Source organism: Azospirillum agricola, assembly GCF_020005195.1.
GTDB lineage: Bacteria > Pseudomonadota > Alphaproteobacteria > Azospirillales > Azospirillaceae > Azospirillum > Azospirillum agricola.
Window position 1 is genome coordinate 675,452 of sequence record NZ_JAIFZR010000002.1, and the last position, 57,671, is coordinate 733,122.

Annotated in this window: 52 protein-coding genes (2 of these 52 running past the window's edge); 30 read left to right on the plus strand and 22 right to left on the minus strand. The window is 67.0% G+C overall.

The features are described 5' to 3' along the window. On the minus strand, positions 1–1,526 hold the 5' portion of the coding sequence (locus tag JN22_RS05945) for a DUF1302 domain-containing protein (RefSeq protein ID WP_179166049.1). The gene continues 127 nt to the left of window position 1, outside the view; 1,526 of the gene's 1,653 nt are visible here — the first part of the coding sequence; it begins with the start codon at positions 1,524–1,526; its stop codon lies beyond the left edge, outside the window. Between the two features lie 170 nt (positions 1,527–1,696). Then, positions 1,697–3,151 (minus strand): DUF1329 domain-containing protein, encoded by a 1,455-nt coding sequence (locus JN22_RS05950; protein WP_211099576.1) that lies wholly within the window; start codon positions 3,149–3,151, stop codon positions 1,697–1,699. 175 nt (positions 3,152–3,326) lie between these two features. Between JN22_RS05950 and JN22_RS05955 the strand changes: the two genes are divergently transcribed. The 5 genes from JN22_RS05955 (at position 3,327) to JN22_RS05975 (ending at position 7,957) form a co-directional block, all read left to right on the plus strand. Beyond that, a complete protein-coding gene (locus JN22_RS05955) occupies positions 3,327–4,211 on the plus strand; it encodes an SDR family NAD(P)-dependent oxidoreductase (protein WP_211099577.1) in 885 nt (294 codons plus the stop codon). Between the two features lie 265 nt (positions 4,212–4,476). Further along, entirely contained in the window at positions 4,477–5,160 is a 684-nt protein-coding gene (locus JN22_RS05960) for a hypothetical protein (RefSeq protein ID WP_085553032.1), read from the plus strand. A gap of 45 nt (positions 5,161–5,205) precedes the next feature. Further along, on the plus strand, positions 5,206–6,150 hold the full coding sequence (locus tag JN22_RS05965) for an alpha/beta hydrolase (RefSeq protein WP_085553033.1): 945 nt from the start codon (positions 5,206–5,208) through the stop codon (positions 6,148–6,150). A gap of 55 nt (positions 6,151–6,205) precedes the next feature. Then, positions 6,206–7,066 carry an SDR family NAD(P)-dependent oxidoreductase gene (locus tag JN22_RS05970; RefSeq protein ID WP_085553034.1) on the plus strand — a complete coding sequence of 287 codons (861 nt, stop codon included), beginning with the start codon at positions 6,206–6,208 and terminating at the stop codon, positions 7,064–7,066. A 138-nt stretch (positions 7,067–7,204) separates the two neighbouring features. Beyond that, the gene (locus JN22_RS05975) at positions 7,205–7,957 is read left to right on the plus strand and encodes a TetR/AcrR family transcriptional regulator (protein WP_085553035.1); all 753 of its coding nucleotides are present in this window, start codon (positions 7,205–7,207) and stop codon (positions 7,955–7,957) included. Between the two features lie 134 nt (positions 7,958–8,091). On the opposite strand, the gene dmpG is transcribed toward JN22_RS05975, so the two are convergent. From dmpG to JN22_RS06005, 6 genes are all read right to left on the minus strand, one after another. After that, positions 8,092–9,114 (minus strand): 4-hydroxy-2-oxovalerate aldolase, encoded by a 1,023-nt coding sequence (gene dmpG / locus JN22_RS05980; protein WP_085553036.1) that lies wholly within the window; start codon positions 9,112–9,114, stop codon positions 8,092–8,094. Positions 9,115–9,128: 14 nt separating this feature from the next. Next, entirely contained in the window at positions 9,129–10,052 is a 924-nt protein-coding gene (locus JN22_RS05985; RefSeq protein ID WP_449658092.1) for an acetaldehyde dehydrogenase (acetylating), read from the minus strand. A gap of 434 nt (positions 10,053–10,486) precedes the next feature. Continuing rightward, positions 10,487–12,391, minus strand: a complete 1,905-nt coding sequence (locus JN22_RS05990; RefSeq protein WP_085553037.1) for a flavin-containing monooxygenase — start codon at positions 12,389–12,391, stop codon at positions 10,487–10,489. Between the two features lie 195 nt (positions 12,392–12,586). Further along, the gene (locus JN22_RS05995) at positions 12,587–12,772 is read right to left on the minus strand and encodes a hypothetical protein (protein ID WP_085553038.1); all 186 of its coding nucleotides are present in this window, start codon (positions 12,770–12,772) and stop codon (positions 12,587–12,589) included. Positions 12,773–12,823: 51 nt separating this feature from the next. Further along, positions 12,824–13,798 carry an aldo/keto reductase gene (locus JN22_RS06000; RefSeq protein WP_085553039.1) on the minus strand — a complete coding sequence of 325 codons (975 nt, stop codon included), beginning with the start codon at positions 13,796–13,798 and terminating at the stop codon, positions 12,824–12,826. 121 nt (positions 13,799–13,919) lie between these two features. Next, a complete protein-coding gene (locus JN22_RS06005; protein WP_085553040.1) occupies positions 13,920–14,984 on the minus strand; it encodes a Rieske 2Fe-2S domain-containing protein in 1,065 nt (354 codons plus the stop codon). A 209-nt stretch (positions 14,985–15,193) separates the two neighbouring features. Here JN22_RS06005 and JN22_RS06010 point away from each other — a divergent pair, with 209 nt between their 5' ends. Genes JN22_RS06010 through JN22_RS06025 form a run of 4 tightly spaced genes read left to right on the plus strand, consistent with a single transcriptional unit; the run spans position 15,194 to position 21,246 of the window. Continuing rightward, the gene (locus tag JN22_RS06010; RefSeq protein ID WP_085553041.1) at positions 15,194–16,930 is read left to right on the plus strand and encodes an FAD-dependent oxidoreductase; all 1,737 of its coding nucleotides are present in this window, start codon (positions 15,194–15,196) and stop codon (positions 16,928–16,930) included. A gap of 52 nt (positions 16,931–16,982) precedes the next feature. Further along, positions 16,983–18,722 (plus strand): FAD-binding protein, encoded by a 1,740-nt coding sequence (locus JN22_RS06015; protein WP_085553042.1) that lies wholly within the window; start codon positions 16,983–16,985, stop codon positions 18,720–18,722. After that, positions 18,719–20,431: an FAD-binding protein gene (locus tag JN22_RS06020; RefSeq protein WP_085553043.1), complete on the plus strand. Its 1,713-nt coding sequence runs from the start codon at positions 18,719–18,721 to the stop codon at positions 20,429–20,431. The genes JN22_RS06015 and JN22_RS06020 overlap by 4 nt, the downstream gene beginning before the upstream one ends. After that, complete coding sequence (locus tag JN22_RS06025; protein WP_085553044.1) at positions 20,422–21,246, plus strand: universal stress protein; 825 nt, start codon at positions 20,422–20,424, stop codon at positions 21,244–21,246. The genes JN22_RS06020 and JN22_RS06025 overlap by 10 nt, the downstream gene beginning before the upstream one ends. A gap of 149 nt (positions 21,247–21,395) precedes the next feature. On the opposite strand, the gene JN22_RS35160 is transcribed toward JN22_RS06025, so the two are convergent. The 13 genes from JN22_RS35160 to JN22_RS35165 all read right to left on the minus strand — a co-directional run bounded on the left by JN22_RS35160 (position 21,396) and on the right by JN22_RS35165 (position 35,254). Further along, on the minus strand, positions 21,396–23,096 hold the full coding sequence (locus JN22_RS35160; protein WP_223677593.1) for a methyl-accepting chemotaxis protein: 1,701 nt from the start codon (positions 23,094–23,096) through the stop codon (positions 21,396–21,398). 51 nt (positions 23,097–23,147) lie between these two features. Next, on the minus strand, positions 23,148–23,468 hold the full coding sequence (locus JN22_RS06035) for a 2Fe-2S iron-sulfur cluster-binding protein (RefSeq protein WP_085553046.1): 321 nt from the start codon (positions 23,466–23,468) through the stop codon (positions 23,148–23,150). Positions 23,469–23,506: 38 nt separating this feature from the next. After that, entirely contained in the window at positions 23,507–24,715 is a 1,209-nt protein-coding gene (locus JN22_RS06040; RefSeq protein ID WP_247877485.1) for an NAD(P)/FAD-dependent oxidoreductase, read from the minus strand. Positions 24,716–24,787: 72 nt separating this feature from the next. Beyond that, positions 24,788–25,879, minus strand: coding sequence for a hypothetical protein (locus JN22_RS06045; RefSeq protein ID WP_085553048.1), 1,092 nt, complete (start codon positions 25,877–25,879; stop codon positions 24,788–24,790). Between the two features lie 395 nt (positions 25,880–26,274). After that, complete coding sequence (locus JN22_RS06050; protein ID WP_179166053.1) at positions 26,275–26,748, minus strand: nuclear transport factor 2 family protein; 474 nt, start codon at positions 26,746–26,748, stop codon at positions 26,275–26,277. Between the two features lie 65 nt (positions 26,749–26,813). After that, entirely contained in the window at positions 26,814–27,899 is a 1,086-nt protein-coding gene (locus JN22_RS06055; RefSeq protein WP_085553050.1) for an alkene reductase, read from the minus strand. Between the two features lie 221 nt (positions 27,900–28,120). Continuing rightward, complete coding sequence (locus tag JN22_RS06060; RefSeq protein WP_085553051.1) at positions 28,121–30,049, minus strand: flavin-containing monooxygenase; 1,929 nt, start codon at positions 30,047–30,049, stop codon at positions 28,121–28,123. A gap of 430 nt (positions 30,050–30,479) precedes the next feature. After that, positions 30,480–30,974, minus strand: a complete 495-nt coding sequence (locus tag JN22_RS06065) for an Lrp/AsnC family transcriptional regulator (protein WP_085553052.1) — start codon at positions 30,972–30,974, stop codon at positions 30,480–30,482. Then, complete coding sequence (locus JN22_RS06070) at positions 30,971–31,453, minus strand: Lrp/AsnC family transcriptional regulator (protein ID WP_085553053.1); 483 nt, start codon at positions 31,451–31,453, stop codon at positions 30,971–30,973. Before JN22_RS06070 ends, JN22_RS06065 begins: the two co-directional genes overlap by 4 nt. A gap of 99 nt (positions 31,454–31,552) precedes the next feature. Then, a complete protein-coding gene (locus JN22_RS06075) occupies positions 31,553–32,383 on the minus strand; it encodes a sugar phosphate isomerase/epimerase family protein (protein ID WP_085553054.1) in 831 nt (276 codons plus the stop codon). A gap of 9 nt (positions 32,384–32,392) precedes the next feature. Next, positions 32,393–33,163, minus strand: a complete 771-nt coding sequence (locus tag JN22_RS06080) for a fumarylacetoacetate hydrolase family protein (RefSeq protein ID WP_085553055.1) — start codon at positions 33,161–33,163, stop codon at positions 32,393–32,395. Next, on the minus strand, positions 33,156–33,986 hold the full coding sequence (locus tag JN22_RS06085; RefSeq protein ID WP_085553056.1) for an alpha/beta fold hydrolase: 831 nt from the start codon (positions 33,984–33,986) through the stop codon (positions 33,156–33,158). The genes JN22_RS06080 and JN22_RS06085 overlap by 8 nt, the downstream gene beginning before the upstream one ends. Positions 33,987–34,021: 35 nt before the next feature. Further along, positions 34,022–35,254, minus strand: a complete 1,233-nt coding sequence (locus tag JN22_RS35165) for an acyl-CoA dehydrogenase family protein (protein WP_211099578.1) — start codon at positions 35,252–35,254, stop codon at positions 34,022–34,024. Positions 35,255–35,426: 172 nt separating this feature from the next. Between JN22_RS35165 and JN22_RS06095 the strand changes: the two genes are divergently transcribed. The 21 genes from JN22_RS06095 to JN22_RS06195 all read left to right on the plus strand — a co-directional run bounded on the left by JN22_RS06095 (position 35,427) and on the right by JN22_RS06195 (position 55,596). Next, positions 35,427–36,221 (plus strand): SDR family oxidoreductase, encoded by a 795-nt coding sequence (locus tag JN22_RS06095; RefSeq protein ID WP_085553058.1) that lies wholly within the window; start codon positions 35,427–35,429, stop codon positions 36,219–36,221. Positions 36,222–36,378: 157 nt separating this feature from the next. Further along, positions 36,379–37,296 (plus strand): VOC family protein, encoded by a 918-nt coding sequence (locus JN22_RS06100; protein ID WP_179166054.1) that lies wholly within the window; start codon positions 36,379–36,381, stop codon positions 37,294–37,296. A gap of 2 nt (positions 37,297–37,298) precedes the next feature. After that, positions 37,299–38,174 carry a CoA transferase subunit A gene (locus JN22_RS06105; RefSeq protein ID WP_211099579.1) on the plus strand — a complete coding sequence of 292 codons (876 nt, stop codon included), beginning with the start codon at positions 37,299–37,301 and terminating at the stop codon, positions 38,172–38,174. Positions 38,175–38,185: 11 nt separating this feature from the next. Next, on the plus strand, positions 38,186–38,983 hold the full coding sequence (locus JN22_RS06110) for a CoA-transferase subunit beta (protein WP_085553451.1): 798 nt from the start codon (positions 38,186–38,188) through the stop codon (positions 38,981–38,983). Positions 38,984–38,992: 9 nt separating this feature from the next. After that, positions 38,993–39,904, plus strand: coding sequence for an enoyl-CoA hydratase (locus tag JN22_RS06115; protein WP_085553060.1), 912 nt, complete (start codon positions 38,993–38,995; stop codon positions 39,902–39,904). A gap of 3 nt (positions 39,905–39,907) precedes the next feature. Continuing rightward, positions 39,908–41,020 carry an NAD(P)H-dependent flavin oxidoreductase gene (locus JN22_RS06120; RefSeq protein WP_085553061.1) on the plus strand — a complete coding sequence of 371 codons (1,113 nt, stop codon included), beginning with the start codon at positions 39,908–39,910 and terminating at the stop codon, positions 41,018–41,020. Beyond that, positions 41,004–41,756 (plus strand): enoyl-CoA hydratase family protein, encoded by a 753-nt coding sequence (locus JN22_RS06125; RefSeq protein ID WP_085553062.1) that lies wholly within the window; start codon positions 41,004–41,006, stop codon positions 41,754–41,756. The genes JN22_RS06120 and JN22_RS06125 overlap by 17 nt, the downstream gene beginning before the upstream one ends. A 9-nt stretch (positions 41,757–41,765) precedes the next feature. Continuing rightward, a complete protein-coding gene (locus tag JN22_RS06130) occupies positions 41,766–42,926 on the plus strand; it encodes an acyl-CoA dehydrogenase family protein (protein WP_085553063.1) in 1,161 nt (386 codons plus the stop codon). An 11-nt stretch (positions 42,927–42,937) separates the two neighbouring features. Continuing rightward, positions 42,938–43,993, plus strand: coding sequence for an acyl-CoA dehydrogenase family protein (locus JN22_RS06135; RefSeq protein ID WP_085553064.1), 1,056 nt, complete (start codon positions 42,938–42,940; stop codon positions 43,991–43,993). After that, positions 43,986–45,137 carry an acetyl-CoA C-acetyltransferase gene (locus JN22_RS06140; protein WP_085553065.1) on the plus strand — a complete coding sequence of 384 codons (1,152 nt, stop codon included), beginning with the start codon at positions 43,986–43,988 and terminating at the stop codon, positions 45,135–45,137. Before JN22_RS06135 ends, JN22_RS06140 begins: the two co-directional genes overlap by 8 nt. A gap of 4 nt (positions 45,138–45,141) precedes the next feature. Beyond that, positions 45,142–45,843 (plus strand): gamma carbonic anhydrase family protein, encoded by a 702-nt coding sequence (locus tag JN22_RS06145; RefSeq protein ID WP_085553066.1) that lies wholly within the window; start codon positions 45,142–45,144, stop codon positions 45,841–45,843. Continuing rightward, positions 45,840–46,754, plus strand: a complete 915-nt coding sequence (locus tag JN22_RS06150) for an SDR family oxidoreductase (RefSeq protein ID WP_211099580.1) — start codon at positions 45,840–45,842, stop codon at positions 46,752–46,754. Before JN22_RS06145 ends, JN22_RS06150 begins: the two co-directional genes overlap by 4 nt. 13 nt (positions 46,755–46,767) lie before the next feature. After that, a complete protein-coding gene (locus JN22_RS06155; protein WP_085553068.1) occupies positions 46,768–47,934 on the plus strand; it encodes an acyl-CoA dehydrogenase family protein in 1,167 nt (388 codons plus the stop codon). Next, positions 47,931–48,719, plus strand: a complete 789-nt coding sequence (locus JN22_RS06160) for an SDR family oxidoreductase (protein WP_085553069.1) — start codon at positions 47,931–47,933, stop codon at positions 48,717–48,719. The genes JN22_RS06155 and JN22_RS06160 overlap by 4 nt, the downstream gene beginning before the upstream one ends. Before the next feature lie 2 nt (positions 48,720–48,721). Then, on the plus strand, positions 48,722–49,189 hold the full coding sequence (locus JN22_RS06165; RefSeq protein WP_085553070.1) for a MaoC family dehydratase: 468 nt from the start codon (positions 48,722–48,724) through the stop codon (positions 49,187–49,189). An 11-nt stretch (positions 49,190–49,200) separates the two neighbouring features. Then, entirely contained in the window at positions 49,201–50,403 is a 1,203-nt protein-coding gene (locus JN22_RS06170; protein ID WP_085553071.1) for an acetyl-CoA C-acyltransferase, read from the plus strand. Positions 50,404–50,411: 8 nt separating this feature from the next. After that, complete coding sequence (locus JN22_RS06175; protein WP_085553072.1) at positions 50,412–51,584, plus strand: acyl-CoA dehydrogenase family protein; 1,173 nt, start codon at positions 50,412–50,414, stop codon at positions 51,582–51,584. After that, a complete protein-coding gene (locus JN22_RS06180) occupies positions 51,581–53,212 on the plus strand; it encodes a FadD3 family acyl-CoA ligase (protein ID WP_223677594.1) in 1,632 nt (543 codons plus the stop codon). The genes JN22_RS06175 and JN22_RS06180 overlap by 4 nt, the downstream gene beginning before the upstream one ends. Positions 53,213–53,219: 7 nt before the next feature. Beyond that, the gene (locus JN22_RS06185; RefSeq protein ID WP_085553073.1) at positions 53,220–53,651 is read left to right on the plus strand and encodes a nuclear transport factor 2 family protein; all 432 of its coding nucleotides are present in this window, start codon (positions 53,220–53,222) and stop codon (positions 53,649–53,651) included. A gap of 198 nt (positions 53,652–53,849) precedes the next feature. Further along, positions 53,850–54,251 (plus strand): VOC family protein, encoded by a 402-nt coding sequence (locus JN22_RS06190; RefSeq protein WP_085553074.1) that lies wholly within the window; start codon positions 53,850–53,852, stop codon positions 54,249–54,251. A gap of 112 nt (positions 54,252–54,363) precedes the next feature. After that, complete coding sequence (locus tag JN22_RS06195; protein ID WP_085553075.1) at positions 54,364–55,596, plus strand: NADH:flavin oxidoreductase; 1,233 nt, start codon at positions 54,364–54,366, stop codon at positions 55,594–55,596. A gap of 124 nt (positions 55,597–55,720) precedes the next feature. Here JN22_RS06195 and JN22_RS06200 read toward each other — a convergent pair whose 3' ends face one another. Next, positions 55,721–57,671 carry the 3' portion of a multidrug efflux RND transporter permease subunit gene (locus JN22_RS06200; RefSeq protein ID WP_085553076.1) on the minus strand. Its footprint extends 1,124 nt past the window's final position, so only the last 1,951 of its 3,075 coding nucleotides appear in the window; the start codon falls outside the window, past its right edge; the stop codon is at positions 55,721–55,723.

Genomic DNA, 57,671 nt, shown 5'->3' on the forward strand with positions numbered 1-57,671 from the left:
GCCAACGAGACGGTGCCGGACTTCCGGCTCATGCCGGGATCGATCAGCGAATCGCCGAACAGGCCGAAACGCACGTTCGGGCCGACGCTCACATCGAGACCGGGCATCACCTGGTAATAGTCGAACATCACGCCGACCTGCAGAGCGGCTGCGGAGCGGCTTTTGGCCGGGTCCAACAGGCTGACGGCGCTGTTGTTGTTGTGGGTGTTGACGACGTGGTTGAACGCCAGTTCGCCGGTGACCGTGCCGCCGTCCCACAGGCCGGCATCCGAGCGCGGCAGCGCGTAGAGGCCGGAGAACTGGGCATGCAGCGTGTCGCCGGTCGGGTACCAGCGATTGTCCTTGCCGTCGCCCTGCTGTCCGGGAAACAGCACCAGACCGACATTCGGGTCGTAGGCGAGCGGCTGGTTGCGCCGGAAGCTGACTTCGCCGCCGACGTTCGCGTCGCCGATGTTGGTGGTGTAGCTGGCGCCGTACAGCTCGATCCCCTCGGGGAAGGCCAGATAATATTCCGGCGTGAAGGCGCGGGTCAGGGGGGTGTAGACGACCGGGTCCTTCGCGTTGAAACGCAAGGCGTAGAGGCCGACCGAGTAATCGCCATCGTCCGGGGTGTATTTCACCGAGGCGCCATACTGGCCCGACGCCCCCTTCGGCTTGCGGTCGCTCTGCCGGGGGCCGACGCAGGTGCGGTCGGGGACCGCCATGCCGAACAGACAGCTGCCACCGTAATCGACGAAATCGACCGGACTGAAGAAGCTGCCGACGCCGGCGTTGCGGTTCCGGCGCCATTCGAGCTGATAGTAGGCGGCCAGCGAGACGTTCGGCGTGACCTGCAACTGGCCGCCCACCTGGGCGACCGGCATGATCAGTTCCTTGACCTGCGATCCCGGAACGCTGAGCGCCTTGATGGTATCGAGCGGCGCCATACCGGCGGCGATGCCGTTGTTGCCGAAATACAGGCTCTCACCCCACAGCTGGGCGTAACGGCCGAGGCGCAGATTGATCGGCATGTCGGCGATCTCGCTGCGACCGTAGGCGAAGGCATCGAGAAGCTCGATGTTGCGGCCATGGAGCTGGCGCGTCTTCGACGGGAAGTCCCGATTGGAGATCGTGCCCGGCTGGTTGTAGGTGCCGTTGGAGTTGTTGTCGGTCGCGCTGTTGTAGACGGTGTCGTACCAGGCCGCGGCGCTGGCCCGGAACCCATAGGTCTTCTGATAGTTGACGTCGAATTCCGACAGCAGGTCGACACGGTTGGAGATCGGCCCCTTGCGGAAGTTCCGGTCGCCGTCGTCGCGTTGCGCGGCCGTCAATCCGTTGACGACCGGACCGTTGATGACCTGGTCGGACGGGTTCTTGGTGCGGAAGGCGGCCGAATATTTCAGGGTGTTGTCCCACGAGATCTGCCAGCCATCGTCGTCCAGCAACGACGCCGCGCCGACCGGAGCGGCCATCAGCGTCGCGCCGGCCGCCAGGGCGGACAGGACACCGATCCTCCCGCCGGCGAGCCGGTCACGAAAGCTGGGCAAGGACGCGGCCTCTCGTTGGGTCTTGCGTCCGGAAATAGCGTTGAGCATGGTCCCCCCCATGGAATAGCGAATGTTCTGGTCGCGCTTTGGCTCGCCATCGGGCGGTGCGCCGTCATGGCCCGGGCAGCCCAACGCGGCCGGGATTGGCTGTCAGCATCCCCAATGCCGGGTCAGCGCACCCCGGCGGCGGCAAGCGCATCGGGCGTGTAGTAGGAGGCCGGGCTGCGCGGCACCGCGTTGAGAGGCTTGGGCGAACCCGCGATGTCGGCTTCGTAGAGGTAGGTGCCGTTCTGAAGGTTCACGCCGAAGGCACCGGTGTATCCCACCGCCAGTTCGTCGGAGCAGACATACTGCGGCATATAGGTGATTTTCCAAGGCTTCCCGTCCGCCGAGAAGGAGTCGACAACGGCGAAGTTCCAGGTGTCCTCGTCGATGTAGGCGATGCGATGGGGCACCGTGTTGCGCTGTCCGTCCTTGATGGTCAGTTCGACCGCCCAGACGCGGTGCAGCTCCCAACGGACCGTGTCCGGGTTGGGATAGTTCGCCCTGACGATCTGGTCGGACGACATCAGCACCATGTTGTTGTTGTTGTAGGGAATGAACATCTCCCGCTTGCCCAGCAGCTTGACGTCGAAGCGGTCGAGCGGCCCGGCAATGCCATAGGATTCATCGACGTTGGACATCCCCGACGTGTTGGGATTGGGCGCGTCGTAGTTCAGATTCGGCGCCTTGCGCAGACGACGCTGGCCCGCCAGATACTGCCAAATGTCATTCTTGTACTTGAAGGTGTCGGCCGGCACCCGGATCAGCTGCATCTCTCCGTTCTTGACCGGCGGTCCAGTGAATTCCGAACGGCCGACGCTGAAGAAGCTGGAGTTCTTCTGGTACTCGTCCAACGTCAGCTTCGGATCGAACATCGGCGAATACCAACGCTGGTTCACTTCGGAGAGCAGAATTTTCTCACCGCTCGCCGTCACCGCCCAGTTCTTCGCGAGATACTCGAATTCCGGCATGGTGAAACGCATTTGAGCATTCCAAACCACTTCGCGGCCGGTCTTGGGGATCGGGAAAGGCGGGCCGCCAAACGCGCCTTCGACGGTCAGGCCGTCGTTGGTGGTGGTGGCACGGGTCGCGTTCAGAAACGTCTGCTCATAGGCCCACTGCGGGAAAGCGGCGGTACGGCGGCTTGGATAGACGTCGATGCGGAAATCAGGGTATTTGGCCATCAGCACCATGAGGTTGGCCGATAGCTTGTCTTTGTATTTGTCCATGTTCTTCGAATTGATCGAAAACTGGACCTTGTCCTCGGGGTGGATCGCCGGACGCGGGTCTCCCGGCTTGTAGCCGGGGGGCGCCTTGGTCAGACCGCCGGTCCAGGCGGGAATCGTTCCCTCCTTGTTGCCCGCGCGCTCCGCACCCCACGGCGTCAATTCCCCTTTCAGTTTCTGGGCCTCTTGCGGGGAAACCCCGGCCTGCGCCGTGTGCGCGACGAGCAACGCCAGCGCGCTCAAAAAGCCCGTTCGAATCATCATGCGCTCAAACTCCCCGTTTGTTTTTTCCGTTCGGCATCCGATGCCGTTCCGCGCTGGCAAGCGCGCTCTCATACAGTCGATGGCATGCTGCATGATCCGTTTCGGAGATTCCAGCATATTCGTTGATACTGCGCACAATTTCTACGAATAACCATGATATTCACGCTCCATACCATCCCATTGCGGCCCGTCAGCCCGAACGGCACCACGCGCCACCACAAGGCCACCGACGAAATTTCTTTCCATCTATGCGTAGCAAAATGTATTATTGAATACGCATTTCCTGAAAATTTCCGACGCCAACCCATATGGCGCGGAACAACAATCGCAAGGAGGGATCGCCATGAATCGTTTGGCCGCAAATCGCTTGAAGGATCGCGTCGTGGTCATCACCGGCGGCGCGAAAGGCATGGGCGCCGCCACCTCGCGCCTGCTCGCCCGCGAGGGGGCTTTTGTCGTGATCGCCGATATGGCCGAGGCGGAGGGCGCTGCCTTGGCGGCCGAAATCGGCGGCGAGTCGGTCTTCTGCAAGCTCGACGTGACCCGCGACGCCGAATGGCAGAGCGTGATCGAAACGGCGATGCGTCGTTGGGGCCGCATCGACGCGCTCGTCAACAACGCCGGCGTCGTCCTGTTTTCCGACATCGAAAACCTGGACGAGGCCGACTTCGACCGTGTCATCGGCGTCAACGTGAAGGGCGCGTTCCTCGGCATCAAGCGGGTCGGCCACGTCATGAAAGCGGCCGGCAAGGGCGTCATCGTCAACATCTCCTCGATCGACGGGCTGCGCGGAAGCAGTGGCGTCGCCGCCTATGTCGCCAGCAAATGGGCGCTTCGCGGCCTCACCAAGGCGGCCGCGCTCGAGTACGGCCACCATGGGATCCGCGTGAATTCGGTCCATCCGGGCGGCGTCGACACGGACATGGGCAATCCGATGGGCCTGCGAGGCGAGGCGAGGAACCGGGGCTACGAGAGCGTTCCCCTGCAACGGATCGGCGAGCCCAGCGAGATCGCGGCGGCCACCCTGTTCCTGTGCTCCGACGACGCCTCCTACATCGCCGGAGCGGAACTCGCCGTCGATGGGGGCTGGTCGGCCGGTCACTATCATGTCGGCCTTCCAGGCGCTCCCGCGAGGCTGACGACGGCCGGCTGACGTTTCCCCGACCATCCGCTCCCGCGCCTCGGCGGAGTCGCCAGGGAACCCGTTCGAGAGGAATGCGCCGGATCCTCCACCTCCCGGACCGGGAACGCCCCCCAAACGCAGCATCATCCGGCATGTCAGCGCCCATCGATTTTTATAAGTAAGGACTTGCTTACACCTTGCCGCCGGGGCGAATCAAGTGTAATCCAGACAACTGATTGCTGGATATGCGGAGCATTTTCCCCACGCGGCGCAACCAAGAACCGGAAGAAACGCCATGGAAATCCTGAGTGAAACCGCGCGCCAGCGGGTGACGCGCACCATAGGGCATGTCGCGCTGAACTATCGAAACGCGAGCGAGGGTCCACTTGCCGCGCAACTCCTTCAGACGCTTGGCTTTCACCTCGTCCAGGACATTCCATTGCCGGGCGGGGAGCGTTTTTATCAATTTCTGGTCGACGGCAAAGCGGGCAATAGGGGGGATGGCATCATCTACCTGGCGCCGCTTCCAGCGGCCGACCGTGCCCTGTTCGCCGCCATCCACGAAGCCCTCGGCGTCGGCACCGCGCACGAACACCCGGCTCTCGGCCCCTTTCGGACCGCGCAGGCGAACGACCCCGAACACGGGTTCCATGTCGGCCTTCTCGTCGATTCCCTGGAATGGATCGAAGAGAAGATGCTGACGCTTCAGGAACTGGCCGACAGCGACACGCCCTTCAAGAACCGTCTGAAGTTTCTGTGCAACAGGGCGCCGCGTGGCGCGGCGGACATCGACGAGCGGCTGGATTCCTCGCCGCTGTTCTCAAGCACCCCACGCTTCATCTACGGCCGCAACGCCGTCCAGGCCTTCATCGAAACCGACATTCTCTCGGCGGGACCGCTCGGCGAGAAGATGGTGATCGAGCTGGACTACGTCTTCCCCGGCTATCCCGACAACATGTTCACGGCGACGATCCTCTGAACGCCCGCGCCGGTCGTTGCGGCGCATCAACGCCATGAGAGAGCGATGAAGATCCATCCACAGCTGCAAGCCTTCGCCGCCGGCGCGGCCCAGTTCCCGAAAGCCGGAAGCATTCCCGTCGCCGCCTTGCGGGATCTGGTGCGCCAGGCATCGACCGCCTTCCCCCCCGTGACGATGCCGATCGGCAAAATCGAGGACCGCTTCATCGACGGCCCCGGCGGCGCCCTTCCCATCCGCCTCTACACCCCGGTCGGCGAAGGGCCCTGGCCGGTCGTCGTCTATTTCCACGGCGGAGGCTGGGTCGTCGGCGATCTCGACACGCAGGACATGATCTGCCGCGGCCTGTGCCACGGTGCCGGGAGCGTCGTCCTGTCGGTCGGCTACCGGCTGGCTCCGGAGCATCCCTTTCCCGCCGCGCCGGACGATTGCTGGGCGGCGACGCTGTGGGCCGACGCTCACAGCGGGGACCTCAACGGCATCCCCGGCCAGATCGCCGTCGCCGGGGACAGCGCCGGGGCCGTGCTGGCCGCCGGCGTGGCGCTGCGCGCCAGGGACGAGGGGGGGCCGGCGCTCCGCGCGCAGGTTCTGATCTACGGCCCTTGCGACTACCCCTCGCTGGACACGCCGTCGGTCCGGGAGTTTCGCGACGCCCCGATCCTCGGGGCCGACGACGCCTTCTATTTCTGGGGGCAGTATCTCTCCAAACCCGAGACCGAACGGCTCCATCCCCTGGCCGCGCCGCTGCGCGCCGCCAGCCACGCCGGCCTCGCCCCGGCCTTCGTCTGTGTCGCCGAGATCGACCCGTCCCGCGACGACGCCGAAGCCTATGGACAGGCTCTCGTCGCGGCGGGCGTGCCGGTGATGACGCGGCGTTACGTCGGCATGCTCCACGGCTTCGTGTCCTGGCTCGGCATGGTCGATGCGGCGCAGGACGCCATCGACGACGCGAGCGCTTGGCTGAAGATGCATTTCGCGACCCCCCGCCGCTGACGCGCCGGGCGGTCCATCGCACAAGCGGGCGCCCGCGCCCCACCAGGAGACAAGAATGGGTAACAGCAGCGAGGCTTTCGCCGGCGGCGTCGCCGTCATCACCGGCGCGGCGGCCGGAATCGGCGAGGGCCTGACCCGCCGCGCCAGTGAACTGGGCATGAAGGTCGTGATCGCCGACATCTCGGCCGAAGGGGCCGAGACGCTGGCGGCCGAACTCCGCGGCAAGGGGCGCGAGGCGATGGCCGTTCGGGTCGACGTCTCCAGGCCGGAGGAACTGGAGCGGCTGGCCGAGCAGGTTCACGCGAGCTGGGGCGACGTCCGGCTGCTCGTGAACAACGCCGGCATCGAAACCATCGGCATGAGCTGGGAAATCCCGGCCGCAAGGTGGGAGCAGACGCTGAACATCAACATCCACGGCGTGGTTCACGGTGTTCGCGCCTTCGCGCCGCGCATGCTGGCGAGCGGCAAGCCGGCCTGCATCGCAAACCTGGCTTCGACCGGTTCCTTCGGCATCATGCCGACGCAGACCGCCTACATCATGACCAAGCACGCGATCCAATCCTTCACGGAATGCCTGTATCTGGAGATGCAGATGACCGGAAAGCCGGTGCAGGTCTCCACGATCGTGCCCGGAATGGTCAAGACCCGCATCTTCGAGGCGAGCGCCGGGACCGGTGAGCCGACCGGCGCCGACCGCCACCGCGCCGTGATGCGCGAGCTGATGGCCAATTACGGCATGGATCTGGCCGCGGCCGCGGAGGTCATCTTCGACAAGCTGGCCACCGGCGCGTTCTGGATCGACACGCAGCCGGACATGACGCGGGACATGATCGACGGCCGCATCGCCTTCCTGACGGAACGCGCCGCTCCCCGGCTGGCCCCCATGGCCCGCTCCCTTCTCGGTTTGGACGGGTAACCTCGCCTGTGGAAACGGGACGGCCGGCGACGGAGCCATTCCATCGCCGGCCTGCCTCTTGCGACGTGGCGTTGTCTTCGCCAATGTAGCGCCACGCTTTCCATTCATTGCTACGCAGATATGGATTAGACCGACTCCATGACCCGCAAACGCCTGCTCAGCGCCGACCGCCGCGCATCAATTCTGGAAGCCGCAACCAAGATCTTCGCGGAGTTCGGTCACAGCGGAGCGAAGACCCAGCGGATCGCCGCCGAGGCCAAGGTTTCCGAAGCGCTGATTTTCCGGCATTTCGCCTCGAAGGATATCCTGTATTGCGCGGTTTTGCGCAAACTCATCAAGGACCAGGACGAGACGTTCAAGGCGCTGGGCGGCCTCAGCCCCGACACCGCCGGTCTGGTCGCGATGATGCACGGGTATTTCAAAAATTCGTTGAGCGGCCTTGCCAAACCAAACCCGGAGAGCATCCGCGTCCTGTATGCCAGCCTGGCCGGAGACGGCACTTACGCGCGGCTGACCTATCGGCGCTCGCTGAGACTCAGCCTGGCCCCCTTGAAGGCCGCGCTGGACGGCGCCCGGTCGGCCGGCGATCTGGTGGGCGAGACCGTCGATCCGATCAATGTCGTCGCGCTGCTCGAACATCTGGGTTCCAACCTCTGCGTCGCGCGCCTGCGGGACAAGCCGACGGTCCAGTACGCCGGCACCGAGGAGGAACTGTTGCGCCAAATCGTTTTCTTCTGCGGCCGTGGCATCGGGCTGACCGAAGCCGCCATCGCGACCCATTATCCCACATCCATTCCCGCGCCCCGGCCCCCTCCTCCTTCCACGCCGCCGGAAAGGAAAAAGCGGCCGCGGTCGTCCAAAGCCAGCGCGGAACGGAAGGAAGCGCCATGATGCCGTTGGCGGGGCAAGCGCACAAAATCTTGGAAAAAGGAGCCGGTCTCCCTTGCGGGTGACCGGCTCAAGCACCGCACAGCACGAGGGAGGACCGTGGGCGGCGTTGTTTCTCCAGCGAGCCCTTTGACCGCTCAGGCCGCCGAGGTTTCGCGTGTCTTCACGAGATCGAGGGCGACATCGACGATCATGTCCTCCTGGCCACCGACCATCTTGCGGCGGCCGAGCTCGATCAGGATTTCCCGGGCGTCGATCCCATAGGTCCTGGCCGCCTTTTCCGCGTGGCGCAGGAAGCTGGAATAGACGCCGGCATAGCCGAGCGACAGGCTCTCGCGGTCAACCCGAACCGGCCTGTCCTGCAACGGGCGCACCAGACCGTCGGCCGCGTCCATCAGCCTGAACAGGTCGCAGCCATGGTCGTAACCCATGCGGTCGAGGACGGCGATCAGCGCCTCCAGCGGCGCGTTGCCGGCACCGGCTCCCATGCCGGCCAGCGAACTGTCGATGCGCACCGCCCCATGCTGGACGCCGATCACGGAGTTGGCGACGCCGAGGGTGAGGTTGTGGTGGGTGTGTATGCCGACCGTGGTTTCCGGTTTCAGCTCCTGGCGGAACGCCTTCACCCGTTCGGCAACGCCGTCCATCAGCAGCGCGCCAGCGGAGTCCACCACATAGACGCACTCGGCGCCGTAGCTTTCCATCAGCTTGGCCTGCTCGACCAAGGCGCCCACCGGCAGCATGTGCGCCATCATCAGGAAGCCGACGGTGTCGAACCCCAGCTCGCGCGCATAGGCGATGTGCTGGCGGGACACATCCGCCTCGGTGCAGTGGGTGGCGACACGGACGCTGCGGGCGCCGGCCGCGTAGGCCTCCTTGAGATCCTCCTTGGTGCCGATGCCGGGGATCAGCAGCACGGTGACCTTGGCGTGGGTCAGCACGTCGGCGACGGCCGAGATCCACTCATGGTCGGTGTGGCTGCCGAACCCATAATTGAAGGTGCCGCCGGCCAGACCGTCGCCGTGGCAGATCTCGATGGCGTCGACCTTGGCCTCGTCCAGAGCCTTGGCGATCCCCGCAACGGTGTCGAGGCCGTACTGATGACGCAGCGCGTGCATGCCGTCGCGCAGCGTGACGTCCTGAATGTAGAGCTTGCTCATGCCGACCTCCTCCCTCAGGCTTTCAACGTCCGCTCGACCCAGCGGTCGGCGGTGGCCATCGCGGCCGAGGTCATGATGTCGAGATTGCCCGCATAGGCCGGCAGGTAGTGGGCGGCCCCCTCGACCTCCAGGAAGATCGAGGACTTCAGCCCGGCGAAGGTGCCGTAGCCGGGGATCACCAGAGGGTCGTTGTCGCCGATGCGCTCGAACTGGACCTTCTGCTTCAGGCGGTAGCCGGGGACGTAGCTCTGCACATCCTGCACCATCGCCTGGACGGAGGCTTCGACCGCCTCGGGCTCGGCGCCCTGGGAGAAGGTGAAGATGGTGTCGCGCATGATCAGCGGCGGTTCAGCCGGATTCAGGACGATGACCGCCTTGCCGCGGGCGGCGCCGCCCACCGACTCGATGGCGCGCGATGTGGTTTCGGTGAATTCGTCGATGTTGGCGCGGGTGCCGGGACCAGCCGACCTGGACGAGACCGACGCGACGATCTCGGCGTAGGGCAGCGCCTTGGACACGCGCTTGACCGCGTAGACCATCGGAATGGTCGCCTGCCCGCCGCAGGTCACCATGTTGACGTTGGGCTGGTCCAGATGCGCGTCGAGATTGACGGGCGGGACGACATAGGGGCCGATGGCGGCTGGGGTGAGATCGATCACCTGTTTGCCCGCCGCGATCGCCACCTCGGAATGCTTCTTGTGGGCGTAGGCCGAAGTGGCGTCGAAAACCACTTGGACGTCGCGCCATTCCGGCATCGCGACCAAACCGTCCATGCCCCCCGCGCAGGTCGTCACGCCCATGCGCCCGGCCCGCGCCAGACCGTCGGAGCCGGGATCGATGCCGACCATCACGCCCATCTCCAAATGCCTGGAGTTGCGCATGATCTTGATCATCAGATCGGTGCCGATGTTGCCCGAACCGATGATCGCCACCTTCACTTTCGCCAAACCACCCTCCCCCACGGTCAACCTTCTGATTGCCGACAACACGGCACTGGACGCCGGGCCCAGCGGATCGGAGAACCGGCCAGCACCAGGACGGATCTAAGATCTTTTTACGCATTCAGTCAATATGACACATCAATAGACGATCAACGCGTTATCAGTTCGGAAATTCATAACGCAAATTGCTATTTTCTTTGTCGAGAACGTCAAAAATCCGGCTGGACGGAGCGAGGTTGCACGCTCCCCGCTCCATCTCGCCCCGACACGCCATGAGTCGGACGCCGTGTCCGGGACCGACGGTCCGATTTCTCTGACCATTCCCCATAGAGCTGGCGGCACTGGGTTGCCCGATGCTTCCTATGGAAATGTCCGGATTCCCGCCTTCATAGGGATGGCGGCGAGCAACCATCCATCACAATCGGATGGCATCACTCGATCCGGTAATCCTCCAGCTTGGGTGAACGGGTCATCGTCCAGTAATCCACCAGCCGGTAGGGGCTGGCCAGGATGACGCGACCCTTGCTGTTCTTGTGATAGCTGTCAGCCTTGGGATGCGACCACACCATCCCCTTCATCACGCGCTCGGTCTCGGCGTTGAACGCGTCGGCGGCTTGCTGGGTCGGCTCGATGGTCGTGGCGTTGCGGGCACGCAGCAGGTCCAGGCATTCGATGATGTAGTGGATCTGCGCCTCGACAATCAGGTTGACGCCGGCGGCGTGGGCCGGCCCGCTGCTGGGGCCGACGGTCAGGAAATAGTTGGGATAGCCTGGAACCGTGACCCCCAGATAGCCGCGCGGATCGTCGTCCCCCCATTCCTCGCCGAGATTGCGCCCGCCGCGGCCGATGACCGTCATCTTGCCGACCATCTTGGCGATCTCGAAACCGGTGGCGCAGATGATGACGTCCACCGGCACGATCCCGCCATCCTTCAGCACGATGGATTCGGCGGCAACCTGTTCGATCGGCGTGTTCTCCAACGTGACGTTGTCACGCCGCAGCGTGTTCAGCCACTCGACATCCATGACGATCCGCTTGCCGAACACCGGGTAGTCGGGCTTCAGCTTCTCGATCAGGTCGGGGCGATCGCCCAGCTTGGTCTGGAGATTGCCCAGACAATACTGGCGCACCGCTTCGTTGCGGGCCGACACCGAGACGTCTTGCGGCCAGTTCGGGTCGATCTGGCTGTCGGCGTACAGACCGTCGGAGGTGAACCAGTAGGTGCGGAAACGGAACCATTCCGGATAGTGCGGAATGTGGCGCAGCGCCCAGCGCACCCCCTCGGGCACCGGCGTCCGCTGGTAGGGCAGGCACCAGTGACGCGAGCGCTGGAACACGGTGAGCTGCGCGACGTCGCCGGCGATGGCGGGGCCGACCTGGGCGGCGCTGGCGCCGGTGCCGATGAGCGCCACCCGCTTGCCCTTCAGATCGAGCGAGGGATTCCAGCCGGCGGTGTGGACAGCAACGCCCTTGAAGTCCGCCAGCCCCGGAATTTTCGGCATCGACCAGCGATTCAACGGGCCGTGGCAGTTGATGACGGCGTTGGCCACGACGCTCCGGCGGCCCTCCGGACCATCCAGCCCGACCGTCCAACGGCCGGAGGCGTCGTCGAAGACGCAGTCGACGACGCGCGTGTTGAACCGAATGTTGCGGCGCAGGTCGTATTTGTCGGCGACCCGCCGCAGATAGGCCTGCACCTCATGCCCCAAGGGGATGTAGTGCGTCCAATCCGGATTCAATTCGAAGGAATAGGAGTAGAAATGGCTGGGGGTGTCGACGGCGACGCCGGGATAGACGTTTTCCAGCCACGTCCCACCGATGTCGCCGTTCTTCTCGATGATCTGGTAATCGTAGCCGGCCTCACCCAGCTTGATGCCGGCGAGCAGGCCGGTCAGGCCGGCACCGATCACCAGCACCTTGAAGCCGGCCGGCGGAGCGGAACGGTCCGGCTTGTTCTTCAGCGGCTCCGGCGGCTGGAAGCCCATCTGTTCGAGCAACAGCGGCACGAACTCATCGGTCACCGGCTCGCCGACGTTGATCTCCATCATCCGGCGCATCAGCGCCGGCGGCAGCGGCTGTTCCTCCGGCGGGGGCGAGCGCGTCAACAGCGCAAGCAGCCTCTCCTCCAGCTCCGCGCGCATCGCCGCCGGAAGCGGTGCGATGCCGGGGTTGTAGGGCGAACCGACATAGGGGGCGAAGCGCTCCAGCAGAGCCTCGTCCCGCGTGTGGTGCACCAGCACCATCAGCAACGTCGGCATATCGGCGACGGCAAGGGCGCCGCGCAGAGCCTCATGATCCGTGATCGGCAAAGCCGGAAGCGTGGTGTGTGCTGCCATGCTCGAAGTCGTCCTCGATGTGGTGGCGTTGCGGCCGCCGGAGCGGACTGACGGTCCGCGCGCCCGCTCGCCAGCGTGGTTGTGCGGCTGTTCGCCGTCCGCCGCCCCCATCGTCGTGCGGGGCGGGCGGGCATGTTCAAGATAAGTTAGTAAATACTAACAAACATTGATGCTGTCAAGCCGGACCATATTTTCTCACGGAACAGCCGCGAGGCCGATCAAGGCCGGAGGCCGCACTTCCGGACGGGCCTTCTTGGAAGCCGTTTCCGGTTCCAAGGCGCTGAAACATGAAAACCCGCCGCCGCCGGTGTTGGCGGGCGGCGGGCGGCGGGCCGCCTCGGTCGGAATGCGCACGCGCCGCGGCATCGTCAGGCCGGACATACGCCTTCCAGCACAGCGCGGGGCGCTTCGTCTTTCGTTCGCCGACGGACTTCAACACCCCGTTTGCAGGCGCCGCACCTCGTCCGCCGTCAGGATCAGGCGGGTCGCATCGACGCTCTCGACGATCTGCTGCGGCTTGCTGGCGCCAATGATCGGGATCGTCACCAACGGCTGCGACGTCAAGGCGGCGAGCGCCACGTCGTTCAAGCTGGCGCCACGCTCCTCAGCGATCCGCTTCAACGCGGCGAAGCGGCCGCGATTGATCTCGTTGACGTAGATCGCCTTCAGATCGTCCGGCAGCCCATCTTCGCCCACCGCATCCAGCTTGGTGAAATAGCCCCGGCTCTGCGCCGAATAGGGAATCATCGTCAGGCCACCCTCATGGAGCGGCTGGAAGCCGTCCTCGTAATAAGGGCCATAACCGGAAACCGCCGCGACCTCACGGTTCGGGACAGCCAGACCCCAGAATGGCTGGCAGGCGATGAAGCCCTCATGGCCGACGCTGCGGGCGTAGGCCTGCGCCTCGGCGATGCGGGCCGGCGACCAGTTGGACGCACCGAACCAACCGACCCGCCCGGCCTTTTGATGACCGATCAAGGCATCGATGATCGGCTCGACCGGCTGCGCCTCGTCGTCGGCGTGCAGCCAGTAGAGGTCGATCCGGTCGACCTGGAGATGCTCCAGGCTTTCCTGGAGATCGCGCCCGATGTGGGCCGGCGTGACGCGCTTCTGGTAATCCATCGCCTTCAGGTCGAAGAAGCCGCCCTTGGTGGCGATGACGAAATCGTCGCGCCGCCGGCTCTTCAACCAGGCGCCGACGGCGCGCTCGCTGGCCCCCTTCGGGACGTCCGGGATCCAGTCGCCATAGGACCGCGCGGTGTCGATGAAATTGCCGCCGAGTGCGGCGAATTGATCGAGCAGCGCGTTCGCACGCCCCTGGTCGACCGCGGTGCCGAACATGTTGGTGCCCAGGCACAGCCGGCTGACCGCCAGCGAACTGTTCTTCAGCGTGATCTTGGACAACATCTCTAGCCTCTTGTTGTTCGACAGAATGATGCCGTGAAGCGGCGTGCGCCCCGCGCAATCGAGGGACGCACGCCGCCGATCCGGCAGCTCCGCTCCGACGGTCGATGCGTCCGGCGCCCGGTCAGTCCACGAGCTGCCGCTGCGCCGGCATGTCGCGGACGCCATAGGTGCCGTTGGCCAGCGACTGGTACTTCTCCGCCTCGGCCCGCGGGTTGTAGAACTGCTTGTACCAGACCCGCGCCTTGGAAAAGGCGCCGTCCCCCGGAACGGCGAGCGGAGTGATGCAGGCACGCTTGTTGGCCCAGATCTCGAAATCCTGCGCCAGCGCCGCGAGACTGCCGGCCTGCTGCCGACGCGCCGGCTCGACATCCCCGTCGGTGGCCACCGGCTTGCCGGAATTGACCAGCAGGCCATGCCATGCCTTCAGCGACCCGTCATCCACCGGAGTGTGCGCGATGTACATCACCGCGTGCCCACCATTGAAATAGGACAGCAGGATGCCCGGCCCGATGTAGAAGGTGTCGGTTTCCAGCATGACGCCGGGCGCCAGGGCGCGATGGTAGGCGCCCTGATACTGCCGGACCTCCACCCCGCTGATCACGTTGTTGAAATACTCGGCCGGGCCGCCATGCGTCGGCCCGAGATGGGCGACATCGGTGATGTTGTCGACGATCTCCTGGGGGTGGCACGGCAGCATGCCGAGCCGGTCGATTTCCCACCGCACATAGGACGGGTTGTCCCATTCGGGAATTGCCGGCAGATCGAAATCCGGCTCGCCGCCTTCCGGGTCGTGCCACGTGTAGAGGCAGCCGTAACGCTCCTGGAGGGGCCAGCTGCGCAGCTTGGCCGCCGCCGGGGGCTTGGCTTTCGAATAGGGAATGTCGTTGCAGGCGCCGTCGGCGCCAAAACGCCAGGCGTGATAGGGGCAACGGATCGACTCGCCTTCGACCTGCCGCTTGTCGTGAATGACGTAGGAGGTGGTGTTCTTCGCCAGATGGGCGCCCATGTGGGGGCAGTAGGCGTCGACCATGTAGGCCCGCCCGCTCTCACCGCGATACAGCACCAGATCCTGCCCGAAATACCGGACAGCCAGCGGCACCGACGTCACCTCCGCCGAATCGGCGACCATGAACCACCCGCGCGGAAAGGTGAACGCCCCCAGACCATACTCCGCAGAACCCGCCATGACGGCCTCCCTCTTTGAATTCTCCGATGCGCAGGCGCACCTTTATCCATGACACTAGCACGGCTATTGTTTTCCGCGAAATACGATTCTATTGGGAAATTTTCCGTCATATGCGTATTTTTGGACGGAGCGGATCATTATCCTGCCGACCCTGGCACGGGAACGGCGGGGGCGCGCCAACAGAAAAAAATCCAGGGACGGAAACGACGATGAACGGCGATCAGGAATGGGAACGGGACGTCGATGTGCTGGTGGTGGGCTCCGGTGCCGGCGGCATGCTGACGGCGCTGGTGGCCGCCAGCCGGCAGGCCGATGTGCTCATCATCGAGAAGAGCGACGAGTATGGCGGAACCTCGGCCACCTCGGGCGGCGGCATCTGGATTCCCAACAGCCCGCTCGCGCCGGCCAACCAGCACCAGGACAGCCCGGAAGAGGCCTTCCGCTACATCCGCCATCTGAGCGACGCGAGCGTGCCCGACGAGAACATCCGCGCCTTCGTCCGCTGGGCCCCTGAAATGCTGCGCTGGGTGACCGACAACACCCCCGTGCGCTATCACAGCCTGCCCTACACCGATTACCACGCCGAGGTTCCCGGCGGGAAACTCGGCCACCGCACGCATCTGCCGCTGTCGATGGACGGCCGCCTGCTCGGCGCCGACATGCTGGCCCTGCGCCCGACCTCGCCGGCCGCCAGCCTGTTCGGCATGATCAACTGGCAGTTCACCGAGACCTTCGCCCTGCTGTTCCGACCCAGGGGCTGGAAGCGCACCTTCCTGCGCATGGTCGCGCGTTATTACGGCGACCTCCCGCAACGGCTGCGTTCGCGCAAGGACCGTTTCCTGACGCTCGGCACCGCACTGATCGGCGGGCTTCGGCTGACGGCAAAACGGCTCGGCGTTCCGCTCTGGCTGGGCACGCGGCTGGTCGAACTGGTCGAGAAGGACGGGCGCGTGCTGGGCGCGGTGGTCCGGCAGGGCGACCGGACGCTGCGCATCAGGGCCCGCCGGGGCGTCGTGCTGGCCGCCGGCGGTTTCGAGCGCAACCCCGACATGCGCGCCCGCCACCTGCCCGCCATCGCGACCCCGACCGTCAGCGGCTCGCAGGAGAACAACACCGGCGACTCGATCGTCGCCGCCACCGCCGTCGGCGCGGCGACCATGAACCTCGACATGGCGTGGTGGGCGCCGGTCTTCTCCATTCCCGGCGAGAATCGCGGCCGGCTTTGCACCATCGAACGCGCCCTGCCCGGCTGCATCGTCGTGAATCAGGCCGGGCGCCGTTACATGAACGAAGCGGCGTCCTACCACATCGTCGGACGCCGGATGATCGACGCCGACAGACCCGACGCCCGCAGCATCCCGTCCTGGCTGGTGTTCGACGCCGCCTACCGCCGGAAATATCCGGTCGGCCCGATCCTGCCGCTGGTGCCGGACTGGGCGCTGTCCGTGCCCATCCGCTCGATCCTCAAGAAGGCGTCCAGCCTCGACGAGCTGGCGCGCGCCATGGACGTGCCGCCCGACGCTCTGGCGGAGACGGTCTCATCCTTCAACGCGGGCGCGCGCGAAGGGGTGGATCCGGCCTTCCAGAGAGGCGCCGCGGCCTATGACCGCATGTATGGCGATGCGCGGGTCCAGCCCAACCCGTCGCTCGCCCCCATCGACCAGGGACCGTTCTACGCCATCCCCCTGCATCCCGGGGACATCGGCACCTGCGGCGGGCTGGCGACCAACGCCAACGCCCAGGTGCTGGGGTTCGACGGATCGCCGATCGGCGGCCTCTACGCCGTCGGAAACAACGCCGCCTCGGTGATGGGCGGCAGCTATCCGGGCGCCGGTTCCACCCTGGGACCGGCGATGACCTTCGGCTTCGTTGCCGCGCGGCACATGACCGGCGCCAACGACCTGGCCCACGATCTGGCCGATAACTTGGCCGGCGACCGGGGCTGAGCCGCACGGCCTTTTGAAGGCGTGCTTCCGTATCGAACGAGGGGACACTCCTGTGAATGATGAGAACGGCACGCAATTCGACGTGATCGTGGTGGGTTCGGGTGCCGGCGCCCTGTTGGGCGCGATCCGGGCGGCCGAGCGGGGCCTCAAGCCGCTGGTGATCGAGAAATCCGACAAGGTGGGCGGCACCTCCGCCGTTTCGGGCGGCGGCATCTGGATTCCGTGCAACGACGATCAAGCCAGGGCCGGGGTGAGCGACAGCGTCAAGGACGCCTTCCACTACGTGAAAACCTGCGCGCGCGGCATGGCCAGCGACGACCGGGTTCTGGCCTATGTCGAGACCGCCAGCGTGATGGCGCGTTATCTCGGCGTCATCGGCGTGCCCTATCGCTGCATGCCGCTCTACGCCGATTACTACCCGCCGCTGCCCGGCTCCCGCCCCGGTGGGCGGACCATGGATCCGGTCGATTTCAACGCGGCGCGCCTCGGCCTCGACGGGCTGGCGCTGCTGCGTCCGTCCAACCCGGGTCAACTCCTGTTCGGGCGGGTGAATCTCAACAGCTTCGACGCCCACACCATTCTGTCGCAGGGACCGGGATCGGTCACGACGGTGCTCAAGGCCCTGCTGCGCTACGCCACCGACTATCCCTGGCGGCTGAAGAGCCGGCTGGATCGCCGCATGACCGGCGGTCAGGCGCTGGTCGCCGGCTTGCTTGCTGCGGCGCGACGGCAGGGGATCCCGATCCGGACACACTGCGCCCTGCACTCCCTCGTCGTGGAGAATGGCCGGGTCGCGGGGGTGGTGACGCGCCGCGACGGCCGCGACGCCCGCGTGATGGCCAAGCGGGGCGTGCTGCTGGCCGCCGGCGGCTTCGAGCGCAACCAGCCGATGCGCGAGCGGCATCTGTCCAAGCCGACCGACCAGCGCTGGACAGCCACGCCGGTCGGCTGCAACACCGGCGACGCCATCCGCGCCGGGGCCGACGTCGGTGGCGCGCTGCACATGATGGCGCTGAGCTGGGGTGTGCCGACCATCGAGGTGCCGGGCGAGGAGAAGTTCCGTGGCGTCTTCGTGGAACGTTCGATGCCCGGCTGCATGGTGGTCAACAGCCGCGGCGACCGCTTCGTCAACGAATCCTGCCCCTATCCCGAGTTCCAGCAGGCGATGCTGGCCGACCATGCCGTCACCGGCGGCGGTGTTCCCGCCTGGATCGTCTTCGACAGCCGTTTCCGCGCGCGCTACCCGATGGGTCCGCTGCTGCCGAAAAGCGTCATGCCCGACGGGAAGGTGCCCGGCGCGTGGTGGGGCAACGCGGTTTGGAAGGGCGACACGCTGGAGGCGCTGGCCGCACGGATCGGCGTCGACGCCCAGGGCCTGCGCCGCAGCGCGGAGCGCATGGGCGGTTTCGCCCGCACCGGCAAGGACGAGGATTTCGACCGGGGCGGCAACGTCTTCGACCGCTACTACGGCGACGTCACCGTCGGGCCCAATCCGAACCTCGGCCCCATCGACAAGGCCCCCTTCTACGCGATGAGGCTTTGGCCGGGCGACATCGGCACCAAGGGCGGCCTGCTGACCGACCGGGAAGCCCGCGTGCTCGACCAGGACGGGCGGGTCATCCCCGGCCTTTACTGCGTGGGCAACAACAGCGCCTCGGTGATGGGGCCGTCCTATCCGGGAGCCGGTTCGACGCTGGGGCCGGCAATGACCTTCGCCTTCCGCGCGGTCGCCGACATGCTGGACGAGCCGATCCCCCTGACAAACACCGACCTGCTGGGGAGCACGCCGTGAACACGACCCAGGACACCGTGACGCCGGTCCTGCCGCCACTGCTGGTGAAGCCGGGACAGGCCGTCGATTGGCAGGCCGAGACCGACGTGGCCGTCGTCGGCTGGGGTGCCGCCGGAGCCTGCGCCGCCATCGAGGCGCGCGCCGCGGGAGCCAGCGTTCTGGTCATCGATCGCTTCACCGGCGGCGGCGCCAGCGCGATGTCCGGCGGCGTCGTCTACGCCGGAGGCGGCACCCGCCATCAGCGCGAGGCCGGTTACGACGATTCACCCGACGCGATGTTCGACTATCTGCGCCGGGAGGTGAACGGCGTCGTCAGCGACGCGACCCTGCGCCGCTTCTGCGACGGCAGCGTCGCGACCCTCGATTGGCTGGAGCGGCAGGGTGTGCGCTTCGGCTCGACAATGCCTGACCACAAGACCTCCTACCCGCCCGACGGCTGCTATCTCTATTATTCGGGCAACGAGGTGGTGCCCGCTTATCGTGGCGCCCATGGCGCACCGGCGCCACGCGGCCACCGGGCGGTCGCGCGCGGCCAATCCGGCGAGACGTTCTACGCCGCGTTGCGCGACTCGACGCTGAAGGCTGGCGCCACGCCGCTGACACAGGCGACGGTGCGGCGTTTGGTGTGCGAGACGGACGCCGATGGACGCCCCGGGCGCGTCATCGGCGTGGAGGTCGCGCGTTTGCCGCCCGACACTCCGGCCGCCCGACGCCATGCCGAACTCGACCGCCAGTCGGCGCGCTGGCGGCTCTACCGCCCCGCCAAGGCCGACGCCTGCCGCCGCGCGGCCGCGCGCATCGAAAGGGACGCCGGGCAACCGATGCTCGTGCGCGCCGACAAGGCGGTGATCCTGTCAACCGGGGGGTTCATCTTCAATCCCGAACTGTGGCGCCAGCACTCCCCCCACACGACCGGCGGGCTGCCGATCGGCGGTGCCGGCTGCGACGGAAGCGGCCTGCGCTTGGGCCGGAGCGTCGGCGCGGCGGCCGGCGCGCTGGACAACATCTCCTGCTGGCGCTTCATCACCCCACCGGCCGACTGGCCGAAGGGGCTGGTCGTCAACGGCCGGGGCGAGCGCTTCTGCAACGAGCAGGTCTATGGCGCCACCCTGGGCCACGCGGTGGTCGAGGAGCAGGGAGGCAAGGCGTGGCTGATCCTCGACTCCGCTCTTCGGCGCAAGGCGCTGCGCCAGTGCCTGTTCGGGCGGCTCTGGGCGTTCCAGTCGCTGCCGGCGCTGATGATGATGCTTCTCGGCGCGGTCAAGGCGCCCGGTCCGGAGGCCCTGGCCGCGCGGATCGGCGCCGATCCGTCCGCCCTGCGCGACAGCATCGCCGCCGCCAACGCGGCAGCGCGCGGCGAGCGGGAGGATCCGGTCGGCAAGGCGCCGGAGATGCGCCACGCGCTGACCGGCACGCTTTACGCGCTTGATGTGTCCATCGCCGCGCCGATGCTGCCGATGGCGGTCCTGACGCTGGGCGGGCTGGAGGTGGACGAGGAGACCGGGCAGGTCCGCGACACCGGCGGGCGCGGCATCGCCGGGCTGTACGCCGCCGGCCGGGCCGCCGTCGGGCTGCCATCCTCACGCTACGTCAGCGGCCTGTCCTTGGCCGATTGCGTGTTCTCCGGACGCCGCGCCGGTCGGGCCGCCGCAACCACCCCTCGACAGAGCGCCCCAGCCCCAAGCAAGAGAGACGCCTCATGCCCCTGAAGAGCATCCTGGTCCATGCCGATGACGCCGAAGGCGCGTCGACCCGGATCGAAGCCGCCGCCGCCCTGGCCGGCGCGCACGAGGCGGTCCTGACCGGCCTCTGCGTGCGGCCGTCCATGGACCTGTCCTACGTCGCCCAGACCTTCGCCGGACGCTCCCTGACCGACACGCTGAAGAAGGCGACCGACGAGATCGCGGAACGGGCCAGGTCGCTGTTCGAGCGCCACGCCGCCGCGCACCCGAACCGCCGCTGGCTGGAATCGAGCGGCGCCGTCGCGGAGGAGATCATCGCGCAAGCGCGCTACAGCGACCTGATCGTCGTTGGCCCATCGGACGCCGACCAGCCGGGAAGCCGCCGCCTGTGCGGCCAGCTGGTGCTGGGGTCGGGCCTGCCGGTGCTGATGGTGCCCCAGCGTCCGACGGCGCCGACGCTGGGGCGGAGGGTTCTCATCGCGTGGAACGCCAGCCCGGAATCGGTCCGCGCCATCCGCAGCGCTCTGCCGATCCTGAAGAAGGCCGAGACGGTGGAGGTGATGATCGTCGTCGCCGGCACGCCCGACCGGTCGGCCCCGCCGGCGGGCGCGCCGCTCCTCGACTACCTCGCCATCCAGGGGGTTTCGGCGAGCGTGAAGCTGATGACGCTGGACGACGTGCATGGCGTCGCCGGCTCCATCCTGGCACGGGCCGGCGGGATCGGCGCCGATCTGGTCGTCATGGGCGCCTTCGGCCGCTCGCGGCTGCGCGAGGCCATGGTCGGCAGCACCACCGGCAAGCTGCTCACCAACCCCGGCCTTCCGCTGCTCATCTGCCATTGACGCAGAAAATGGCGGCCGGCCTGCTCCCCCAAGCAGGCCGGCCGCCAAAAGCGCTCCTTCCAACACCGCCCCCAAGCACTGCCCCCCGAACACCGCTTGGTGCCGGACGTCAACCGGGCCGGTCGAAGCGCTTTTCCCGACTGGTTGGTTCAGGCCACCTGAACCTCGCTGATGAAATCGTGCAGGTCCCCCCGCAGGCGGTCGGCCTGGGAATGAAGCTTCGAGGACGCTTCCAGAATGTGCGATGCCGCGACACCGCTGGCGATCGAAGCCTGGTTGACGTCGCCGATGCTGTGCGACACCTCCTCGGTCCCGAGCGCGGCCGCACGGATGCTGCGCGCGATCTCGTGGGTGGTGCCGGCCTGCTGCTCGATGGCGGCGGCGATGACCAGCGAAATCTCGGTCAAGCGGGAAATCGCCTGTGAAATCTCCTGGATCGCCTGCCCGGTCCTGTCGGTCAGCCCCTGCATCTCGTTGATGCGCGCGTCGATGTCGTCGGTCGCCTTGCTGGTCTGCGAGGCCAGCACCTTCACCTCGCCGGCGACGACGGAGAACCCCTTGCCGGCTTCCCCCGCCCGCGCCGCCTCGATGGTCGCGTTCAGCGCCAGCAGATTGGTCTGCTCCGCGATCCCGGAGATCAGCCGGACAACCTCGCCGATCTTCTGGGCGCCCTGGGTCAGCTGCCGCATCGAGTCCACCGCCTTGCCCGACGCACCAACAGCGTCGGTGGCGATCTGGCGCGAACGGTCGACCTGGACACTGATCTGCTGGATCGATGTGGACAGCTCCTCGCTGGCCGCCGCGACGGTCTGCACGTTGGTGGAGGCCTGCCGGGCGGCGCCGGTGGCGACTTCCGACTGGTGGCGGGTGCGTTCGACCGTGCCGGCCATGCCGCTCGCGTTCTCCTGCATCGCGGTGGCGGACCGGGCGACCGCCTCGACCACGCCGCCGATCTTGGCCTCGAACATCCCGGCCATCTGCGCGATGGCGGCCCTGCGGCGACTTTCGGCCTCCGCCTTCATCGCGTCCTGCTCGGCCTGGAGGATTTCAAGACGGGACTGGTTGGCCGCAAAGGCGCCGAGCGATGTCACGATGATCCCCAGCTCGTCACGGCGGGCCAGACCGGCGATGTCGACGTCGTTGCTGCCGTCGGCGAGGCGGCGCGTGACCTCGGCGATGGCACGGATCGAGCGGATCGTCTTGACCGCGATCAGGATCGCGACCGCGACCAGCACGCCGAACCCTCCGAGCGCGATCAGGATGAAATCGCGCCGCGCCTCCGACGCGCCGGCGCCGGCCCGTTCGCCCATGTTGCGGGCTTCCTTCTGACCGGAGTCCACGATGCGGCGGATGCCGGCGACGACCGCCTGCCCGTTGTCATCCAAGGGCAACAGGAAGGTTGCCGCGGCGTTGACGTTGACGGCCAGCATCTGCGACGCGGAATCGACGACGACCTTGTACCCGGCCACCAGTTCGATCACCCGCGCCAGATCGTCACGCTGCTCCTCGACGGCGTAGTCCGCCGCGAAGGCGTGCAGCCGCTCGCCAACGCCATCGACCCGCTTGCCGAGTTCCGAAACCACGCTCTGCACGTCGTCGATGGATCCCGGATCGAGCGACTGCATGGCGGCGACGCGGTAGAGCGCCGCGTTGACGTCCAGAAGCTCCTGGAGCGCCGCGTTCAGCAACCCGACACCATCGACCGCGAGCCCGACGATCCGCGTTTGGCTGTCGGCCTGGACCGAGAGCGTGCGCGAACCGGACAGCAGCATCAGCGCGACCATCAACGCCGCGATGGCCGGACCGATTCCCAGCTTGACACTGAATGGCCAGTTCGAAACCGACCTCACTCGCTTCAGCATGTCCGCTCATAGCCCCGCAGGTTCGGGTGTTGGCCGGCATCACCGCTGCGACACCGGCGTGTGGAGGACGAGCCCGTCAAGGTCCGCCGTCACGCGGATCTGACAGGAGAGCCGCGAGCGCGGTTGCGGATCGACCGCGAACTCCAGCATCGCGGTTTCCGCCTCCTCCGGAGGACTCAGCCGTTCGAACCAGTCCGCGTCGACGATGACGTGGCAGGTCGCGCAGGCGCAGGAGCCGCCGCAATCCGCGTCGATCCCCGCCACGCCGTTGCCGACGGCGGATTCCATGACGCTCTTGCCGATCTCGGCCTCGACCGTGTGACGGTCGCCGGCGGCGGAAACAAAGGTGACGGTGGGCATGGGATCAGATTTTCCTGGAACGACGGCCGGCGGCTGGATCAGCCGGCGACCTCCTTGATCGACAACGCGGCATCGGCGACACGTTCGGGGGAAAGCACCCGGCGCTGACCGATCCACTGCCGGCCGATCATGAATTCGCCCGGCAGATTGACCGCTTCCACGGCCACGAGGACGCCATCCTCCATCAGATGGAACACGGCGAACCTGCCCTCGGCCGGGTTTCCACGCACGACGCGACGGACGGCTCCGAACGGCAGGCCGGCGATCTGTAGTTTGGTTTCATACTGATCGGACCAGAACCACGGCACTTCCGGCGCCGGCGGCGGCTTGCCGCACAAGTCGCAGGCGGTTTGGCGGGCCTGTTCCAGCGCGTTCTGCACGTTCTCCAGCCTGCCCTCGCGACCGTAGAGCGGCAACGGCCGGCGCGTGATGTCGCCGATGGCATGGATGGACGGATCGCTGGTGCGGCAGGCCTGATCGACCAGGACACCGTCCCGGCAGTCCAATCCGGCGTCGATCGCCAGCGCCATGTCGGCCACGGCGCCGATGCCGACCAGCACCAGATCGGCGTCGATCCGCCGACCGTCCCCCAGCTCCACCGCGGCGACGCGTCCGCCCCGCCCCCCGATCGCGGCAACCTCGGCCGACAGCGCGAACGCCACGCCGCGTTCCTCGTGCAGCCTCCGAAAGAAGGCGGAGATTTCCGGGCTGGCCACACGGGCGAGCGGCCGCTCCTCGCGCTCCACGACCGTCACCTCGAGACCCAGGCTCCGCGCCGCCGACGCCACCTCCAACCCGATGTAACCGCCGCCGACGACGGCCAGGCGCGTGGCCGTGCCCAGCGTCAGTTTCAGCCGGTCGGCGTCGGCCAGGCCGCGCAGGGAAAGGACGCCCGGCAGGTCCGCTCCGACGACCGGCAGGACGCGCGGGCGCGTTCCGGTCGCCAGGATCAGCGCGTCGTAACGCAACCGCCCTCCATCGGCGAGAACCACCTCGCAAGCCCGGCGGTTGATCGCCACCACGCGGGTGTCGACGCGCAGGTCGATGCGCTGCTGTGCGTAGATCTCGGGCTTGCGGAGAAGCAGCCCGTCCAGGGCCGCCTCGCCTTTCAGCCAAGCCTTCGACAGCGGCGGGCGCTGGTAGGGAGCCAGCGGCTCCTCGCCCAACAGAACCACCGGCCCGAGCCAGCCCTGCTGCCTCAGCATCGTCGCGACGCTTCCGCCGGCATGACCGGCGCCGACGATCACGACGGTTCCATCCAGACTGGTCATTCCCTCACCCGCATCGCCACGGATCCCCGGCCGTCAGCGGCCACGCGCTCAGGCCGCCTTCGCGCCCGCGAGGTTCAGCCCGCACACCGGCGCCTCGGCCGGGTACTCGGCCGGCCGGCCGACGTCGTAAGCGGCGTTCAGCGTGCGGATGAAGACCGGGTCGGCAAGCGGATTGGCCGGCGGATCGATGGCGATGCCCTTGGATCGGACGTCCTTGATCAGCGTCTCGAAGACCTGGTCGTAGCTGAGATCCGCCGTGCGATCCATGTTCCTCTTCAACTCGGCATAGTCCTCGAACACCTCGGCCGACCAATGAACCAGGAAACGCAGCTCGTCGGTCGAATGGCGCGCGATGACCCTGTCGCCGGTCTTGACCAGCCACTGGTTGCGGTCGGAGGGATCCCCTTCGAACACGCTGTCGAAGCCCAGGCCGGCCGGGCGGCGCTGGTCGAGCGGGCCGTTGGCCTCGCCGCGGTGGATCATCATCTCGTTCTGCACCACGACGCCACGGTTGTAGACCGGCGGCATCAGGCGCTCCGGCTTGGCCAGCGGCCCTTCCGGCCAATAGGTGAAGCCGCTGTCCGGGTCGTGCGAGAACCAGGTGATGACCTGGGCCATCTTGATCAGGTAATCCCGGAACAGGCCCGACTTGCCCATGACGCTGCACAGCCAGGTCGGCGCGCTCTCATAGCGGACGCCGCGGAAGCTGGGCGTGTCGAGATGGCCCGGATCGGTGTTGGCGCAGGGACCGTTCACGTTGAACAGCATCATCTGCGGCTTGGCGTATTGGGCGTTCCAATAGGACTTGGCGTGATTCAGAAACTGGTCGTTGTAGAAGCAGTCGTTGATTTCCGGGTACAGCGACGTCGAGTAATTGGCGTAGAAGCCACGGAAGGTCGGGGTCAGAAACATGTCGAGGGTGGGCGTCACGCCTTCCGGCATCGCGCCCGACAGCGTCGCGATCAGGGCGTCGGCGGACGAGAAATGCTGGGCGATGATCAGCTTCCAGGCACCATTCCGGTGGACCACGTCGAGCAGACGCTCGCGCTGATCGTCGGTGTAGACGTTGTCCAGCTGGCGCGGCGGCGCCACGGGACGCAGGATCTTGGAGAGATGCTCCCTACGGGCTTGGCTGTTCATCGTTTGCTCCCTTTGGACAGGGCGGTTCGGCTTGCACGCCGCCCTCGATGTTTGCGACAGGTGACGGAGATGCATCGCGTCACGGTTCATGACCACAGACAAATCAATGAATGCGTTTTCTACTCAGTGACAAATTTCGCAAACACGCGAACTGCCGAAGATGAAATCCGGCCTTCAAGCAGTTTTTCCGACAACGGTCACCGCCTCGGTCCTCACAGGCGCCCATCCATGGGACGGCCTTCCAGTGGACGCGCGGGGTCGGCAACGGGAAGCATTTTCCACCCGCCTTTTCCGCGGCCTGCGATGATGGACCGGATCCGAGCGTTTCCGGCCCTCCGCATTGTTCTAACTACACACAATCCTGCGCGGCGATCAAGTTGTAAGTGAATGCTTAGTTACATATAGCCCAGGGAATAATCGTCGGGCATCCGGACCTCATCAAGCTGGGCGATCGATTCCTGCGTCCAGAAGGCCCGCAGCGAGGTGAGGCGGTGCTGGCCGTCGAAGCCGAGAACTTCGTGAATGGTCATGGCGACGGGAGGCTGCCCGTCCTTGGTCATGCGCATGACGAAACGGGCCAGGGCTTCCGAGCCGCAGGGAATGAACAGTTCCAGCCGCGGGTCGAACGCGTAGCCGGCGCCTTCGGCGTCCGCCCAGAAACGGCGCACCGCCGTCATGCCGCGCAGCACCGGCCCGCCCACGGGATCCTCGACGACGGCATCGGACACGAACAGGGCGGCACGGGCTTCCGGATCGCCCGCGCGCCAACTCCCCAGATAAGCCTCGAACACGGCGCGCATCCGGGCCGGATCCCCGGCCCGCGTGCCATGCAAAAGCGCCGCCGCCATTTCGCTCGCGCTTGTCGACATGATAACCTCCATCAATCGGTTGCGGACGGCGCTTCACCGCACCCGCCTGCCTGTCCATCCCGCCTTCAGGCCGGAACGGCGGTCCGCGCTTGAGCGGCCAGAGTGGGATAGTCGATCAGACCCGCGGGGCCGCCGGCGTAGAAGGTGCGGCGGTCCGGTTCATTCAGCGGCCCGCCGGAGCGGAAGCGCTCGACCAGATCGGGGTTGCTGATGTAGAGGCGCCCGAAGGACGCCGCGTCGGCCAGCCCGCCGTTCAGCATCCGCCGCGCGCTCTCCACCGACAGCTCGTTGTTGCCGATCACCGGGCCGTTCCAGTACCGCCTCACAAAGGGCAGCGGGTCGAGTCCGGGGATCGGCGTGTTGATGACATGGACATAGGCAAGGCCGAGACGGTCGACCGCCAGCAGCAGGGCCCTGTAGGTTTCGACCGGCTCGTCGTCTTCCATGTCGTTGAAGCGGTTGCCGGGAGAAATGCGGAAGCCGACCCGGCCCGGACCGATCGCCGCCGCCATCGCCTCCAACGTTTCGATCACGAAGCGCGCCCGGTTTTCCGGCGAACCGCCGTAACGGTCGGTGCGTCTGTTCGTCCCGGTTGCCAGGAACTGCATCGGCAGATAGCCGCTGGTGCAATGCAGTTCGACCCCGTCGAAACCGGCGGCGCGGGCGTTGCGGGTGGCCGTGGCCTGTTCGTCGACGACGCCCGCGATCTCGTGGGTTTCCAGCGCGCGCGGCATTGGGCAATCCGACATGCCGGCCGCCGTGTAGATCCCGTGACGGCTGGGAACGGCCGATGGCGCGACGGTTTCGGCGCGCGGGTCCTTGTTGCCCACAGCCCCCACCCGGCCGCAATGCATGAGCTGCATCACGATCGCACCGCCGGCGTCGCGTACGCCCCGTGTCACCCGGCGCCAGCCCTCGATCTGCACCGGATCGTGGATGCCCGGCGTGCGATAGTACCCCTTGCCATGAATGCTGGGCTGTACGCCCTCGCTGACGATCAGTCCGGCGCTCGCCCGCTGGCGGTAATATTCCGCGACATCCGCGGTTGGCTCGTCCTGATCGCCAGCGCGGCAGCGTGTCATGGGAGCCATGACGATCCGGTTGGACAGAGCGAGGTCGCCCAACAGCAGGGGAGAAAAAATATCGATCATGGATCAGCTCCGGTTGGCAGACGGCCTCGGGCGACGTTCCATCCTGGCGCCGCGCCGCATCGCGGAAACCAGCGGCCGCCTTCACAATGATGATGGCGACATCAGGTATATGCGTATTAATTGAGTGCTACTATAACGCATATCACGGCCATCTCCACGCAAAAAACGGAAAATCAGCAACCCCGCAGGCAATCGGTTCCGGCGATCACGCCCAGCCAATGTCACGCGATGGTGAAATGCTCCGCGACGGGCGCCCGCGTGCAGGTCCAGTAATCGACCAGGCGGTAGGGCCAGGACAGGAAGGGCCGGCCCTTGCGGTTGTTGTAATAGCTTTTCGCCTTGGGATGGGTCCAGATCATCTCGGGCAGACGGCGGTCGATCTTCTCGTTCCAGGCAATGTAGGCCTCACGGGTCGGCTCGATGGTCTTGCCGCCCTTGGCCATCATCAAATCCAGGCATTCGATGATGTAGTTGATCTGGGTTTCCGAGATCAGGTTCTGTCCGGCGGCGTGATTGGGCGCGCTGTTGGGGCCGACCGTGAGAAAGAAGTTCGGATAGCCCGGAACCGTGACTCCCAAATAGGCGCGCGGATCGTCGCCCCATTCCCGGCCCAGGTTGCGCCCGTTGCGGCCAACGATCTCCATCGAACCGACCATGTTGGAAACATCGAAGCCGGTCGCCATGACGATCACGTCGATCTCGTGCTCGGTGCCATCCTCCATCCGTATGCCGTTGGGCAGGATACGCGCGATCTTGCCGGTTTCCAGATGGACGTTGTCGCGCTTCAGGGCGTCGAACCATCCGGCGTCGAGCACGATCCGCTTGGAGAAGACCGGAAAATCCGGCGTCAGCTTCTCGATCAGGTCCGGACGATCGGCAAATTTGCTGTGCATGTAGCCCAGGCAATACTGGCGCATCGCCTCGTTGTGGGCCGACACCGACGGCGAGTCGGCCGGCCAGTCCGGATCCTTGACCACATTGACGAACAGCCCGTCGGCCGCCGCCCAATAGGTGCGAAAGCGGAACCATTCCCGGTAGTGCGGAATATGGCGCAGGGCCCAGCGGGTTCCTTCGGTGACGGCGGCGGCGATTTCCGGATTGTGGAGGACCCAATGCCTGGAGCGCATGAAGACGGTGAGGGCTTCCACCCGTTCGGCGATGGCTGGAACCAACTGGGCCGAACTGGCGCCGGTGCCGATCACCGCAACCCTCTTCCCGTCCAGACCGACCGAGGAGTTCCAGGCCGCCGTGTGCATCTTGGCCCCCTGGAATCCGTCCAGACCGGGTATCTCGGGCCAGGACCAGCGGTTCAGCGGCCCGTGCGCGTTGATCACCGCGTTGGCGGTGATCAACGTCTCCGTCCCATCCGCATGGCGCACGGTCACGGCCCAAAGCCCCGCCGCCTCGTCGAACCGGCAGGCGACCACCCGTGTGTTGAAACGGATGTTCCGCCGCAGATCATAGGTGTCGGCCACACGCAGCAGGTAGGCCTGCATTTCGTGGCCCTTGGGGTAGTGGGTGGTCCAGTCGGTGTTGATTTCGAAGGAATAGGAGTAGAAATGGCTCGGCGTGTCGACGCCAACGCCGGGGTAGGTGTTCTCGTACCACGTACCACCGACCTCCGGGTTCTTCTCGATGATCACATGGTCATAGCCGGCCTCGCGCAGCTTGATGCTGGCGGCAAGTCCGGTCAAACCGGCACCGATCACCAGGACGCTGAAATTCTCCGGCGGCGCCGCGCGGCCGGATCGCTTCAGGCGCGGCAGCGGACGCTCGAACCCCATCTGTTCGAGAAGAAGCGGCAGATATTCGTCGTCGACCGGTTCGCCGACACCGACGCTCATCATCCTCTTCATCAGGGCGACGGGCAAAGCTCCGGTCGCCTTGGGAACCGGACGGGTCAGCACCTCGGCCAGCCTGTCGCGCAGCTCTTCCGCAAGGTCGGTGGGAATGTCGCTGGGGCGGCCGGAGAAAACGGGATGGATGCAGGGCGCGAAACGGCCGAGCATCGCCTCGTCCTGTGTCAGGTGCACATAGACCATGAGAAGCGTCTGGAGGTTCGCCTCGGCAAGGGCCTGCCGCAGGCCGGGCGAATCCTCAAGCGGCAGAACACGCTCATCCCGCGGCTGTTCGATCGAGTCCTTCGGCATCGTCTCTCCTCCTCCCGATGGGCGGCCCTGGGATTGCGTCGCCGGTCGCCGGAAATTTGTTAGTGCTTACTTACTATATGTTTGCGTCACTAGCAAGCATATCGCCATGGCGTGGCCCGACCTTCGTACGTCGCAGGCCCGTTTTCTTTCTCCGCCTGGGGTATTTCGGCGACAGAGGAATGATATGCGCAGAATGGAATGGACACTCCCCTCCACCACGGGCCCCGCTCCGGTCCCGGCGGGAGCGTGAAAGCAGCGGCCTTATCGTCGCCGCGCTCGATCTTCTGAAATCCGAGGGGATGACAACTTTGTCCCGTCACGCCGGCTGGCACGGGCATCGGCGGCGGTCGTCAACGGCCATCGATGGATAAATTCTTGATCCGACGATCGGCATCACGCCGCCGGCCCGACAGGCCGGCGGCGTGACACTCTATTCCTCGACGTCGGCCGCGTCTTCGCTGCGGGGGATTATGCGGGCCATTCCAGCGTCGTACTTGATGCTGTGGACCGAAACCGAGACGTCGACCTGACGGATTCCGGGAAGGATCTTGATCCGCGAGCTGACGAGGTCATGGACCTGCTCCAAGCTCGTGAACAATCCCATGGCCATCAGGCTGTAGCGGCCGAGCAGCACCATGACGCAGCCGATCGCCGGAATGGCCGACAGTTCGGCGGCAAGTTCCGGCACACGGCCGGGGTCGGCATGGATCCCCATCATCACCAGATTGGGCGAGCCCGCCATGCGGAAGCTGGTGACGACGGTGAACTGGATCAGCCCATCGTTCTGAAGGCGCTTGATGCGGGAGCGGATCGTCCCCTCCGTCACCCCCAGTTCACCGGCGATCTGCCGGTTCGACGAGCGGCCATCGCGGCCCAGCGCTTCGATGATCCGGTGGTCGAGGTCGTCGAGTTTGCTGGTGCTCATAGGGGCGCCACATTGAATTCGAACTTGACGATGTCGGCGGCTATGCCCGGATTGATCTCGCTGATTCCCGGAATCCGCGCGACATGATCGAGGAGGAAGGTGTTGATCTCCTCGAATTCATGGAGGATGACCAGCATTTCGATGTCGTAGGCGCCGTTCATGATGTGCAGGCTGAAGACCTCCGGCAACTCGGCGAGATCGCGCGCCACGTCGGTCACCAGCCGCCCCAGAACTTTGACGCCCGTGGCAATCAGCATGTTGTAGCCATGAGCCGCGAAATCGGCCACGGCCACCACCTTCATGGCCTTGCTTTCCTCCAGCCGGTGCAGGCGCGCGGAGACCGTTCCGGCCGTGATCGACAGACGTTCGGCGATCTCCTGGTTGGTCGCCCGGCCGTTCGACCGCAGAATGTCGATGATCGCCTCATCGACCGCGTCGAGTCCGGTCGAGGTCGACCGACGCCCCTTTCTGATCTGCATGAAAACCCTTATGTATGATCGCCAGCGTTGCCATTGCTACGCAATGTACCAACATATCGTCGGTATCGCGACCGTTTTCGCTCCGAAACGACCCCAATCCTATCGGGGTGGCATACCGGCCGGGGGCCATCCCAACGCCGTTCGGGTCATCGCGACGGCCGCCGTGGCCCGTTCGATGGGCGGGAGTCCGGCGACCAGGGCGTCCTCCCGGGGAATCTCGACGGTGACGGGGACGCCGCCGGGAAGAGCCGCGACGAAACCCGCCACATCGAACACGCCCTGCCCCGGCAAACGCCTCTGGGTCGCCGCCTCGAGGATCAAGCCTTCGGAGGAGACGACGGCAGGACCGTCGCAAAGCTGGGCGACCAGAATCGACACGGGGGGGACGGCCGCAACATCGGCCACGCCGCCGCCCGAGCGCATCAGATGCAGCAGGTCGAGCGTGATGCCGACCCGGCCCGGCCGGCCGACACGGTCGACCAGATCGCGGGCGGCCCGCAGGCTGGCGATCTGCGACGGCGGATAGAACTCCACCGCCACCCGCAGGTCGAGTCCATCGGCGATTTCGCAGAAGCCGGCGAAGACATCGGCCCGGCGGTTGGTATCCCGGTCGTAGAGAAGCGCGTTGACGCTGTCCGCTCCAAGTTCCGCTGCCGCTTCGAGCCCCGCCAGGAAATCGTCAGGCGCGGAGCGGCCGTTGAGCGTGAAGGGATAGACGAGATCGACCGCGACGCCGAGATCCCGACAGCGCGCGTGCGTCCGGCGGCGCGCGGCGCGGTCGGTGATCAGGTCGAAGCGCGGCATGCGGGGCAGAACCTCCATCGATTGGAGGAACAGGCAGATGCCCGCGCAGCCGACCTGCGCCGCGACCACCGCAAGCTCCTCCGGGACGGTGTCCACGACCGTCAGGTGATCGAGCGAAAGGCGCATGATCGGGACTCAGACGAAGCGGAGGGAGCAGGCACCGACCCCATGCAGATCCATCTCGAACAGATCGCCACGCGACGCCGGGGCCAACGGGACGAGGCTGCCCGACAGGATCACGTCGCTGGCGTCCAGCGTGACGCCGTGGACACCCAAGGTGTTGGCCAGCCACGCCACCGCCTCCAGCGGCGATCCCTGCACCGCCGAACCATAGCCTTCGGACAGGGGGGCGCCGTTCTTGCGCACGGTGACCTTCAGGTTGGGCAGATCATGGTCGCGCGGATCGGCGCGCGCCTCGCCGAGCGCGAAGACGCCGCAGGACGCGTTGTCGGCCACGGTGTCGACGATGGCGATCCTCCAGCCGTCGATGCGGCTGTCCACGATCTCGAAGCAGGGCGCGATGGCCTCGGTGGCGTCGAGCACATCGGCGGCGGTCACGCCAGGCCCGGCCAGCCGCTTTTTCAGGATGAAGCCGATCTCGGCCTCGGCGCGCGGCTGGATCAGACCGCAGGCGTCGATGTCCACGACCCCGCCCCGAACCCACATGCGGTCGGTGAGGAAGCCGAAATCGGGCTGGTGGACCCCCAGCATGTCCTGCACGGCCTTGGAGGTGACGCCGATCTTCTTGCCGACGATCCGCTCGCCGTCGCCCTGCCGCCGCTCCATCACGGCAAGCGAGACGGCATAGGCGTCGTCGATGGTCAGCCCCAGCCCCCGCTCCGACAGGGGGGGGACGGTGGTCCGGCCGCGCAGGGCGCGGTACAATTCGTCGGCGTGGTCATTCATCGCGATCAGCTTTCAGAAAATCGATCGAGTAGCGGTTGAACTCCCTGGCCCGTTCGACCTGGACCCAATGGCCGACGCGGTTGAAGGTCATGAAGCGGGCATCGTCGCAGGCCTCCAGGAAGCGCTTGGCGCCGCTTTCCGGCAGGAACTGGTCCTGCAACCCCCAGAATCCGAGGATCGGCATGCGCAGTTCGCCCAGACGGGGCGCCAGATTGGGGGTGCGCATGCGGACCAGCACATCCTTCGGCTGGGTCCGCGCAACCGCGAACCGCTCCGCCACCAGTTCGTCGGTGACATGGACCGGGTCATAGACCAGAGCGGTGGCGAGCCGGCGCTGGTCCTCGATGGTGAAACCCGCCCCGCCGAAATCGCTCACCATCCGGGCGATGCCGGGCATCGCGAAATAGACCTCGCGCTCCTCGATGCAGCCGGGCGACATCAGGATCAGACGATCGATGAAGCCGGGATGGTCCAGCGCCATCTGGATCGCGATGCCGCCCCCCAGCGAATTGCCGACCAGGGTCGCCTTGTCCACCCCATGGGCCAGCAGCGCCTCATGAAGCGTGTCGGTGAACAGGGCCAGCGTGTAATCGATGCCCTCCGGCTTGGACGACGCGCCGTAGCCGATCAGGTCCGGCAGAAGAACCCGGTAGCCGGCGTCGACAAAGGCGTCGATGTTCCGGCTGAAGTTGGATGCGCCGCTGGCACCCGGTCCGCTGCCGTGGATGAACACCACCGCGGGTCCCGAACCGGCCTCGTTGACGCAGATTTCATACCCCGACCCCAGCGTGTGCCGGGTCGTCGTGATGGGGGCCTTTGCCATGTCTTGCTCTTTCCCTCCCTGTCGTCGCGCCACCGTCAGAGGAACTTGAAGGCCGGCCCCTCGCCGAGCAGGCTGTTGGTCAGGTCGGGGCCGAAATTGTTGGTGTCGTTGGCGACGTGCGCGCGCGCGGCCTTCAGATCGAGCCAGGGCTGGACGATCGGGCTCGACGTGTAGATGGCGCGGCCGCCCAGCATCGGCAGCAGGTCGTCCACCAGATCCGAGCAGCGGCGGACGACGCTGGCCGACTGGTAGCGGTAGAGGGTGCGCTTGTCCATCGGCACCTCCTGCCCGGCCTCGGCACAGGCCAGCATCGCGTCCATGTTGCGGCTCAGGACGGCTTCCATCTCGTCAAGCTGGGCGTAGGCGCGGGCGATGCCGTTCAGCAGCAGGGGATCGGCCTTGGAGACCTTGCCGGTGTTGGTGGAGACGCGCTCCTTCATGATGGTGAGCGCGGCTTCGACGGCGGTGCGGGTGCCGCCCAACGCCGATGTGGAAACCAGACGCAGGAACAATTGCGCCCAGGGCAGACGGAACAGCGGAGCCGCGTTCTCGACCTGGCCGGGGTTGGTGCAAAGGAAGCCGTCGGACGCCTTGTGGGTGCGGTGTTCCGGAACGAAGGCCCGCTTCACCACGATGTCCTGGCTGCCGGTCCCCTGAAGGCCGAAGACATTCCAGCCGTCCAGGATCGTGTAGTCCGAGCGCGGCACCAGGAAGGTCCTCATGTCGGGGGCGTCGCCGTCCTTTTCCGGCGGGATCACCGCGCCGAGCAGGACCCATTGGCAGTGGTCGCAGCCGCTGGAGAATCCCCAATGACCGCTCAGATGGTAGCCGCCCTCCGTCCGCTCGATCTTGCCGACCGGCTGGTAGGAGGAGGACACGAGGACGCTGTCGTCCGCACCCCAGACATCGCGCTGCGCCTGATCGGGAAACAGGGCGATCTCATAGGGATGGCCGCCCACCACGCCCAGCACCCAGCCGGACGACATGCAGCCATGGGCGATGATCTTCTGCACCTCGAAGAACACGTTGGGGTGCATCTCGTAACCGCCCCAGCGGCGCGGTTGCAGGATGCGGAAGAAGCCCGCGGCCTGGAACTCGGCGATGGTCTCGTCCGGCACCTTCCGCTCGGCGACGGTGCGGGCGGCGCGCCCGCGCAAGGTCGGGATCATGGCGCGGGCGCGCTCCACCAGTTCGGCGGGCGTGACGTCCGCGGCGGGCGCCGCGGCGCTGGACGATGAAAGGGATTGGGAAGCGCTGCTTGGGACCACGGTCGGGATTCCTTGGTTGGGGTGACGCCTTCCGGTCGGCCGTCATAGCATCCTTCGTAGGATGTGATACATTTATCTACGCAAATCGATAATTCATCAAGCGTCAACTCGCCGATTTGCAGCAATCTATCGACCATCGAGCCAAACCGTTCATCAGCGCCAGGAGAGCGTCTTGCCCGACCAGCAGCCCCTTTTCACCCTTCCCGGCCGCGTCGCGATCGTCACCGGCGGCACCCGGGGCATCGGCCGCAGCATCGCCGAAACCCTGCTCAACGCGCAGTGCGAGGTGGCCGTCTGCGGCCGCCACGAACCGGCCTCCCTGCCGAGCGTCAACGGACGCACCGCCAGCTTCCACGCCTGCGACCTCCGCGACGCCGGCCAGGCACGCGCCTTCGTCGATTCGGTGGCGGAGCGCCACGGCCGACTGGACATACTGGTGAACAACGCCGGCGGCTCACCCCAGGCCGACGCCGCGACCGCGTCTCCGCGCTTCTCGGAGGCCATCCTGGCGCTGAACCTGCTCGCCCCGCTTCATGCCGCCCAGGCGGCCAACCGCGTCATGGCGACGCAGGAAACCGGTGGCTCCATCATCAACATCGCCAGCGTCTCCGCCATCCGCCCGTCACCGGGAACCGCCATCTACGGCGCCGCCAAGGCCGGCCTGCTCAGCCTGACCCGGAGTCTCGCCCAGGAATGGGGACCGGCGGTGCGGGTGAACGCCATCGTCGTCGGTCTGATTGAAACGGAAAACGCGGAAGAGACCTATGGATCGGCCATCGCCCGCGATGCCATCGCCTCCTCTTTGCCGCTGCGCCGCATGGGCCGGGGCGACGACGTCGCCGCCGCGGCGCTCTATCTTGCCTCGCCGCTTGCCGCCTATGTCAGCGGGGCGCAGCTGAACGTCGACGGCGGCGGCGAGCGCCCGCTTTTCCTCGAGATCGTGAAATCGTACGCGAAGCCGGACTGAGCAGCGCATTCCTCTGGCGCACCGAGGATTCTATGTTGATTTGCGTTGCAAACTAGCCATGATATCCCGCATATTCGTTAAATCGGACCTGCGAAAAGCCGCGTTCGCGCAGAAAACAGGCTCGCGGAAAGCAGGCCATCCGGAAGGGAGCGCGTCGATGAAAGTGAAATCGCTTGGCTATGTGGTGATCGAGACCCGCGACCTCGCGTCGTGGTCGCGTTTCGCCACCGAGACACTGGGCCTGATGCCGGCTCCTTCCCCGCACGAGGATGTGCTTCTGTTCCGCATGGACGACCGGCCGTTCCGCTTCTGGATTCAGCGCGGCGAGCGCGACGCGTTCGTCCGTCCCGGCTGGGAATTCGCCACGGAAGAGGCGTTCCGCGCCGCGGTCGAGCGCCTGGGCGCCGCTGGCCGGCCCGTGGAGCTTGGCACCGCCGCCGAGGCAAAGGCCCGGCAGGTGGCGGCGATCGCCCGCTCGTCCGACCCCGCCGGCTACGAGCTGGAAATCTATCACGGCCGCTTCCTCGACTACGCGCCGTTCCAGTCGCCGTCCGGCGTCAGCCGCTTCGTGACCGGCGAGGCTGGCGAGCTTGGGCTCGGGCATGTCGTCCTGGCCGCCCTGAACTTCGACGACGTCCACGCCTTCTACAAGGACGTTCTGGGTTTCGGCGACACGGACCTCGGCCGCTTCTTCCTGGCCGGCGGCGGCGCGGACGATCCCGGAGTCGGCTTCGCCTTCCTCCACGCGCAGAACGCCCGCCACCACAGCCTGGCGCTCGGCCAACTGCCGCCCAACGAGTCCCGCCTCGTCCACATGATGGTCGAGGTCGCCAGCGTTGACGACGTCGGCCGCGCCCTGGAGCGTGCCCAGAAGAACGAGGTCCGCATCTCCAGCACGCTGGGCCGGCACGTCAACGACAAGATGCTCTCCTTCTACATCCGGTCGCCCAGCGGCTTCGACATCGAGTACGGCTGCCACGGGTTGCAGATCGACCCCGCCACCTGGGTCACCACCACCAGCCTGCCGGTCAGCGACTGGGGCCATGTCTGGGCTCGTCCCGAAAGCGAGGGTTGATCATGCTCGACAAACGCATGACGATCGACGGCATCGTCGATCAACTGTCCGATGGCATGACCATCGGAATCGGCGGCTGGGCAACCCGGCGCAAGCCGATGGCTCTGGTCCGCGCCATTCTGCGGTCGGGCGTGAAGGATTTGACCGTGGTCAGCTACGGCGGCCCCGATGTGGGGATGCTGGCCGCCGAGGGGCGCATCGCCAAGCTGGTCTTCGCCTTCGTGTCTCTGGATCATCAGCCGCTCGATCCGCATTTCCGTGCCGCCCGCCAAGCGGGCCTCGCGGTTCTGGAAATGGACGAGGGCATGTTCCACCTCGGTCTGCGGGCCGCGGCGATGCGTGTGCCGTTCCTTCCGACCCGGATCGGCGCCGGCACCGACCTCCTTCGCAACCCCTATTTCAGGACCGTCTTCAGCCCGTTCCCTGACGGCGAGGAGTTGGTGGCGGTGCCGGCGCTCAAGCTCGATGTGGCGCTGCTGCACGTCCATCGTTCCGACCAGCGCGGCAACGCGCTGACCTTGAGCCCGGATCCGCTGTTCGACGAGCTGATGGCCCGTGCCGCCGACAAGGTCTACGTCACCGCCGAGAAGATCGTACCGACGGCGGATCTCGACATGGCCGCGAACGCGCGCTTCAATCTGTGCGAGCGCAGCCTGATCACCGGCGTGGCCGAGGCGCCCTTCGGCGCCCATCCGACCAGCGCCGACCCGGACTATCACCTCGATCCCGGCCATCTCAGGACCTACGTCGAGAGCGCCGCCTCGCCGGAAGCCTGGGCTTTGTACCGGAACTCCTTCATCGGTGTCCGGCCGGACGCCTATCTCGACGCCGTGGGCGGAACCGGCCGGATCGCCGCCCTGCCCAAGCCTGTCTATTGAGCGAGGCGACCATGACCACGCCCCCCTACTCCCTGGCCGAACTCCTCATCGTGGCCGCCGCCGAAGCGTGGCGCAACGATGGCGAGGTGATGGCGACCGGCATCGGCCCCCTGCCCCGCCTCGGAGCCGCGCTGGCCAAGACGACCTTCAACCCGGCCCTCCAGACCACCGACGGCGAGTGTTTCTACACGTCCGAGCCGGTGCCGCCCGGCCCGCGCCAGAATCCCGCGCCGGAGATCGAGGGCTGGTCGCCCTACGACCGCGTCTTCTCCACCCTGTGGGGCGGCAAGCGGCACGCCATGGTGGCGCCGGTGCAGATCGACCGTTTCGGCCAGACCAACATCAGCGTGATCGGCAGCCACGACAAACCGAAATCGGCGATGCTGGGGGTGCGCGGTTTTCCGGGCAATTCGGTCCATCACCCGAACAGCTTCTTCTTCGCCTCCCACACCACCCGCAGTTTCGTGGCCGGCGAGGTCGATTTCGTGTGCAGCGCCGGTTACAACCCGATCCGTTACCTGCGGGGTTCGCCGCCGCGCGGGCTCGACCTGCGGATCATTGTCACCGACCTCGCGGTGCTCGATTTCGGCGGCCCGGAACACGCAGTCCGCGTCGTCAGCCTGCATCCCGGCGTCAGCTTCGATCAGGTGCAGGACAACACCGGCTTTCCGCTGGTCCGCCCCGACGTCGTTCCGACGACCCCGGCCCCGACCGCCGGGCAGCTCGACCGGATCCGCCGGCTCGACCCCAACAACGTGCGCAAGAGCGTGTTCAAGGGCGATCCGCCCGGCGACCGCCGGCCCGGGTGAGGTGCAACGATGAACGATCTCGTCGAACCCAGGAACGCGCAACCGGATTACGTGCCGCCGGTCTACGAGACGGACAGCCCGGTCCGTTATGAAACCGAGGGACCGGTCGCCTGGATCATCATGGACCGGCCGCGCTTCAACAACGCCCAGAACTCCCAGATGACCTACGCCCTCGACGCCGCCTTCAAGCGCGCCGTCGACGACGACGCGATCCGGGTCATCGTTCTGAAGGGCGAAGGCAAGCATTTCTCGGCCGGGCATGACATCGGCACGCCGGGCCGGGACCTGCACGGCTCCTTCGACCGCAAGCTGCTCTACCCCGACCACACCAACAAGCCGGCGGCGGAGCTGCTCTACACCCGCGAGCAGGAGGTCTATCTCGGCATGTGCCGGCGCTGGCGCGACGTGCCGAAGCCGACCATCGCCATGGTGCAAGGCGCCTGCGTGGCCGGCGGGTTGATGCTGGCCTGGGTCTGCGACCTCATCATCGCCTCGGATGACGCCTTTTTCCAGGATCCGGTCGGCCGGATGGGCATTCCGGGGGTCGAGTATTTTGCCCATGGCTTCGAACTGCCGCCGCGCGTCGCCAAGGAATTCATCCTGCTCGGCGAGCGGATGCCGGCCCGGCGGGCCCATGATTTCGGCATGGTCAACCGCCTCGTCGCCCGCGACCGGCTGGAGGAGGAAACCCGCGCGGTCGCGGCCGAGCTGGCCTCCCGCCCACGGCTGGGCAACTGGCTGACCAAGCAGGCGCTCAACCATGTCGAGGATCTGCGCGGCAAGCGGACGGCGATGGACGCCGCCTTCCACATGCACCATTTCGCCCACGCCCAGAATGATCTGACCTCCGTCAACAGCCTGGGCGGTCTCGATGCCCGGTCGATGGCGTCCGCCAACAAGTCCCAGGCCGGGGAGAGCTAGCGGATGCCCCGCGATCCCCTCCACACGATCCTGGTCGAACGGCTGGGCTGCCGATACCCGATCATCCAGACCGCGATGGGCTGGGTCGCGGAGCCGCCGCTGGTCGCCGCATCCTGCGAGGCCGGGGCCTTCGGCTTCCTCGGCGCCGCCGTGATGGCCCCGGCCGAGGCCGCGATCAAGATCGCCAAGCTGCGCTGCCTGACCGACAAACCGTTCGGCGTGAATTTCCACATGTTTCAGCCCGGTGCGTCGGAGATCGTCGACACCATCATCGCCAACAAGGACCAGATCCGCGCCGTCAGCTTCGGCCGGGGCCCGGATGCCCGGATGATCGGCCGCTTCCGCGACGCCGGCATCCTCTGCGTGCCGACGGTCGGTGCGGTCAAGCACGCCCAGAAGATGGCGCAGCTCGGCGTCGACATGGTCAACGTCCAGGGTGGCGAGGGTGGCGGCCACACCGGATCGGTTCCCACCACGGTCCTGCTGCCGCAGGTGCTCGACAGCGTGACGATACCGGTGATCGCGTCGGGCGGCTTCGCCGATGGGCGCGGTCTGGCCGCCGCTCTGGCCTTTGGCGCCGTCGGCATCGCCATGGGAACCCGCTTCCTGCTGACCGCTGAAAGCCCGGTGCCGATGGCCAGCAAGGAGCGCTACCTGAAGGCCACCACCGACGGAATTCTGCTGACGACCAAACTGGACGGCATTCCCCAGCGCATGGTGCGCACGCCGTTGCTGGACAGGATCGAACGATCGGGCCGAATCGGCATGTGGCTGCGCGCCGTCGAATGCGGCCTGTCCATGAAGCGCCAGACCGGTGCCGGCTGGAGCGAACTGTACCGTTCGGTGAAGGGCATGACCGCCCACGGCGGTCTGAGCCTGCAACAAGCCATGATGGCGGCCAGCGCCCCGATGCTGATCCAGAAAGCGGTGGTGGAGGGCAGGCCCGACGAAGGCGTGATGGCCACCGGCGTCGTCGGTGGGCGCATCACCGAAATCCCGACCTGCCGTGAACTGGTCGAGCGCATCGTCGCCGAGGCGCGCGATCGGCTGGCCGCCCTGCAATCATCCGACACGACCCTCTCGGCGACAGGGAAGATCCATGCCAATCACCATTGAACTCCGGGGCCGCGTCGCGGAGATCCTGTTCGACTGCCCGCCCGTGAACGCGTTCGACACCGGCGGCTGGGAACGGATACCCGGCCTGGTCAACATCGCCGGAGCGGACGAGCAGGTCCGCTGCGTCCTGATCCGGGCCGAGGGCAAAGGCTTCTGCGGCGGCGTCGACATCAAGGAGATGCAGGCCCATCCGGAGCGCATCGTCAAGCTGAACCGCGACAATTACCTGACCTTCCAGGCGATCCGCCAATGCCCGGTGCCGGTGGTCTCGGCCCTGCACGGCTTCGTCATCGGCGGCGGCGTCAACATCGCCGGCGCGTCCGACGCGCTGATCGCCGCCGAGGGGGCCTATTTCTCGCTCCCCGAAATCGACCGTGGCGCGATGGGCGGTGCCGCCTTCCTGTCGCGCATGCTGCCCGTCCACAAGGTGCGCGCCGCCTTCTTCACCGGCGGCCGCGTGACCGTGGAGGAAGCGCACCGCATCGGTTCGGTGGAAAAGGTCGTGCCGCGCGAGCGGTTGCTGGAGGAAGCCCGCGCCTTCTGCAACGTCATCGCCGCCAAGAGCCGCACCGCGCTGGTGCTGGCCAAGCAGGCGCTGAACGGGCTGGAGGCGACCGATCCCTGCCACGGCTACCGGTTCGAACAGGGCTTCACCCTCGAAATGTACATGCACGAGGACAGCCAGAAGGCGCGCGACGCCTTCGTCCACAACAAGGGCCAAGCGGCAAGCTTCTAGGAGCCAGCGGTGAATCTGACCTACACGCCCGAACAGCAGGCTTTTCGCACGGAGATCCGTGATTGGCTCGCCCGCCATGTGCCGGACCGGCCCCTCCCCTCCTTCGACGCCACCCGCGAGGGCTTCGAGGCTCACCGCGCCTGGGAACGCACCCTCGCCGAAGGCCGTTGGGGCATGGTCACCTGGCCACGGGATTACGGCGGCCGCGGCGTCGATCTGATCCAATGGCTGATCTTCGAGGAGGAGTATTACCGCTCCGGAGCGCCCGGCCGGGTGAACCAGAACGGCATCTTCCTGCTCGGCCCGACGCTGATGGAGTTCGGGACGCCCGAGCAGAAGGCGCGCTTCCTGCCGGCCATGGCCTCGGGCGACGAGATCTGGGCGCAGGCGTGGTCGGAACCGCAGGCCGGCAGCGATCTGGCGGGCGTGCGCGCCACCGCCGTGCGCGATGGCGACGCGTATGTCCTCAACGGATTGAAGACGTGGTCGTCCCGCGCCGCCTTCGCCGACTGGGCCTTCGGCCTGTTCCGCACCGAGCCGGGCAGCCAGCGCCACAAGGGGCTGACGCTGATCCTCTTCCCGCTGAACGCGCCGGGCGTCACGGTCAAGCCCATCGCCCGCATCGACGGCAAGGTCGGTTTCGCCGAGGTCTTCCTCGACAACGTCCGCGTTCCCGCCGACCAGCGCCTGGGCGACGACGGCCAGGGTTGGCACATCTGCATGGTCACCGCGGGGTTCGAGCGTGGTCTGATGCTGCGCAGCCCGGCCCGCTATCAGGTCGCCGCCGCCCGGCTGGTCGAGCTGTTCAAACGGCAGGGCGACCCGGCCGACACGGCGACGCGCGCCGCCGTCGCCCGTGCCTGGATGGACGCGGAGGCCTACGCCCTCTCCATCTACGCGACCACGAGCCGTATCCTGGCCGGTCAGCCCATCGGACCGGAAACCAGCACCAACAAGATTTTCTGGTCGGAAATGGACGTGGCGCTGAACCGTGTCGCGCTGTCGATCCTGGGGGCGCGGGCCGAGCTGATGCCCGACCCGACCGACCCTCACACCGGCGGCGACTGGCTGGACGACTACATCTTCTCGCTCGCCGGGCCGATCTACGCCGGCTCCAACGAGATCCAGCGCAACATCATCGCCGAGCGGATGCTCGGCCTGCCGCGCTGAGGAACAGGCCGATGAACTTCACCTTCACCGACGAACAGAAGATGCTGGCGGATGTCGTCGCCAAGCTGATGGACGACCATTGCCCGCCGTCGGCCCTGCGCCGCCTGATGGAAACCGGCGCCACCCGCGAGGAGGATCGCTGGGCCGCCATCGCCGACACCGGCCTGATCCCCGTCCTGCTGCCGGCGGACCAGGACGGCCTGGGCCTCGGGGCGCTCGACTTCGCGATCATCGCCGAAGCCTGCGGCCGCGCCGCCCTGCCGGAGCCCCTGGTCGAGCACGCCGGCGTCGCCCTGCCGCTGCTGGCCGCCGCCGCGCCCGAACACCCGCTGCTGGCCGAAGCCATCACCGGGGCCGTCACGCTGGCGGTGGGCCACCCGATCAACCCGTTGGTGGCCGACGCCGACACGGCGGCGGCGCTGCTGCTGGTCCATGACGGCGCGCTGCATCTGGTCGGACGCGACGCCGTCGCCCTGACCCGCAGGACCAGCATCGACCCGTTCCGCCGGCTGTTCGAGGTCGCCTGGACGCCCTCGCCCGCCACCCGCATCGCCGACGCCGAAACGGCGGCGCCGCTGCTGGCCGACGCGCTCGACCGTGGCGCCCTGTTCGCCGCCGCCCAGTGCCTCGGCATCGCCCAGCGCTGCGTCGATCTGGCGGTCGATTACGCCAAGGACCGCACGCAGTTCGGCAAGCCGATCGCTTCCTACCAAGCGGTCAAGCATCTGCTCGCCAACGTCCAGGTCAAGATCGAGTTCGCCCGCCCGGTCCTTCACGCCGCCGCCGCGCGCTTCGATTCCCGCGACGTCCGGTCGAGGGCCGTGATTTCCCACGCCAAGCTGGTTGCGGCGGAGGCCGCCGACCTCGGTGCCCGCACCGCCGTGCAGGTCCATGGCGCCATGGGCTATTCGTGGGAGGTGGACGTGCATTTCTTCCTGAAGCGCGCCCTGGCGCTGACCTTCGCCTGGGGCGACCCGGCCTTCCACACCGCCCGCGTCGAACACCGCATCCTGACCCGGCCGCTGGGTCCCGACCAAACCTTCCTGCACGAGAGCGACCATGCCTGAAGCCTACATCATCGACGCGGTCCGCACGCCGATCGGCCGCAAGAAGGGCTCGCTTGCCGACATGCACCCGGCCGATCTCGGCGCCCATGCGATCAAGGCGCTCATGGACCGGACCGGGGTCGATCCGGCGGCGGTCGACGACGTGGTGTTCGGTTGCACCGAAACCATCGGCAGCCAGGCCGGCGACATCGCCCGCACCTGCTGGCTGGTCGCCGGTCTGCCCGACCATGTTCCCGGCGTCACCATCGACCGGCAATGCGGCTCGTCCCAACAGGCGGTGCATTTCGCGGCACAGGGCGTGATGAGCGGCACGCAGGATCTGGTGGTCGCCGGCGGCGTGCAGAATCTGAACATGATCCCCATCTCGGCCGCCATGATCGTCGGCCAGCACTACGGCATCCCCGATCCCTTCTCGACCTCCCCCGGCTGGCGCGCGCGCTATGGCGACCAGGAGGTCGGGCAGTTCCGCTCCGCCCAGATGATCGCCGAGAAGTGGGGTATCTCGCGGGACGACATGGAGGCGTTCGCCTTCGACAGCCACCGCAAGGCTCTGGCCGCCATCGACGGTGGCCGTTTCAAGGCCGAGATCGCCCCGGTCGGCGACTTCGCCGACGACGAGACGCCGCGCCGCGACACGTCCGTCGCGAAGATGGCCACCCTCAAGCCGCTGGTCGAGGGCGGCACCATCACCGCCGGCGTGTCGAGCCAGAACGCCGACGCCTCCGCCGCCCTGCTGATCGCCTCGGAGCGGGCGGTGAGGGGCCACGGCCTGACGCCGCGCGCCCGCATCCATCACATGACCGTGCGCGGCGCCGATCCGGTGTGGATGCTGACCGCGCCGATCCCGGCCACCCGCCACGCGCTGGAGAGAAGCGGCCTGAGGCTGGAGGACATCGACCTGTTCGAATGCAACGAGGCCTTCGCCAGCATCCCCCTTGCCTGGATCAAGGATCTCGGCATCGATCCGGCCAAGGTCAACGTCAACGGCGGCGGCATCGCGCTCGGCCATCCGCTGGGCGCCACCGGTGCCCGCCTGATGACCACGATGCTGAACGAGCTGGAGAAGCGCCGGGGCCGCTACGCCCTCCAGACCATGTGCGAAGGCGGCGGACAGGCCAACGTCACCATCATCGAGCGCCTGTGATCCCATGCCGACCTACAGCTATCAGGGCATCGTTCCCGTCGTCGATCCGACCAGCTTCGTGCATCCGGCGGCGACGCTGATCGGCGACGTGATCGTCGGACCCGGCTGCTACCTCGGTCCGGGCGCCTCGTTGCGGGGCGATTTCGGCCGCATCGTGGTCGAGGGCGCCAGCAGCGTGCAGGACAACTGCACGATCCACACCTCGTCGGGCAACGATTGTCTCGTCGGGCTGGGGGCGACGGTCGGGCATGGCGCCGTCCTGCACGGCTGCCGCGTCGGCCGTCACACGCTGATCGGCATCAACGCGGTCGTGCTCGACAACGCCGAGATCGGCGAGGATTGCCTCGTCGCCGCGCTGTCGCTGGTGCGGCCCGACGCGGTGTTTCCCGACCGGAGCCTGATCGCCGGCAACCCGGCGCGGCTTCTCAGGACGCTCGCGCCCGAACAGATCACGTGGCGCAATGACGGGGCGCGCAACGACGGGGGGCGCAACGACGGGACGCGCAACGGTGGCGAGAGCGAATACCAGCGTCTCGCCCGCGAATCCTTTACCGACATGGTCGAATGCCGGCCGCTCGCCGCGATGGAGCCGGACCGCCCGCGCATCCGCGCCAACGCCATCGCCGTCCGCCTGCGCGGCGACACGGCCAGGGAGCGCGAGCGGCGCACCGCGACCGCCAGACAGTCAGAGAACGGGGAAGAATGATGCCGCAGATGTGTGAGGGGCGGGTTGTCATCGTAACGGGTGCCGGCAACGGGCTTGGCCGTGCCTACGCGCTGGATCTCGCCGCCGAGGGGGCCTGCGTGGTGGTCAACGATCTGGGCGTCGGCACCCACGGCGAAAGCGGCGCCACCAAGGGCGCCGCCGAGAAGGTGGTCGACGAGATCCGCGCGGCCGGCGGCCGGGCGGTGGCGAACACCGACGACGTCACCGATTGGGAGGCCGGACGCCGCATCGTGCAATGCGCCTTGGACAGCTTTGGCGGGCTGGACGCCGTGGTCAACAACGCCGGCTTCGTGCGCGACCGCATGTTCGTCTCCTGCACGCCGGACGAATGGGACGCCGTGCTGCGGGTTCATCTGCGCGGGCATTTCTGCACCAGCCGCCACGCGGTCGACCATTGGCGCGCCCGGCAGAAGGCCGGAAGCCCGGTCGACGCGCGGATCATCAACACCAGCTCGGGCGCCGGCCTCCAGGGCAGCGTCGGGCAGAGCGCCTATTCCACCGCCAAGGCCGGCATCGCCGCCCTGACCCTGGTGCAGGCGGCCGAACTGGCCCGCTACGGCATCACCGCCAACGCGCTTGCGCCCAACGCCCGGACCCGCATGACCGAAACCGCCTTCGCCGCCGAGATGAGCCGGCAGGAGGAGGGCTTCGACATCTACGCGCCGGAAAACACAGCACCGCTGGTCTCCTGGCTGTGCAGCGCCCAATCGGCCGAGGTGACCGGTCAGGTGTTCGAATTGAAGGGCGGTCGCATCCGGTTGTCGCAGGGCTGGACCGACAGCCCCGAGATCGACAAGAAGGCCCGCTGGTCGGCCGCCGAGCTTGGTCCGATCGTGCGGCGCCTGCTGGACGCGCGCGCGCCCGCCAAGCCGGTCTACGGCACGGCCTGAGGGGATGGCGAGCATGCATTTCGCCCTGACCGACGACCAGCGCGCCATCCAGGAAAGCGTCCGGTCCTTTCTCGCCAAGACCGCCGGATTGGAACGCCTGCGCGCGGCCATCGCCTCGCCCGAGGGCTGGGACGCCGACCTGTGGACGTCCCTGGCGGTGGAGATGGGCTACGCCGGCCTGATGGTGCCGGAGGCCTATGGCGGCAGCGGTGTGGGTGCCGTCGCCATGGCGCTGGTGCTGGAGGAAACCGGAGGCCGGCTGACCGTCGCCCCCTTCTTCGAAACCGCCGTGCTCGCCGTCCAGACGATCCTGAACGCCGGCACCCCGCGGCAGAAGGAGGCTCTCCTGCCCGCCATTGCCGATGGCACCACCAAGGCGACGATGGCCATCACCGGGCTGGAGGGCAGGCCCTCGCCCGACGGCATCACCGCCCTGCTCACCCGCGACGGCAACGGCTGGCTCCTGAACGGAGAGGCCGGCTTCGTCCCCTTCGCCCATGTGGCCGACCTGCTGCTGGTCGTGGCCCGCGCGCCGGAAACGGCGAACGGCGCCGGCATCAGCCTCCTTGCCCTGCCCGCCGAAAGCGCCGGTGTCGTCATCGAACGCCAGCCGCCATTGGATCTGACCCGGCCATTTTGCCGCGTTCGCTTCCAGAACGTGACGGTGTCCGACGACCTCGTCCTGGGCGAGGCGGGCAAAGCCGGTCCATCGCTTGAACGGGCGCTGACCATCGGCGCCGGATTGCTGGCGGCGGAACAGACCGGCGGAGCCGCCTTCTGCCTGGCGACCACGGTCGAGTACGCCCAGCAACGGGTGCAGTTCGGCCGCAAGATCGGCTCCTTCCAGGCGGTGAAGCACACGCTGGCCGACATGATGGTGGCCGTGGAAGCCGCCCGCTCGGCCGCTTTGTACGCGGCGGCGGCCATCGATCAGGGCACGCCCGAGTTGATCGAGGCTTGCTCGGTCGCGAAAAGCTGGTGTTCCGACGCCTACCGCCTCTGCGCCGGCGAGGCGATCCAGCTTCATGGCGGCATCGGCTTCACCTGGGAACACCACGCCCACCTCTATTTCAAACGCGCCTGGTCGAGTTCGACCTGGCTGGGCGATCCCGCGCACCACCGCGAGCGGGTCGCCCGCCTGATCGGCCTGACCGGCGCCAGCGAAGGATCAACGCCATGAGCACTCCCCTCCCCTCCCCCCATTACCCGCCGGCCCGCGACCTGCTGCGCGACAAGTCGGTCGTCATCACCGCCGCCGCCGGCACCGGCATCGGGTTCGCCGTGGCGAAGCGCGCGGCCGAAGAGGGCGCGCGTCTGCTGATCAGCGATTTCCACGAACGGCGCTTGGGCGAGGCCGCCGACCGGCTGGAAGCCGAGACCGGCCGGCGCCCCGCCACCGTCGTCTGCGACGTGACCAGGGAAAGCGACGTCCAGAGCCTGCGCGACGCGGCGGAGGCCGCCTTCGGCGGCGTCGACGTGCTGGTGAACAACGCCGGTCTGGGCGGGCAGGCGTCGGTCGTCGACATGACCGACGAGCAGTGGAGCCGCGTTCTCGACGTCACGCTGACCAGCGTCTTCCGGATGTCGCGCGCCTTCCTGCCCGGCATGTACGCGCGCCGGTCGGGCATCATCGTCAACAACGCCTCGGTGCTGGGGTGGCGCGCCCAGGCGGAGCAGGCGCACTACGCCGCCGCCAAGGCCGGCGTGATGGCCTTCACCCGCTGCGCCGCCATCGAGGCGGCGGCCCACAACGTGCGGATCAACGCGGTCGCCCCGTCCATCGCCATGCATCCCTTCCTTGCCAAGGTCACCACGCAGGACGCGCTCGACCGGCTGTCCGCGCAGGAGGCCTTCGGCCGGCCCGCCGAGGTCTGGGAAGTCGCCAACGTGATGGTCTTCCTGGCCTCCGACCTGTCCTCCTACATGACGGGCGAGACGCTCTCCGTGTCGAGCCAGAGGGCCTGACCGTGGCGGTGATCTTCGAGACTCCCCGCAATCTCCTCGGCAAGGAGGGCACCGACCTTGGTGCCAGCGACTGGCTGACGATCGACCAGACCCGCATCGACGGCTTTGCCCACGTCACCGGCGATCACCAATGGATCCATGTCGATCCGGTCCGCGCGAAGGACGGCCCCTTCGGCACGACCATCGCGCACGGCTACCTGACGCTGAGCCTGACGAACCTGTTCCTGCCGCAGATCCTCCGCATCGAACATTTCTCCTCCGGTCTCAACGTCGGGCTCGACCGGCTGCGCTTCGTCGCGCCGGTCCCCGTCGGGTCGCGCGTCCGCGGCCGGGGCGAGATCGTCAAGGTCGAGGAGATCAAGGGCGCCATCCAGTCGGCCATCCAGTCGGTCGTGCGCGTCACCGTGGAGATCGAGGGTCAGGAGAAACCCGCCTGCGTCGCCGACACCGTCTCCCGCTACTTTCCCTGAAGGGCGCCCCCATGCGTGAAGCCGTCATCGTCTCCGTCGCCCGCACCCCCATCGGCAAGGCCTACCGCGGTGCCTACAACGACACCGACGCCGCAGTGCTGTCCGGCCATGTCGTCGCCGAGGCGGTCCGCCGCGCCGACATCGACCCGGCCCGGATCGAGGATCTGATCATCGGTTGCGCCTCGCAGCAGGGCAACCAGAGCTACAACATCGGCCGCCTCACCGTGGCCTCGTCCGGCCTGCCGCAGAGCGTGGCCGGCATGAGCCTGGACCGCCAGTGCGGCTCGGGCCTGATGGCGATCGCGACGGCGGCCAAGCAGATCATCGTCGACGGCATGGACATGGTCGTCGCCGGCGGCGTCGAGAGCATCAGCCTGACCCAGACCAAGCACAAGAGCACCTACCGCGCCCGCTCCCAGTCGGTGCTCGACCACATGCCGCACATGTGGATCCCGATGATCGAGACCGGCGAGGTGGTGGCCGAGCGCTATGGCATCACGCGCGAGGCTCAGGACGAATTCAGCCTCCGCAGCCACCTGCGCACCGCCGCCGCCCAAGCCGCCGGGCGCTTCGACGCCGAACTGGCACCGCTGACCACGCGGAAGACGGTGGTGAACAAGGACACCGGCGAAACCTCCTATCAGGAGGTGACCTTGACGAGCGACGAGGGCGCCCGCGCCGACACGACGCTGGAAGGATTGGCCAAGCTCGCCCCGATCTACAAGGATGGAGCGCTGGTGAAGGAAGGTCGCTTCATCACCGCCGGCAACGCCTCGCAATTGTCCGACGGCGCCGCCGCCCTGCTGCTGATGGAGGCCAGGACCGCAGCCAGGCTCGGCCTGACGCCGCTCGGTGCCTACCGTGGCATCGCGGTTGCCGGCTGCGCGCCCGAGGAGATGGGCATCGGCCCGGTCTTCGCCGTGCCCAAGCTGCTGGCGCGCAACGGCCTGACGACCGATGACATCGGTCTTTGGGAACTGAACGAGGCCTTCGCCTCGCAGGCGCTCCATTGCAAGGACCGCCTGGGCATCGATGACGAACGGCTGAACGTCGATGGGGGTGCCATCGCGGTCGGCCATCCCTTCGGCATGTCCGGCGCCCGGCAGGCCGGCCACATCCTGTTCGAGGGCAAGCGGCGCCGCGAGAAATTCGGTGTCGTCACCATGTGCATCGGCGGCGGCATGGGTGCCGCCGGCCTGTTCGAGATTTTCTGAGGCTCGCCATGGATCTCGCTTTCGCCCCCGAACTGGAGATCTTCCGCGCCGAGGCCGCCGCCTGGCTGGAAGAGCAACTGTCCGGTCCGTTCAAGGATTTGCGCGGCCTGAACAATCACGTCGACCGGATCGACCGGCGCCGCGAATGGGAGCAACGCCTGGGAAGCGCCGGGTGGGGCTGCATCGGCTGGGCACGGCCGTTCGGCGGGCGGGATGCCTCGATCGCCGAGCAGGTCGTCTTCGCCGAGGAGTACGCCCGCGCCCGCGCCCCGGCGCGGATCGGTCACATCGGCGTCGAGCTGGCCGGACCGACGCTGCTGGCGTTCGGCACCGACGATCAGAAGCATCGCTTCCTGCCCGGCATCGCATCGGGCGGCACGATCTGGTGCCAAGGCTATTCCGAGCCGAACGCCGGCTCGGATCTGGCCAATGTCCGCACCAAGGCCCGTCGGGACGGCGACCGCTACATCATTGACGGCCAGAAGATCTGGACGTCGATGGGTGCCATCGCCGACTGGTGCTTCGCCGTGTGCCGGACCGAGCCCGGATCCGTCGGACCGAAGGGACTGTCCTTCCTGCTGGTCGACATGAAGCAGCCCGGCGTGACCGTGCGGCCGATCCGGCAGATGACCGGCGACTCCGAGTTCTGCGAGGTCTTCTTCGATGGTGCGGTCGCCGACGCCCGCGACCGGATCGGCGCCGAGGGCGAAGGCTGGAAGGTCGCCATGGGCCTGCTCGGGTTCGAGCGCGGCGTGTCGACGCTGGCCCAGCAGATGCATTTCCGCAACGAACTGGACGAGGTGATCGGCATCGCCAAGCGCAACGGCAAGGCCGCCGACCCGCTGATCCGCCAGCGCCTCGCCCAGGCGCACATCGGCCTCAAGATCATGCGCTGCAACGCCTTGCGCATGCTGGCCAACGCCGAGACCGGCGGCCCCGGCCCGGAGGCCCACACCTACAAGCTCTACTGGTCGTCCTGGCACCGCGACCTCGGCGAACTGGCCATGGAGGTCATCGGCCCGCAGGCCGAGATCGGTGAGAACGCGGAGCGCTTCCCGGCGCTGACCACCATGTTCCTGATGTCGCGCGCCGACACGATCTACGCCGGCACCAACCAGATCCAACGCAACATCATCGCCGAACGGGCGCTCGGCCTGCCACGGGAGGCGCGCGGCCAGTGACCATCACCGCCCCCCTGCCCTCCACCTTTCCCCCCACCTTGCCCGCCGCCCTGGCGATGGCGGCAACCCGCCTGCCGAACGCTCCGGCCCTGATCGAGCCGGGGCGTCTCTGGAGCTTCGCCGAACTCCAGCGGCAGGTACGGACCGCCGCGTCGGCCTTCCTGGCCCATGGCATCCGCAAGGGCGACGTGATCGCGGTCTGGGCGCCGAACCAGGGCGAATGGATCGTCGCCGCCCTGGGCGCGCAGACCGTGGGCGCCGTGCTCACCCCGCTGAACACCCGGCTGAAGGGCAAGGAAGCCGCCGATATCCTGCGCCGTTCCCGGGCCCGGCTGCTGTTCACCGTCGGGGATTTCCTGGGCACGGATTATCGGGCGTTGTTGGCGGACGCGTTGTTGGCGGACGCGTTGTTGGCGGACCCATTGTTGGCGGACCCATTGTTGGCGGACGGGGCGCTTCCCGACCTCGACCGGACGGTGCTGTTCGACGAGCCCGACGGCTGGACCGCGTTTCTCGCCGCCGGCAAGGGCCCGGACGACCCATCCGTCGATGCCGCTTTGGCGGCGGTCGGGCCCGACGATCCCTCCGACATCCTCTTCACGTCGGGCACGACCGGGTCGCCGAAGGGCGTGGTCAGCTGCCACGGTCAGACCGTGCGGCTGTTCAAGGTGTGGGGACAGATCGTCGACCTGCGCGAGGGTGACCGGTTCCTGATCATCAACCCCTTCTTCCACACCTTCGGCTACAAGGCCGGCTGGCTCGCCTGCCTGCTCGCCGGCGCGACGATCCTTCCGTTGGCGGTGTTCAACACGAACGACGTCGCCCGGCTGATCCGGGACGAGGGCGTCAGCTTTCTGCCGGGCCCTCCGACGATCTTCCAGTCCCTGCTGGCCGAACAGCAGGGCTTGGCCCAAGGCCGGATCGCCCTGCGCGTCGCGGTGACCGGAGCCGCCACGGTGCCGCCGATCCTGGTCGAGCGGATGCAGAAGGAACTCGGTTTCGAGACCGTCGTGACCGGCTACGGCATGACCGAATGCGGCGTGATCGCCATGTGCCGGGTCGGCGATTCCATCGACCGGATCGCCACCACCTGCGGCAAGGCACTGCCGGGTTTGGAACTGCGCTGCATCGACGATCAGGGATTGACGCTGCCCAGCGGTCAGGCCGGCGAGATTCTGGTGCGTGGATTCGGCGTGATGCAAGGGTATCTCGATGATCCGGCGGCGAGCGCCGAGGCGATCGACGACGATGGCTGGCTGCACACCGGCGACATCGGCGTGCTGGACGAGCACGGCTATCTGCGGATCACCGATCGCAAAAAGGACATGTACATCACGGGCGGCTTCAACTGCTACCCGGCCGAGATCGAAAAGCAACTGTGCGAGCATCCGAAAGTCGAAATGGCCGCCGTCGTCGGTTTTCCCGACGAACGGATGGGCGAGGTCGGCAAGGCCTTCCTTGTGCTGCGCCCCGGTCAGACCGCCGACGCCGAGGAAATCATCGCATGGTCCAAGGCCAACATGGCCAATTACAAGGTGCCGCGCGCCATCGAGTTCCTTGACGCTCTTCCGAAGAACGCCGCGGGCAAGGTCATGCGCATGGATTTGAAAAGCAACCGCCAACCATGAGATCCCGATGAACCTTCAGGAGATTCTCGACGAGCGTGAGATTCATCACGGTTTGGCCCGCTTCGCCCGCATCGCCGATGGCCGGGCGTGGGACTCGGTCGGCGACGTGTTCGCCGGCGATCTCACCTTCAATTACGGCACCGGCGAGCAACGGGGTATCGAGGCGCTGCAAACGTTGCTGCGGCGGTTCCTCGATCCCTGCGGTCCCAGCCAGCATCTGATCGGCAGCATTGTTGTGTCGGTCGAGGGCGACCGCGCCGTCAGCCGCGCCTATGTGCAGGCCCGCCACCAGGGCAAGGGCGCCAAGGCCGACCGCTTCTTCGACACCAACGGCGAGTATGTCGACCAATGGGAGCGCCGCTCCGAAGGCTGGCGCATCGTCCGACGCGAGGCGATCTGGGCGATGCATATGGGGGATCCCGGCGTTCTGGCGCCGTGACGATCCTCACCACCCGGATCCTGAAAATTCTCGACACCGGGCTTCATAGCGGCTTGCCACAAAGTCAGTGCTCACTTACAATATTGTTCGCGTCGCCGAAGATTGGCTGACCACTCGAGAAAGCTTGAATTTCCGGTCCCTGCCAACCGGCAGGACGGCATCGGAACGCCAACAATCAAAACTCCACGGGAGAGCATCTTGCAGAGCGTCACCGGCACGAATTACGGGTTCACCAAATTGCTGGTCTGGGACCTGGAGGCGACGGCCAATTTCTACAAGGCCGTCGCCGGCGTCGTCGAACTGGCCCGGGTCGAGGACGAGATCGGCGGACGGAAGATCGCCGAGATCATGTTCAAGCCCACCCACGAAGGGGCCTCCACCTTCGTTCTGCTGAAATTCCTCGACGCGCCGAAACCGACCAACGACGAAGTCATCGTCGGCTTCGTCACCGACAACGCCGATGCCTTCGTCGAACGCGCGGTGGCCGCCGGCGGCACCGTGGTCGATGCGGCCCGCGACATCCCCGCCCATGGCGTGCGGGTCGCCTTCGTCACCGACGTCGAAGGCCACCTGATCGAAGTCGCCCAGCTGCTGGCCTGAGGCGCGGGGGGCGATTCAGGGAACGTGGGGCCTCCCGAAGCCTCCGGCCTCGGGAGAGCGGCGCTTCACCCCACCTCCCGACCCGGCCCGCCAAACCGTGTGAGCCAAGACCATGATCGATGCGTTCTCCCCGGTCACCATAGGGCCGGTCACACTGCCGAACCGTTTCATCCGCTCGGGCGCGAACGAGATGATGACCGCGGATTGCCTGCCCACGAAATCCTTGCTGGAGTTTCACCGCCGTCTCGCAGCCGGCGGGGTCGGCATGACCACCCTGGCCTACATTTCGGTCTCGCCGGATGGTCGGACCTTCACCAACCAGGGCGTCATCAACGACCGCAGCCTGCCGCACTACCGCGCGATCACCGACGCGGTGCATCACGCGGGCGCGCTGGTTTCCGCCCAGATCACCCATGGCGGCAGCTTCGCCCAGCATAGGGAACTCTCCACCCCACGCGCCATGTCGGCCAGCGGCGGTATCGACAAGATCGGGCTGATGATGGGGCGCTTCTTCCAGCGTGCCATGACCCGGACCGACATGGATCAGGTTCGTGACGAGTTCGTCAACGCCGCGCGCCTGTCGGCCGAGGCCGGCTTCGACGCGGTCGAGCTGCACATGGGTCATGGCTATCTGCTGAACCAATTCATCTCACCGCTGTCGAACAGGCGGCGCGACGCTTACGGCGGTTCGGCGGAAGGACGCGCGCGCTTCCCGGCCGAGATTCTCGCCGCCGTCAAGCAGGCGGTCGGCGACCGGGTTGCCGTCATCGCCAAGATCAACCTGTATGACGGCGTCAAGAAGGGCGCAACGGCCGACGATGCCGTGATCACCGCCCGCGCGCTGGAGAAGGCCGGGGCCGACATGCTGGTGCTGTCGGGCGGCCGCAACATCGAGGCTCCCTGGGCAATCTTCTCGAGCCCCCTGCCCCTCGACGATTTCGCAGCGATGAAGCCGGGCTTCGCCTCCATGCTCCAGTTCAAGCTGTTGAAGTTGGCGACCCCGAAATCGGTGCGCTTCTCCGAACTTTATTTCCTGGAAGCCGCCCGTAAGGTCCGCCGGTCGGTGTCATGCAAGCTCGGCTACGTCGGCGGCGTCCTGTCGCTGGAAGCGGCACAGCAGGTTCTGAACGAAGGGTTCGACACGGTGGTGATGGCGCGGTCGTTGGTTCACGACGCCGCGCTGGTGCAGCGCTTCCGGGAAGACCCGGCGCACCGGTCCGGCTGCACCGCCTGCAACCGCTGTGTGGCGGTGATGTACGGCCCTTCGGGAACCCATTGTCCGCTGACCGGAAACATGATCGACGCGCGGCTCAACAGTCTTCCTGCCGGGGCGATGGAACAGTGAAGGCGGTCGCAGCATGACGCCACGACCGCCTCCGAGGATGGGATCCGCGCTTCGCTCCCGTGGCTGCCGCCACATCCGGATCGCGTCAGGCGTCCGGACGTGGCGGGCCATACAAGCCAGCCGGTCAGCCGAGGGAGGCGATCTCCCCGGCGCGCTTGGAGTTTGCGGCGGCGTGGTGGTCCTTGGCGAGGACCGTGTAGACCGCCGGCAGGACGAACAGGGTGAACAGCGTGCCGATCAGCATGCCGGCGACGATCACCAGACCGATGGAGAAGCGGCTGGCCGCACCGGCGCCGGCGGCGGTCAGCAGCGGCACCAGCCCGACCACCATCGCCGCCGTCGTCATCAGGATGGGACGCAGGCGCACGCGGGCGGCGTGCTCGATCGCCGTGCGGCGGTCCACCCCCTCGTTGATCTGCATCTCGCGGGCGAACTCCACCAGCAGGATGCCGTGCTTGCTGATCAGCCCGATCAGGGTGACCAGCCCGACCTGGGTGTAGATGTTCATCGTCGACAGGCCGAAGAACAGCGGCAGCAGCGCCCCGCAGATCGACATCGGCACCGAGATCAGGATCACCAGCGGGTCGCGCAGAGACTCGAACTGCGCCGCCAGCACCAGATAGATGACGATCAGCGCGAAGACGAAGGTCACCATCAACTGGTTGCCCTCGGTCACGTACTGGCGCGATTCCGACAGGTAGGCGTGGTTGAAGCCGGCGGGAAGCTGGGTGCGCGCCTGCTCCTCCAGGAACTCCACCGCCTGGCCGATGGTGACGCCCGGCATCGGCACCGCCGAGAAGGTCGCCGAGGGGAGCTGGTTGTACTTGTTCAGCGCGTTGGGCTCGGTCGCCGTCTCGATCGACACCACGGTCGACAGCGGGATCTGCGCGCCCGAGCCGGTGGTGACGTAGAATTTGGCCAGATCCTCCGGCGTCAGCCGCTGGGCGCGCGGCACCTGCGGGATGACCTCATAGGAGCGGCCGTTCAGGTTGAAGCGGTTGACGTAGTTGCCGCCGACCAGCACCGCCAGCGTGCTGGAGACCGACTGCATGGTCAGGCCGAGGTCGGCCGCCTTGGCGCGGTCGATCTTCAGCCGGATCACCGGGCTGTCGTATTGCAGGTCGCTGTCGGTGACGATGAACATGCCGCTCTTGGTTGCGGCCTCCTTGATGCGCTCCATCGCGTCGAAGATGGTGCGGTAGTCGCCCGAGCTGGAGATCACCATCTGCACCGGCAGGCCGCCGGTGGAGCCGGGCAGCGCCGGCGGCGACACCAGGAAGACGTTGATGCCGGTGACCTTGCTCAGCTCCGCCTGGGCCAGCGGCTGAAGCTCCGAGGCCTTGCGGGTGCGCTCGTCCCACGGCTTGAGGATCATGCCGGCAAAGCCCTGGTTGAGCGTCGGCATGCCGGTCAGCACGAAGCGGGTGTCGGTCTCCGGGAAGGACTTGAAGGTTTCGTCGATCTGCTTGCCGAAGCTGTCGATGTAGTCGAGGTTGGCGTATTGCGGCGCCTTGGAGATGCCGAACAGGATGCCCTGGTCCTCCTCGGGCGCCAGCTCCGACATGGTGTTGGCGAACAGGTAGCCGACCGACAGCAGGATGCCGAAGGCGAACAGCAGCGTCGCCGCCCGGTAGTCGAGCATGCCGTCGAGCCGCCGCACGTACCAGCCGGCCAGCTTGTCGAAGCTGCGGTCGAGGAAGGCGGCGAAGCGGCCCTGGCTGCCGTGGCCGGTCAGGATGACCGAGCACATCATCGGCGACAGCGTCAGCGCCACCACGCCCGACACGATCACCGACGCCGCCAGCGTGAAGGCGAACTCGCGGAACAGCGCGCCGGTCAGCCCGCCGAGGAAGCCGATCGGGGCGTAGACGGCGGCCAGCGTGATGGTCATCGAGATGACCGGCCCGACGATCTCGCGCGCCCCGATGATGGCGGCGACGACGGGTGGCTTGCCTTCCTCCAGATGCCGGTGGACGTTCTCCACCACGACGATGGCGTCGTCGACCACGAGGCCGATGGCGAGCACCATCGCCAGCAGGGTCAGCAGGTTCAGCGAGAAGCCGAGCGCCAGCATG

Excerpts from the sequence above, each read along its gene's own strand:
- JN22_RS06195 (WP_085553075.1), top strand. The coding sequence starts at position 54,364 with ATGATCGATGCGTTCTCCCCGGTCACCATAGGGCCGGTCACACTGCCG.
- JN22_RS06080 (WP_085553055.1), bottom strand. The coding sequence starts at position 33,163 with ATGAATGACCACGCCGACGAATTGTACCGCGCCCTGCGCGGCCGGACC.
- JN22_RS06185 (WP_085553073.1), top strand. The coding sequence starts at position 53,220 with ATGAACCTTCAGGAGATTCTCGACGAGCGTGAGATTCATCACGGTTTG.
- JN22_RS05950 (WP_211099576.1), bottom strand. The coding sequence starts at position 3,151 with ATGCAGCATGCCATCGACTGTATGAGAGCGCGCTTGCCAGCGCGGAAC.
- JN22_RS06075 (WP_085553054.1), bottom strand. The coding sequence starts at position 32,383 with ATGCGCCTTTCGCTCGATCACCTGACGGTCGTGGACACCGTCCCGGAG.
- JN22_RS06100 (WP_179166054.1), top strand. The coding sequence starts at position 36,379 with ATGAAAGTGAAATCGCTTGGCTATGTGGTGATCGAGACCCGCGACCTC.
- JN22_RS06055 (WP_085553050.1), bottom strand. The coding sequence starts at position 27,899 with ATGATCGATATTTTTTCTCCCCTGCTGTTGGGCGACCTCGCTCTGTCC.
- JN22_RS05970 (WP_085553034.1), top strand. The coding sequence starts at position 6,206 with ATGGGTAACAGCAGCGAGGCTTTCGCCGGCGGCGTCGCCGTCATCACC.
- JN22_RS06145 (WP_085553066.1), top strand. The coding sequence starts at position 45,142 with ATGCCGACCTACAGCTATCAGGGCATCGTTCCCGTCGTCGATCCGACC.
- JN22_RS06000 (WP_085553039.1), bottom strand. The coding sequence starts at position 13,798 with ATGTTGTCCAAGATCACGCTGAAGAACAGTTCGCTGGCGGTCAGCCGG.
- JN22_RS06110 (WP_085553451.1), top strand. The coding sequence starts at position 38,186 with ATGACCACGCCCCCCTACTCCCTGGCCGAACTCCTCATCGTGGCCGCC.
- JN22_RS06060 (WP_085553051.1), bottom strand. The coding sequence starts at position 30,049 with ATGCCGAAGGACTCGATCGAACAGCCGCGGGATGAGCGTGTTCTGCCG.
- JN22_RS06045 (WP_085553048.1), bottom strand. The coding sequence starts at position 25,879 with ATGAACAGCCAAGCCCGTAGGGAGCATCTCTCCAAGATCCTGCGTCCC.
- JN22_RS06070 (WP_085553053.1), bottom strand. The coding sequence starts at position 31,453 with ATGCAGATCAGAAAGGGGCGTCGGTCGACCTCGACCGGACTCGACGCG.
- JN22_RS06140 (WP_085553065.1), top strand. The coding sequence starts at position 43,986 with ATGCCTGAAGCCTACATCATCGACGCGGTCCGCACGCCGATCGGCCGC.
- JN22_RS06035 (WP_085553046.1), bottom strand. The coding sequence starts at position 23,468 with ATGCCCACCGTCACCTTTGTTTCCGCCGCCGGCGACCGTCACACGGTC.
- JN22_RS06160 (WP_085553069.1), top strand. The coding sequence starts at position 47,931 with ATGAGCACTCCCCTCCCCTCCCCCCATTACCCGCCGGCCCGCGACCTG.
- JN22_RS06065 (WP_085553052.1), bottom strand. The coding sequence starts at position 30,974 with ATGAGCACCAGCAAACTCGACGACCTCGACCACCGGATCATCGAAGCG.
- JN22_RS06115 (WP_085553060.1), top strand. The coding sequence starts at position 38,993 with ATGAACGATCTCGTCGAACCCAGGAACGCGCAACCGGATTACGTGCCG.
- JN22_RS06175 (WP_085553072.1), top strand. The coding sequence starts at position 50,412 with ATGGATCTCGCTTTCGCCCCCGAACTGGAGATCTTCCGCGCCGAGGCC.
- JN22_RS06025 (WP_085553044.1), top strand. The coding sequence starts at position 20,422 with ATGCCCCTGAAGAGCATCCTGGTCCATGCCGATGACGCCGAAGGCGCG.
- JN22_RS06120 (WP_085553061.1), top strand. The coding sequence starts at position 39,908 with ATGCCCCGCGATCCCCTCCACACGATCCTGGTCGAACGGCTGGGCTGC.
- dmpG (WP_085553036.1), bottom strand. The coding sequence starts at position 9,114 with ATGAGCAAGCTCTACATTCAGGACGTCACGCTGCGCGACGGCATGCAC.
- JN22_RS06105 (WP_211099579.1), top strand. The coding sequence starts at position 37,299 with ATGCTCGACAAACGCATGACGATCGACGGCATCGTCGATCAACTGTCC.
- JN22_RS05975 (WP_085553035.1), top strand. The coding sequence starts at position 7,205 with ATGACCCGCAAACGCCTGCTCAGCGCCGACCGCCGCGCATCAATTCTG.
- JN22_RS05965 (WP_085553033.1), top strand. The coding sequence starts at position 5,206 with ATGAAGATCCATCCACAGCTGCAAGCCTTCGCCGCCGGCGCGGCCCAG.
- JN22_RS06005 (WP_085553040.1), bottom strand. The coding sequence starts at position 14,984 with ATGGCGGGTTCTGCGGAGTATGGTCTGGGGGCGTTCACCTTTCCGCGC.
- JN22_RS05960 (WP_085553032.1), top strand. The coding sequence starts at position 4,477 with ATGGAAATCCTGAGTGAAACCGCGCGCCAGCGGGTGACGCGCACCATA.
- JN22_RS06050 (WP_179166053.1), bottom strand. The coding sequence starts at position 26,748 with ATGTCGACAAGCGCGAGCGAAATGGCGGCGGCGCTTTTGCATGGCACG.
- JN22_RS05990 (WP_085553037.1), bottom strand. The coding sequence starts at position 12,391 with ATGGCAGCACACACCACGCTTCCGGCTTTGCCGATCACGGATCATGAG.
- JN22_RS06170 (WP_085553071.1), top strand. The coding sequence starts at position 49,201 with ATGCGTGAAGCCGTCATCGTCTCCGTCGCCCGCACCCCCATCGGCAAG.
- JN22_RS06155 (WP_085553068.1), top strand. The coding sequence starts at position 46,768 with ATGCATTTCGCCCTGACCGACGACCAGCGCGCCATCCAGGAAAGCGTC.
- JN22_RS06150 (WP_211099580.1), top strand. The coding sequence starts at position 45,840 with ATGATGCCGCAGATGTGTGAGGGGCGGGTTGTCATCGTAACGGGTGCC.
- JN22_RS06010 (WP_085553041.1), top strand. The coding sequence starts at position 15,194 with ATGAACGGCGATCAGGAATGGGAACGGGACGTCGATGTGCTGGTGGTG.
- JN22_RS05995 (WP_085553038.1), bottom strand. The coding sequence starts at position 12,772 with ATGTCCGGCCTGACGATGCCGCGGCGCGTGCGCATTCCGACCGAGGCG.
- JN22_RS06125 (WP_085553062.1), top strand. The coding sequence starts at position 41,004 with ATGCCAATCACCATTGAACTCCGGGGCCGCGTCGCGGAGATCCTGTTC.
- JN22_RS06085 (WP_085553056.1), bottom strand. The coding sequence starts at position 33,986 with ATGGCAAAGGCCCCCATCACGACGACCCGGCACACGCTGGGGTCGGGG.
- JN22_RS06135 (WP_085553064.1), top strand. The coding sequence starts at position 42,938 with ATGAACTTCACCTTCACCGACGAACAGAAGATGCTGGCGGATGTCGTC.